Source organism: Micromonospora pattaloongensis (genome assembly GCF_900107255.1).
GTDB lineage: Bacteria > Actinomycetota > Actinomycetes > Mycobacteriales > Micromonosporaceae > Micromonospora_I > Micromonospora_I pattaloongensis.
On sequence record NZ_FNPH01000007.1, the window covers coordinates 114,782 to 172,452 of the forward strand.

The window sequence follows — 57,671 nt, forward strand, 5'->3', positions numbered from 1 at the left end:
AGGCCATCGCGGCGCAGGCGCCGAAGAACCTCGACGAGGCCGACAAGTTCGGCGACTCCGGCAAGGCCGACGCGGTCAAGGGGCAGGTGCAGGGCCAGGTCACCGACGGCAAGAAGGCGTCGGCGAACGCCATCGAGACCACCACCAAGGCACCCCCGGACACCTCAAAGGCGGTCGACAAGCCGGTCACCCCATTGGTGGCGGACAAGCCGCCAGCCACCCCAGGCACGCCGGACCCGGCGAAGGCCGTACCGGACAAGGCCCCGCCGGCGGCGACTGATTTCTCCGGTGGGCCGAAGCAGGTGGACCAGCAGATGGCCGAGGCGCAGGTCACCGAGGAGCAGCTGGCCAAATCGAACGAGCCGGAGTTCACCGGCGCGCTGAAGGAGAAGAACGTCGCCGAGCAGCATTCGGCCACCGCGCCCGGCCAGGTACGCGCGGCCGAGGCGCAGACCCTGGCCGGGGCGAAGGCGGCGGCCGGTCAAGCGGGGGCCGCGGCGATGAACGCCCTCGCCGGCCACCGCAAGCAGGCCGGGCAGGCCGTCGGGGCCGGCAAGGAGCAGGCGAAGTCCGCCGACGAGGCCAAGCGGGCGAAGGTCACCGGCATCCTGCAGAAGGTCTTCGACGCCACCAAGAAGGACGTCGAGGACATCCTGTCCGGCCTGGACAAGAAGGTCGACGAGAAGTTCACCGCCGGCGAGAAGGCGGCCCGCGACGCGTTCACCGCGGAGCACAAGCGGCGGATGGACGAGTACAAGGACAAGCGGTACTCGGGCCTGCTCGGTAAGGGCCGATGGCTGAAGGACAAGTTCGCCGGACTGCCCGAGGAGGCCAACCAGATCTTCGTCACCGCCCGCAAGGGCTACGTCGACCGGATGCAGCAGGTCATCTCCGGCGTCGCAGACGTGATCGGCGCGGAGCTGACCCGGGCCAAGCAGCGCATCGCCACGGGCCGGGAGCAGTTGCAGGCCGAGGTCAGGAAGCTCCCGGCCGACCTGAAGGCGATCGGCCGGGAGGCGGCGGGCGAGTTCGCCGGGAAGTTCGACGAGCTGACCGAGTCGGTGAACAACAAGGGCACCGAACTGGTGCAGACCCTCGCGTCGAAGTACAACGAGGCGCTCAAATCGGTGGACGAGGAGATCGCCGCCGAGAAGGAGAAGAACAAGGGCCTCGTCGCCAAGGCCGTCGACGCGGTCGCCGGCGTGATCAAGACGATCATGCAGCTCAAGGACATGCTGATGGGCGTCCTGGCCAAGGCCGCCCAGGCGGTCATGGCCATCATCAAGGACCCGATCGGCTTCCTCGGCAACCTGGTCAGCGCGGTCGGGGCGGGCCTGCGCGCGTTCCTGGCCAACATCGGGGAGCACCTGAAGAAGGGCCTGGTCGGCTGGCTCACCGGCGCGATGGCCGGGGCCGGGCTGGAGCTGCCGGCAAAGTTCGACCTGCGCGGCATCGTCCTGATGATCGGCTCCCTGCTCGGCCTGACCTGGGCCTCGATCCGCGGCCGGATCGTACAGAAGGGCGTGCCCGAGCCGGCGATGAGCGCCGTCGAGCAGTCCGTGCCGTTGGTGCAGAAGGTCCAGGCCCAGGGCCTCGGGGGCATGTGGGAGGAGATCCAGGACAAGGTCGGCGACCTCAAGGCCAACCTGTTCGCCAAGATCAGCGAATACCTGATTCCGACCGTGCTGATGGCCGGCATCACCTGGATCATCAGCCTGCTCAACCCAGCCTCGGCGTTCGTCCGCGCGGTCAAGATGATCATCGACTTCGTCACGTTCATCGTGACCCAGGGCGCCCAGATCATCGAGTTCGTCAACTCCGTGCTCGACGCCATCATCGCGATCGCGGGCGGCGGGACGGGCGGAGTGCCGGCGCTGATCGAGAAGGCCCTGGCACGGTCGGTGCCGGTGCTGATCGGGGTGCTCGCGGCGGTGCTGAGCATCGGCGGGATCGCGCAGAAGGTCCAGAAGTTCTTCAAGGCGCTCAGCAAGCCGGTGATGAAGGCCGCGGACTGGGTGGTCGGAAAGATCGTCGGCCTCGGCAAGAAGCTCTGGGCGAAACTGAGGGCCGGCGCAGGCCGTATAAGGAACAAGTTCACCAAGAACAAGAAGGATCGAGCCGCTGGCGGCCCCGAGGCGGCCCGCGAGACGCTGTCTTCGGCCCCGACGATGCACACGGAAAGCCACACGCTACGCCTCACCGCTGCCGGCGAGCTGACGATAGCCAGCGTCGAAGGGCGAGTGATCGACAAATGCCGCGCCCTCATCATCATTCTCAAAGGCAAGCCGAAAAAGGCTGCTGAAGTCTCCGCACTTCGGGGGATCGTACAACGGGCTGGAATGGCGCGCGGAAAGTTGAGACGGGCCAACGGCAACACGGCCGACGCAGGCGTGAAGGCTGCCTTCAGCGCCCTCGACCGAGCCATAGTCGAGTACGGGGCCACATACAAGCGGAACGACCTGACCGCACCAGCGAAGTGGAGTCCTGAAGCCGAAGCCGCACTTCGGCGACACGCAGATGCAGCGGTGGCCACCTTCCGCAGCGTAGGACTTACTGTCGACGAAATACGCGACGTGGAGCGACGGAAGCTGGCCGACGAAGCCGCGAAGAAGAACGGAACGACGTTGGAGGGACGCCCCTGGTTCGTTCGATACGCGATGCACCAGGGGACCGAGATCGACAAGCATTTCAAAGAAACCGCAGGCGGCGATCCTCTACTTGACGAGGAAAACGTCGTATTCTCTGCTCGCGGCGTCAAGCAGCCCGACTTCTACGAATCTTCCAGGAAGTGGTGGGGCGATCTGACAACGCACAAGGACTGGGCGGCGCACCTCAGCCGGTACGCCGCGCAGTACGGTGCCGAAGCGCTTGAGATCGCCTATACTCCGATGTCCTACAAAGACTACTGCGCAGCATTTTCGACCAATGTTTCGTCTACGCGCGCTGAGGTGAGGAGTGCCGGTGGATAAGAAGTTCTGGAAGACAGCAGAGGGTGTCGAACTCGCGCGCTCAGTCTTCGCCCGGCTTCTTTCAGGACAGTCGTTGGACCGCCTTTCGTTCGACGAGCACGAGGGCAGACTGGATCTACGGAACATATCGGTTCCATCTCCGACCACTCTTCAGGAGATGGCCCGACGCGGCGAAATACCGGAAGCTCGTGCCAAGAAACCGAGGTTGCAGAACGTCTCGCTGGAGGGTATTGATTTCAGCGGCGCCGACCTCCGTGGCATCAGGCTCTTCGAGGTCACGATCCGTGAGTGTCGCTTCGATGAGGTCCAGTTCGATGATCTGAGAGTCTGGAAGTCGACCGTTCGAAACTCCTCCTTCCGCGGCGCCAAACTGGCTGGCACCTATCTGGGAGCCTGGCACGAGAACAAAGGAAACGAGTACACGGGCGCCGACTTCCAGGGGGCGGACCTGACCCAGATATCATGCCCTGCAGCCTCATTCCAGGACGTCAACTTCTCGGGGGCAAAAATCATCGACGTGGACTTTGGTGCTTCCAGCTTCGTCCGCTGCACCTTTGCCGGGGAACTGCGGCGGGTCATCTTCTGGGACCGGCCGCCTACCAGCGAAAAAGCAAGTCCGAACCCGATGACGGACATCGACTTCTCTCGTGCCGAGCTTCACGACGTCGAGTTCAGGGGGCTGCGTCTCGATCGAGTGACGCTCCCGAGGGGCGACGGCCACGTCATCGTGCGGAACTATCGGTGCGTCCTGGAGCGTGGCATCGAACGACTCAAGGGCAACAACGCTCTCGGCGCGGTACTCGTGCACGAGCTCCACTGGTCCCATCCACTTCGCACCGATGGGGTCTGGCACCGCGATGAGCTCGGTGAGAACGATGAGGAGCGCGACGCGATGTCCAACCTGCTGAACGAGATTGACGCGGAATGCGGCCAAGCGGGCTCGTCGTGAGGCGTACCCCTTGCCCCAGGCCCAGCACGCGAGCCGCCAGCCGACCTCGAAGTGCGGCAGGTCATCCTCCCGCCACTGCCGTGCTCGGGGTACGCACCGAAGCCTCCACCCGGTCCAGCCCGGGCCGGTCAATCGTTGTTGGCGGCACGGAGCGCCTGCGCCAGCACTTCGCTGCCGTTGGCCTGTTCTTCGGACTCGGTGGACCAGCGGATCTCCACCTTCTCGCCGTTGTGCAGGGTCAGCTCGTACTTGACCGGGAACTTGCTGACCACCTGCGCGACGGCGATGTCCTCGTACGCGATGAACCGGTTGCCCTCGGTCGTGGCGAGCGGCCGCGGGTCGCCGGACTCGATCCACTGGGCCATCCGGCGGCGTGCGGTCATCGCCTTGAGTTTCGCGACGCTCGGCACGAGCAGCAGACCGTGACTGAGGATGAGTACGTCACTGCGCTTCTTGTTGACCTTCATGTTGAGGATTCCGGCGTAGATTTCGGCGCGCCGGGCGGTCGCCCGCTGCTCGACGTGCGTCGCCGCAGCGACATCGATGCCGCGCTGAGCCAGTTGGCGGCGGGCTTCCTCGATCGTCGCCGGGTCGACCGCCAGCTCGGCGATGTCGCTGAGGTCCAGTTCGGTGCCGTCGGGACCGACGAGCCGGGTCGCTCCGGTCCAGGAGTGCTGCCAGCGCGCGGCACCGGAGCGGACTGCGGCGAGGCTGAGCAGCGCCGTGAGCGGCTTGGCGAACAGTTTCCGCGACTCACGTCGGGTCGCCTCCGGGAAGATCGGCGCGGCGATGTCGTCCAGCCGGCCGGCGGCGATGTGGTCGAGGACCGCCCCGACGTGCGGTACCGGCTGGTTGACCGCGCGCGAGACGGTACGCAGCAGCCCGTCCATGTTCTCCTGCAGCCTGGCGCTCGCGGCGGCGGCCGTGAACTGGTCCCACGGCAGGACGGTGAGCTTTTCGGCGTTGAGGATCCGCTGCTGCAGGGCGATGCCGGCCCGATCCGGGGCCGGGATGAGCACCCAGGCGGGACGGTTGTCGACCGGTACCGCCGACTCGGGCGCGGCCGTGATCGCTGCGAGCCGGATGCCCAGCGGTGGGTGGGTGTCCCAGACGGACTGCTCGCCATCGGGCTGGTCGGTGCGTAGTTCGGCGATTTCGTCGGCGCGGGCGCGCAACAGCTCGCCGAAACCGGCGAACAGGTCGGCAGGTGCGTAACCCGCCTCCAGACCCGGCCCGACGTACCGGTTCAGGTAGAACGCGAAGGCGGCGGAGAGGGCCTTGCTCTCACGCAGCGCGCTGGCGGCGGCGTCACGCCCGGCCACCTGCACCGATGCCAGGTCTGCCTCCAGCTCCTGCCGTCGGCTGACCGCGTTGTGCACCATTACGTACAGCCGGCCGTAGCCGCGGAAGATCCAGCCGGCGACATTGCCCGAACCGATGTGGCTGATCGTGCGTTCCAGCGCCATCCGGCCGCGGTACGTGACGCCGGCCAGGCGGGTGTGCCGGCCTGAGTAGTGACCCAGCTCGTGCGCGAGGACCGAGCGCAGTTGCGCCACGGTGAAGGCCTGCAACAGTGGCATGCCGATGTACATGTACCGCCGGCCGGCGATGAGACCCATCAGCTTGGAGCGCTCTTCGACTGCGGCGTTGACGTCGGGTACCAGGTAGATCTCGTCCGGCGGCCGGGTGCCGACCACTGCGGCGAGGTGGTCGACCATCGCCCACAGGTACGGCGCGGTGGTCCGGGGCAGTGGCAGACCGTTCGGCTCGGGGCGCTTGGTGCGCAGTGCCTTCCAGGTCCCGTAGCCCACCGCCCACACCGTCGCCAGGAAGACGGCGATGCCGAACTTGGCTGCGATCACACCGGACGTGACGGACCCGATCCAGATGGCAAAGGCGAGGCCGGCGATCAGCTGCACCAGCGCCAGGACGTAGAACCCGGCCAGCATGACGACCGAGATGAGGGCGCGGATCATTACAGGCATGCTGTTTCCTCCCCGTGTGCCCATGGTTCCGCATGGGCGTACGGGAAGGTACCGCCTCGCCCCGACTCGGACAACCGCCTATAGTTCAGCGATCAACGACACGGGAGGAACGCGTTAGATGTGGCCCTTTCGACGTCGACGGGCGTCAACCGAGGGACTGCCGATCGATCCAGCGATGGGCGACCCGATCGCCGCGCGGCTCATCGCGGCCGCGAAGCAGGGAGACTGGCGCACGATCGGCGACACCTTGTCCGATGTGGAGCATCCGGACGATCACACGTTCTATGTTCGGACGGCGGCGTACAACAGTGGCGTGGAGCGCTGGATCGACGACTGGGTCGCGGCCGAGCCGCACTCGGCGCTCCCACTGCTGGTCAAGGGTGCGCACGCGATCCACTGGGCCTGGGAGGCCCGCGGTGGCGGGCGGGCGAGCACCGTCGGCGACGAGGCTTTCCGGCTGTTCTTCAAGCGACTGAAGCTCGCCGAGGACTGCCTGGACGAGGTCACCGACCGCGACCGGGACAGCGCCACGCCGTGGGTGTTCCTCGTCATTCTCGGGCGCGGACGGCAGCTCGGGATCGATGAGACCCGGCGCCGCTTCGAGGAGGTTTGCCGGCGCTACCCGTGGCACCTCGAGGCACACGACCAGATGCTGCAGCAGCTGTGCCGGAAATGGAGCGGCTCGCACGACCTGATGCACGAGTTCGCGCAGCGGACACTGGCCGAGATGCCGGCCGGTTCGCCGTTGGGCCGGCTTACGGCGACCGCCCACCTGGAGCACTGGCTGGACCTGGACAGCGACGAGGATGCCGCGTACATCGGATCGGCCGAGGTGAGAGCACAACTACTCGCCGCCGCCGACCGCTCGGTGCGGCACCCCGACTACGTGCGACGGCCGGGGTGGCCATCGGTGCACAATTCGTTCGCCACGGCCTTTTCCTTCAGCGGGGACTGGACCGCTGCGGCTGAGCAGTTCGACATCATCGGGGACCTCGTGACCGAGTGGCCCTGGCAGTACATGAGGCGCCCCGACCTGGCGTTCCTCGAGTACCGGAAGCGCGCCTACACCGAACTCGGCCGCTGAGCGAAGGCCGCCGAGGCACCCGCAGGCCGGATGCCTCGGCGGACCAGGTGCCCGTAAGGGCGTCGAACGTTTCCCGATCATGCGTCCGCCTGGACGTACGACCAGCGCAGCACACGCGAGACGCTCAACTCGACCCTGACTGAGGGACGAGGAGGCGTGATGCCCAACTACCTGGCGCCGGGCGTGTACGTCGAGGAGGTGGAGTCCGGCTCCCGCCCGATCGAGGGCGTCGGCACGGCGGTCGCCGCGTTCGTCGGCTTCGCCGCGCAGGGGCCGTTCAACACCCCGACACTGGTGACCAACTGGAGCCAGTACGCGCAGATCTTCGGCGAGTTCGCCCCGGACTGCTACCTGGGCCACGCCGTCTACGGGTACTTCATGCAGGGCGGCGGGGCCGCGTACATCGTGCGGGTCGGCGGCGACCGGGCCAGCGAGGAGGCACTGCCCCCGGCGCCCGAGCCGACCGCGATCCTCGGCACCTACCGGGTGGTGGCCCGCGCCCTGCCCGAGGGCACCCCGGACGACCTGACGGTCGAGGTGGCCGACCCGCCGGAGGGCGCCGGCGAGGACCGGTTCAACCTGGTCGTCAAGCGCGGCGGTCAGGTGGTCGAGACGTTCGAGTCGGTGACCACCAAGCGCGGCAAGGACAACGTGGTGACCGTGGTCCGCGAGAAGTCCAAGCTGATCACCATCGAGGAGGCGGCCCCGACCGGCCAGCTGGCCCGGCCCCGCGGCGGCGAGGTGGCGCTCACCGCTCCCCCGCCGGCGGTCAGCGCCCCCGAGAACGTGTCCGCCGACGAGTACGTCGGCGACGCGGCCGAACGGACCGGTTTCGGCGGTCTGGAGGCCGTCGACGAGGTGACAATGGTCGCGGTACCCGACCTGATGGGGGCCTACCAGCGCGGCGCGATCGACCTGGAGTCGGTGAAGGCCGTGCAGTCGGCGATGATCGCCCACTGCGAGCTGATGGGCGACCGGATGGCCATCCTGGACCCGCCGCCCGGCCTCTCCCCGCAGCAGGTCAAGGAGTGGCGCACCGACCAGGCCGGGTACGACTCGAAGTACGCGACGCTCTATTACCCCTGGATCAAGGTGTTCGACCCGGTGACCGGCACCAACCGGTTCATGCCGCCGTCGGGACACCTGGCGGGGGTGTGGGCACGCAGTGACGGCGCACGGGGCGTGCACAAGGCCCCCGCGAACGAGGTGATCCGGGGCGCGGTCGCCCTGGAGACCCAGCTGACCCGCGCGGAGCAGGAGCTGCTCAACCCCCTCGGCGTCAACTGCATCCGGTCCTTCCCCGGCCGGGGCATCCTGGTCTGGGGCGCGCGGACGCTGTCGTCCGACCCGGCGTGGCGCTACCTCAACGTGCGGCGGCTCTTCAACTACCTCGAGGAGTCCATCCTCAACGGCACGCAGTGGGTCGTCTTCGAGCCCAACGACGACATGCTCTGGGCCCGCATCCGCCGTACCGTCAGCGCCTTCCTGGTCAACGAGTGGCGGCGCGGGGCGCTGTTCGGCCTCACCCCGGACGAGGCGTTCTTCGTCAAGTGCGACCGGGAGACCAATCCGGCCGAGGGCATCGACGCCGGGCAGGTGGTCTGCCAGATCGGCGTGGCCCCGGTGAAGCCCGCCGAGTTCGTCATCTTCCAGCTGGCGCAGATGTCCGGCGGCACCAGCCTGGTCAACGAGTAGTCCCCGTAGCGTCAGGAGGCAGTCGTGCCGCTCCCCGATTTCGACTCCGCCGTCGGCCACTCGTTCGGCCTGGAGGTGGACAGCGTGGTGATCAAGCAGATCACCGAGGTCTCCGGCCTCAAGATGGAGCAGGACGTCATCGAGTACAAGTCCAACACCGCCGACGGCAAGTTCGTCGTCCGCAAGGCGCCGGGTGCGCCGAAGGCCGGGGAGGTCACGCTGACCCGCGGCCTGACCGCGGACAACAGCTTCGAGCGGTGGATCAAGGACTGCCGCTTCGGCAAGATGGGCGACGCCCGCAAGGGCGGGGCGATCATCGTCTTCGACTACGAGGGCATGCCGATCAAGCGGTACAAGCTCACCAACGCCTGGGCCAAGAGCCTGGAGATCAGCTCGCTGAAGGCCGGCGACACCAGCGTGCTCACCGAGAAGCTCGTGGTGACGTACGAGTCGATGGAGGTCGAGTAGCCCCATGCGCCGTACCTCGTCCCTCGTCCCGCCGCCCGGCCCCGAGCAGGTCGAGCCGGCGGCCGTCGCCCCACGGCGCGAGACGCTGCGCACGGAGTTCCCGTTCGAGCTGCCGCGCGGGTACGTCGACGGCTCCGGCACGGTGCACCGGGACGGGGTGATGCGGCTGGCGACCGCGCGGGACGAGCTGGTGCCGCTGCGCGACGACCGGGTCCGCGAGAACCCGCCGTACCTCACCGTGGTGCTGCTCAGCCGGGTGATCACCCGGATCGGCACCGTGGTCGACGTGCACCCCGGCATCGTGGAGGACCTGTTCGCCTCCGACCTGGCGTTCCTGCAGGACATGTACCGGCGGATCAACAGCGAGGGGCACACCCGGGCCAGTGTGGTCTGCCCGGAGTGCCAGCACCGCTTCGCGGTCGACCTCGCCGGCGGCCGCCTGGGGGAATCGTGACGTACGCGGCCGACCGCATCTACTCCGAGGTCGCGTACGTCGCCTACCACTTCCACTGGTCGCTGGACGAGCTCCTCGACCTCGAACACGGCGAGCGGCTGCGCTACGTGGCCGAGATCGCCAGCATCAACACCCGGATCAGTCAGGGACGGTGACCCGATGTGGCGGTGGCCGTGGCGATCGCACCGGACCATGCAGCGGTCCACCACGGACGGCGCCGCGTCCACGTCGGCGCCGACCGGGGACGCCGGGCCGCCGGCCGGCGCACCGACGCACCGCCGCGACGAGCCGCCCGCATGGCTGGGGTTGCCGGCGATCCAGCGGGTCACCCCGGACGAGCCACGGCTAAATCTGCCCGAGTCCTTCACCGGCTCGCTGGCCGCCTGGCGTGACCCGTCGTACCTGTCGCCGCTCGGGCACCTCGTCGGCGACGGCGAGCCGGCCGGGGTGCTGCACGGGGCGGTGCTGCCGGTGCCCGAGCCGGCACCGGCAGACCCGGGGACCGCGGGCGGCACCCCGGCGGACACCCTCACGTCGCTGCCGCTCGTGACGCCGCCGCCGGAGGCCCGCCGCACCGCACCGTCCCTGCAACGGCAGATCGGGGGTGCGTCAGCGGGGCCGCCGCCGGCCGTGTCGCCCGGGGAACGACCGGTTCCGGTGGAGCGCGGGACGGTCAGCCGCCTGCTGACCGCGCCTCCGGCTCCGCTGGAACTGCACCTGCCGGCCGTCGACCGGCCGGCCGACCGGGTCCAGCGGACCGTCGACAGCGCCGCGCCCGACCCGACCGGCGCGCCCGGGGTGCCCGAGACGCCCGAGAAGCCGGGCGCGCCGACGCTCGGGCTGGACGCTCAGGTGGCGGGCCCCGCCACGTTCCCCGTCGAACCGGGCGCGTCCCGGGGCGCGGACGCGCCGACGGGGCCTGAGCCGGCGGCGGGGACGGCCGGGCCGATCGCCTCGCCGGAAGCGCGACGCTCCGCGCCCGACCTGCCCGTGCAGCGGTCGGCGGGGAACGGCCCGGGGCGGCCCCGCCGGCTCGGCCTGGGCGAACCGATCGTGCCCCCGCCGCGTCCGCCGAGCCCGGCCGCCAGCGACGCGGGAGCGGCCGGTGGCCTCCCGGTCCAACGCCGGTCGATCGGGGACGGCGGCCCATCCCCGGCGCACCGGCCGCCACGTGGTGTCGGCGAGGCGGTCGCCGGTCCACGGCCCTTCGGTCCACCGGACGGTGGCGATGGATCGCCGGACACCGCCCCCACCGCGGCGGAAACCTCGGCCGGGCTGATCGGGGAGGCGGTCGTCTCGCGCCTCGGCGCGTCCGCCGACCCGTCCGCCACCGCCCTCGACCCCTCCCCGGCGGACACACCGGCCGACGCCGGGGCCGTGCGCGGCCCCGCGCCGCCGGTCGGCGAGCTGCCGGTCACCGGCGCGGCAGCCGGTCGGACATCCCACGCCGACGCCACGCCGTCGGACGGCGGCGCGGCCGGCTCGGGTACGGACGGGCCGCCGCCCGTGCAGACCTTCGTGCCGCCGGAGGACGGCGCGCTCACCGACCTGCGGATGGCGCCGTTGCTCGCCGAGCCGCCCACGACCGTCGGCGGCTCCCCGCCCCCCAGCGCCGACGTCCCGACGGCCACGACCGCCGAGGTCCCGACGGCCACGACCGCCGGTGGCCGGGCAGCGGGCAGGGCCGACGGCCGGGGACCCGGTACGTCCGACCTGCCGGTGGTGTCCCGGCTGGCGGCGCCCGGCACGTCCACCGAGCCTGACCGCACCGGCGGGTCGACGGCCGGCACCACGTCCGACCCGACCGGCGGCACCGGCGGACCCCTCGTCGCACCCGACCACGCTCCGCTCCCACCGGCGGAGGCCGGGCCCGCCACGGCCGACCTGGTGGGCGGCTACCCGAATGCGCCGGACGCCACCGGCGACGCGGCCGACGGCGGGCCGCCCGACGCGACCTCCGCGCCCGCTCCCCCGCCCCTGGTCGTGTCCCGGTTGGTCGGCGAGCGGCCCGTGCGGCTGTTGACCGGCGCGGTGCCCGACGTGCCCGCGCCACCCCGCCCGAGCGTCCAGCGGGTCACCTGGCAGCACGACGAGACGGCGGCGACCCCCGTGTCCGGTCCGCCCCGCCCGGAACCGGGCCACCTCGTCGAGCCCGAGGTGCCGCTGCCCAGCGCCGCTGCACCCGAGGGCACCGGGACGTTCACGGTGGCCGGTTCGCCCGGCGCCGCCGGGCCGGTCCCGGTCCAGCGGTGGGTGGGGGCGCTGCCGGACTCGTCTCCCCCCGCCGTGCCCGGCCGGTCGCGTTCCGGCGGCGACAGCCCGCCCTCGGCGTACCCCGGCTGGCCGGACCCGGTGGCGCAGCGGGCGGAACCGGCCGACGCGCCGCCGGCGGAGGTGCGCACCCCGTCCCCGGCGGCGGAGCCGCCGCCGGGCGGCGGGCCGACGGCGACCGGTCAGCCGGCGGCTGGCACCGCTCCGGCCGCCGGGGTGGAGCCCGAGGAGTTGCTGAAGAAGCTCTACGACCCGCTGCTGCGCCGGCTGAAGACCGAGCTGCGCCTCGACCGGGAGCGGCACGGGGTGCTCGGCGGGCCGGGCTGACCGTGCGCCCCGGACGTTCCCACGATCCAGCGCCGACCGACCAGGAGGGATGAATGGCCAAGGACGAGGTCGCCGTCGCGATCGCCTTCGTCGTCAAGATCGACGACCAGGATCTCGGCGCGTTCAACACCTGCGACGGGCTCGGCTGCGAGGTGGTGGTCGAGCAGCGGGAGGAGGGCGGCAACAACGGGCACGTCTGGCAGCTGCCCACCCGGATGAAGTTCTCCAACGTCAAGCTCTCCCGGCCGGTCACGGCGGAGAGCACCAAGCTGATGCGCTGGTTCTCCGGCATGGCCAACGGGATCACCCGCAAGACCGCCACCATCGAGGCCCGCACCCTGGAGGGCACCGTGATCGCCAGATGGGGACTGCTCGACGTGATCCCGGTGAAGTGGACCGGGCCGCAGCTCAGCCCGGACAGCCCGAAGGTCGCCGTGGAGACGCTGGAGCTGGCCCACCACGGCTTCTTCGGCCCCGGGACCGGGGGGTGACCGGATGACCGCCTCCCCGGTCACCTTCACCGCCGCCGGCAGCCCCGCCGGCCGGGGCGGCGGCCCGCCGCCGCAGCTCACCCACGCGTACCTGCAGTTGCACGAGCCGCCGCGCAACGGCGGCACCGCCTCCCCCGGGCCGCAGCTCGGTCGGATCCCGTTCCAGTTCAACCCGAAGGAGCTAGCGCTGACCAAGACCGCCAAGTGGAAGCGGGACGCGCAGCGCAACGCCAAGAAGAGCGGCGTGCCCGAGTTCACCGGCTCGGACCCGTGCAAGCTGAGCCTGGAGATGTTCTTCGACGCCACCGACACGATGGACAGCTCGGTGGTGAAGCGGGTGGAGGAGCTCTTCGCCTGCTGCGTGCCGACCGACGCCAGCCGGCAGCAGAAGAAGGGCTCGCCGCCGTGGGTGGTGTTCCACTGGGGCGGCATGGTCGGCTTCCCGTCCTTCGTGTCCAGCGTCAGCGCCAAGTACACCCTGTTCACCCCCGGCGGCACCCCGGTGCGGGCCCTGTGCACCGTGACGCTGGAGGAGATCTCCGGTGAGCTGGCCGGGCAGAACCCCACCTCCGGCGCCCTCGCCGCCCGCGACATCCACGTCGTCGTCGCCGGGGACACCCTGCACTCGGTGGCCTACCAGGCGTACGGGCGGGCCGGGCTGTGGCGCCAGATCGCCGAGGCCAACGACATCGACGACCCGATGCGGCTGCGCCCGGGCACCGCCCTGCTGGTGCCCGCCCCGGAAGAGTTGAGCGCCCGTGGCCAATGAGCAGTTCGCCAACGCCCTCCTCGTCGAGGTGGGCGGCAGCGCGCTGCCCGCCGAGATCGCGTCGCTGCTGACGTACGCGGCGGTGGACGACAGCCGCAACCTGCCCGACCGGTTCCTGCTGCGCTACCGGGACCCGGACCGGACGGTGCTGGCCAAGGGCGGCTTCACCATCGGCGCCCCGGTCCGGCTGACCGTGCAGACCTCCGACCCGGGCGGTCCCGCGCCCCTGCTCACCGGCGAGGTCACCGCCCTCGAGTGCGAGCTGGACGCCACCGGCACGTTCACCGAGGTGCGCGGCCTCGACCTGGCCCACCGGCTGCTGCGCGGCCGGCGGGTCGCGGCGTACCCGGGGATGAGCGTGCCGGACATCGTGCGCAAGGTGGCCCAGCGGGCCGGGCTGAAGGCGGGCCGGATCGACCCGGTGGCCGGGATCGGCGGCGAGCCGGAGGCCCAGCTCAGCCAGGACAACGTCAGCGACTGGGTGTTCCTGCACCGGCTCGCGGAACTGGTCGGCGCGCAGGTGCTGGTGCTCGACGGCGCGCTGCACCTGCGGATGCCCGAACCGCCCGCCGGCGCCCCCGACCCGTCGGCGCGGGCCACCCAGGACCCGCTGGTGCTGGAGGTCAACCGGAACCTGATCGCGCTGCGCGCCGGGGTCACCGCCACCGCCCAGGTGCCGGAGGTGGGCGCGCGGGGCTGGGATCCGGCCACCAAGCGGGCGGTCAGCGCCACCGCCACGCCGAGGGTGCCGGGCGCCGAGGGGATCGGCGTCGACCCGGCCGAGCTGGGCCGGAAGATGGGCAGCCCGCCGTACCTGGTGGCCGATCCCACCCTCGGCACGGACGCCGCGGTCCGGGCGGTCTCCGGCGCGCTCGCCGGCGACCTGGGCGGCGGTTGCACCGAGATCGAAGGGGTGGCGAAGGGCAACGCCAAGCTGCGCGCCGGCGCCGCGGTGGCGTTGGCGAACATCGGCGAACCGTTCCAGGGCAGGTACGTGCTGACCAGCACCCGGCACGTCTTCAGCGAGCAGGCCGGCTACACCACCGCGTTCACCGTCTCCGGCCGCTCCGACCGCTCCCTGTACGGGCTGACGGCGGGCGCCGCCGAGCCGGCCCGGACCGCCGACGGGCTGGTCCCGGCGGTGGTCAGCGACGTGAAGGACCCGAAGAAGCTCGGCCGGGTCCGGCTCACCCTGCCCTGGCTCGACGGCGCGTACACCACCGGCTGGGCGCGCGTGGTGCAGCCCGGCGCGGGGGCGGACCGGGGCGCGGTGCTGCTGCCGGAGGTGGGCGACGAGGTGCTGGTGGGCTTCACCGGCGGCAACCTGGACGCCGCGTACGTGCTCGGCGGGTTGCACAACGGCACCGACGCGCCCCCGAAGCTGGACACCGACCCGGTGGACGGCGGCAGCGGCCGGATCGCCGCCCGCGCCCTGGTCTCCCGCACCGGTCACCGACTGGAGCTGCTGGAGGCCGGCAGCGGCCCCGACGGCGTCCTGCTGGCCACCGGGGACCGCAAGTTCACCCTGCGGCTGGACCGCAGCGGGAAGCAGATCGAGATCGTCAGCGACGGGAAGGTGAGCGTGCGGGCCCGCAACGGGATCAGCCTGGACGCCGGCTCCGGGCCGCTGGAACTGACCGGGCAGAAGGTGACCGTCACGTCGAAGAGCGACGTCGGCATCGAGGGCCAGGGCCGGGTCGGCGTCCGCGGCACGGGCGGCGTATCCGTGGAGGGCGCCACCGTCAAGGTCGCCGGCCAGGGCGGCGCGGAGCTGACCGCCGGCGGGCCGGTCACCGTCCGCGGCGCGGTCGTGCGGATCAACTGAAGCATCGGTGACGAAGGGAGCAAGCCGTGCCACCTGCCGCTCGCGTCGGCGACCCCACCGCCCACCCGGGGACGGTCGGCGGCCCCGGGGTGCCCACGGTCCTCATCGGCGGGCAGCCCGCCGCGACGGTGGGCACCCTGCACGCCTGCTCCTTCCCGGGCACGCCCCCGCATCCGCCGTCGCCGCTGCTGCCGCCCGGCTGTCCCACCGTCCTCGTCGGCGGCCGGCCGGCCGCCCGGCTCGGCGACCTCGCCGGCTGCGGCGCCCCGATCGTCGCCGGCTGTCCCACCGTGCTGATCGGCGGGTGACGGACATGGCCACCGACTTCGTCGGCGCGGGCTGGGCGTTCCCGTTGCGGACCGACCCGACCGGCGGGATCGCCCTGGTGCGCGGGGACCGCGAGGTGGTGGAGAGCATCCGGCTGATCCTCGGCACCGCCCCCGGCGAACGGCCCGGCCGGCCCGAGTTCGGCTGCGCCATCCACGAGCTGGCGTTCGCACCGGCGGACCCGTCCACCGCCGGTCAGGTCGCCTACCAGGTCCGGCTGGCGCTGGAACGGTGGGAGCCCCGCATCGAACTGGACGACGTGCTGGTCGACTTCGCCGACGCCGCCCGGGGGACGCTGCACATCGACATCCGTTACCGGCTGCGCCAGGACAACGACCCCCGCAACCTGGTCTTCCCGTTCTACGTCATCCCCGCCCACGAACCCGGAGCCGAGTGATGGCCCTGCCCGCACCCCACCTCGACGACCGCCGCTTCCAGGACCTGGTCGACGACGCGAAGCGCCTGGTGCAGCGGCGCTGCCCGGAGTGGACGGACCACAACGTCTCCGACCCGGGGGTGACCCTCATCGAGACGTTCGCGTACCTGGTCGACCAGCTGCTCTACCGGCTGAACCGGGTGCCGGACCGGCACTACGTGAAGTTCCTCGACCTGCTCGGCATCACCCCGTTCCCGCCGGCGGTGGCCTCGACCGACGTCACGTTCTGGCTCTCCGCGCCGCGGGACGCGCCGGTTGTCGTATCCGCCGGCACGCACGTGGCGACCGTCCGGGCCGAGCACGTCGAGCCGGTGACCTTCGAGACGCTGCGCGAGTTGACCGTGCCCCCGTGCCGGCTGGTCCGGGTGGTCACCGTGCCGGACGGGGGTCAGCCGACCGACCGCACCGGCGAGCTGGGCGGGGTCGATCGGCTGCCCGCGTTCGCCGATCCGCCGGCGGCCGGCGACGCCGTGCTGTTCGGCCTCGACGTGCCGGTGCCCGGCTGCGCGGTGCTGCTCACCATGGACTGGGTGGTGGCCGGGCGGGGCGTCGACCCGACGAACCCGCCGCTGGCCTGGGAGGCGTGGACCGACGAGGGCTGGGTGGCGTGCCCGGTGGAACGGGACACCACCGGCGCGCTGAACCGGGCCGGGGAGGTGGTCCTGCACGTACCCGCCGGGCACGCCGCGTCGGTGGTGGCCCGGCAGCGCGCCGGCTGGTTGCGCTGCCGGCTGCGGGAGCCCGTCGCCGGGCAGCCGTTCTTCCACGCCCCGCCGCGGCTGGGCCGGGCGCAGGCGGCCACGGTGGGCGGGACGGTCGAGGCCTGCCACGCGGAGCTGATCGCCGGGGAGAGCCTGGGCGCGTCCGAGGGGGTGCCGGGCCAGCGCTTCACGGTGCAGCGCGCGCCGATCGTGGCCGCCGACGGGGCCGTCGAGATCGAGGTGGGTACGGCCGACGGCTGGCAGACCTGGCGGGAGGTGGCGAGCTTCGCCGATTCCGGGCCGGAGGACCGGCACGTGTGCGTGGACCGGGCCGGCGGGGAGATCCGCTTCGGGCCGGCCGTGCGGCAGCCGGACGGCGCGGTACGCCGGTACGGGGCGGTGCCGCCGAAGGGCGCGGTGGTCCGGATCCCGGCGTATCGGACGGGTGGCGGCCGGCAGGGCAACGTGGCCGCCCGCGCGCTGACCGTGCTGCGCGACCCGGTGCCGTTCGTGTCGACGGTGAGCAACCGGGCGGCGGCCACCGGCGGGGTGGACGGTGAGTCGCTGGCCGAGACGTCGGTCCGGGGACCGCTGACGCTGCGGACCCGGGAGCGGGCGGTCACCACGGAGGACTACGAGCAGCTGGCCCGGCAGGCCGCCCCGGAGGTGCTGCGGGTGCGGTGCGTGCCGGCCGGCGACGGCTCGACGGCGGTGCGGGTGCTGGTCGTGCCGGCGCTGGGCGAGCACCGCGACGCCGACGACGACGTGGCCCGGTTCGCCGCGCTGCGGCCTCGGGAGGAGACGTTGGAGCGGATCCGGTCCTTCCTCGACGCGCGGCGCTGCGTCGGTGCCCGGGTGCTGGTGGAGCCGCCCTTCTACCAGGGGGTGACGGTGGTCGCCCAGGTGCGCGCCCGGCCCCGGGCCACCGGCTCGGCCGCCGACCTGCGCCGCCGGGCCTTGCGGGCCCTCTACGACTACCTGGACCCGGTGCGGGGCGGCCCCGACGGCACCGGGTGGCCGTTCGGCCGGCCGGTCCAGTCGGGCGAGCTGCACGCCGTGCTGCAGCGCGTCGACGGGGTGGACCTGGTGGAGGACGTGCGGCTGTTCGGGGCCGACCCGACCACCGGGGACCGCGGTGAGGCCGTGCAGCGCATCGAGCTGAACGTCAACGCGCTCGCCTTCTCGTACGGCCATCAGGTGCGGGTCAGCACGTGAACGACAGGAGTGGATCATGCGGGGTTCCGTACCGGGGCTGGTGAGCCCGCACCCGATCGGGCAGCAGCTGCCCGCGATGTACCTGGAGGACGACTTCGCGCAGCGGTTCACCGCCGGCCTGGACGAGGTGCTGGCCCCGATCCTGCTGACGCTCGATTGCCTCGACGCCTACTTCGATCTGGCGCTCGCCCCGCCGGACTTCCTGGACTGGCTGGCCGGCTGGGTGGCCGCGCCGCTGGACGGGGACGGGCCGCCGGAGGTACGCCGGGAGCTGGTCCGGCGCGCGGTGGAGGTGCACCGCTGGCGCGGCACGGCCCGGGGCGTGGCGCTGGCGGTGCGGGTCGCCACCGGGGCCACGGTGGAGATCACCGACAGCGGCGGGGTGACCTGGTCGGCGACGCCGACGGACGCGCCGCCGCCGGACGAGGTGCCGGAGGTCCGGATACGGGTGCCGGGTTACGTCGACGAGGCGCTGGTGCGCCAGGTTGTGGCGTCCGCCGTGCCCGCCCACGTCCGGGTGACGCTGGAGACGCAGCCATGATCATTTGCACCGCGTGCGGCGCCACCAACGGCGACGACGACCAGTTCTGCGGCGCGTGCGGCGAGTTCCTGCGCTGGGACGCGGGCGCCGGGACGTCGACCGGCGGGGCCGGGGACCGTGCCCCCGCCGGCCGGCCGGCCGACGACGGGCCACCCGCCGGGCGCCCCGCCGAGGGACGGCCGGCGGTCGACACGCGGGTGGGGACCGGCCCGGACGCGGGCGCGCGGGCCAGCGCGGCCGGGCCCGGGACCGACGCCGGCCCGCTCCCACCGACCGTCGACGTCCCGACGTCGGTCGCTGCCTCCACCCGCGGCGACACCCACCGGAGCGACGCGGACGTGCCGCCCCGACAGCCCACGGACGGCTCGGGGACGGGTGACCGGGCCGGCGGAGGCGCCCAGCCCGCGCCCCGGCAGCCCGGACCGCCGGAACGACGGGGGCAGGGGTCGGGTCCGGAACCCGTCCCGGTGGAGTCGGTCGACCCGGCGGCCCGCCCGCCCGTTGCCCGGCTGGTCTGTCCTGCCTGCGCCGTGAACAACGACCCGGGCCGGCGGTTCTGCCGGGCGTGCGGCACTCAACTCTCCGCCCCGGCGGCCGTCGCGCCGCGGCGTACGTGGTGGCAGCGATGGTGGGACCGGCTGCGCCGCCGCGCCCCCCGCCGTTCCCGGCGGGAGGAACGCCGTGCCTCCCGGGCCGCCCGCCGGAGCCTGCTGATCGTGCTGGTGCTCTGCCTGGTCGGGGTGCTGGCCGTGACCGGGCCACCGCTGGCCCGCCGCGCCCTGGAGGCGGTACGCGACCGCACCGAGGACCCGACGCCGCTCGTGCCCGCGTCGGTGGCCGCGTCCTCGGAGGCGCCCGGCGCGGCAGCGGCCAAGCTGACCGACGGGGCGAACAACCGGTACTGGGCGCCAAACGGGAAGGCCGTCGACGCGTGGGTGGAGGGCCGGTTCAACGAGCCGGTCCGACTGCTCACCGTGGTGATCACCCCCGGGGTCGGCCCACGGCGGCAGGCGTTCCTCGCCGGCGGGCGGCCGCGCGGGCTGACCGTGGTCACTGTGGCCGCCGACGGCAAGCAGCAGAAGACCGACATCGAACTGCGCGACGAACCCGGGGAACAGCACTTCGAGGTGGAGGCGTCGAAGGTGGTGCGGATCAGACTGGTGGTGCGTTCGACGTACGGGCCTGGGCTGATTCCGTCCGTGGCGATCGGGGAAGCGGAATTCTTCGGTCGACGGTGACCGGGGCGCCCGGCGGGGTGCCCGTGGCGAGGGACAGGTCCAGCCCGAGGGAGACGAGCACGTCGGCGTACCGGCGGCGGGCCTGTTCGGCGGCGGCGACGTTGCCCGCCCGGTCATGGGCGGCGATCAGCAGCCGCCACCCGGCGTCGTGGCAGGGGTCGATCTCGACACAGCGGGCGGCCATCGCCACCGCCGGCTCGGGTGCCGCACCGCCGGCTCCGGAGAGGGCCGCCTCGGCGAGCCGGGCCGCCGCGTCGGCCGCCTGCCGGCGCAGGGTCTCCCGCTCGGCCACCACCCACTCCGCCGGGCCGTCCTCCGGCAGCAGCTCACCGGCGTACGCGGTCACCGCCACCCGCAGGTCGTCCAGCACCCGCGGGTCACTCGTCGGCCCGTGCCGGGACGCCCGTTCCACGGCCTGCCGGAACTCCCGGACGTCGCACCACGCGTCCGCGGGAAGGGCCAGCAGGTACGCGTCCCCGTCGCGGTGCAGCAACGTCTCGCCCGCGCCGGCGGGCAGGTGGGTGTCGAGGAACCGGCGCAGGCTGGACAGGGCGACGTGCAGGGTCCGGGTGGCCGTACCCGGGTCGGTGTCCGGCCAGAGCGCGTCGAGCAACCGGTCGCGGTGCACCGGCCCGGCGTGCATGGCGAGGATCCGGGCCACCGCCCGGGCCCGGGGCCGCAGCGAGGACCAGTTCAGCGGCTCGCCGTGCAGGCAGATCCGGAAGCCGCCGAAGCAGCGTACGGTCAGCGGGGCGCTGTTCGGCGCGGGCGCCGCCCGAAGGTCCGGGGCGAGCCAGGCGGCCACCGCGGCCCGGGGCAGCCCGGCCTGCTCGGCTGCGGCGTGCACGGCCGACAGCGCGCCCGCCCGCCCCGGCCCGGCGGGCACGCCGGCGGCGAGGGCGAGCACCCGCGCCCCGGCCACTCCGGCGGCCCGCGCGGTGCTCTCGGCCCGGCGGACCTCGACGTCGGCGTCGGGGAGGCGGGCCCGCGCGGCGGCCAGCGCGAGCAGGGACTGCGCCCAAGCGGCGAGAACGCCGGTGTCCACCTCGCGGGCCCGGTCGAGCAGCCGGGCCGCCTCCTCCGGCTCCGGCCCGCCGCGCAGCGACCGGGCCAGCGCGGCGCACCCGCCGGCGAGCAGGGCGCCCCACCGGTCCCCCAGCCGGTCGCACTCCTCCACCACGGCGACCGCCTCCTTGAGGTCGGCGTCCGCCCCGCTCAGGGCCGGTACGGCCCGGGCGAGCCGGGCCAGCCACGGCAGACTCGCCCGATCGGCGTCCAGGCCGACGGCGGCGACGGCGGCGGGGGCCTCCGGGTCACCGCCGGCCACCGCGGCGGCGGCCCGCAGCAGCCGGCAGCCGAGGCCGACCAGGCCGGTGTCGGCGGGAGTGACGGCGCGGTCCAGCACGCGCACCGCCTCGGCGGCATGCCCGGAGAGCAGCAGCGCCCCCGCCCGGACCAGGGTCTCCTCCGCGCCGGTCAGCCGCTCGGCCTCGCCGACGACGACCATCGGGTGACGGCGACTGGCGGTGCGCAGCCAGCCGGACCAGTGGCCACGCCAGTGCGGCCCGTCCGGCAGCCAGGCCGTCACGTCGGCGCGCAGCGCCCGGCAGCGGGCCGCGCCCGCCCCGCCGCCGAACATCTCCTCGGCCCGGCGCAGCAACGGCACCGCCCTCGCCAGCTGACCCTCGTGGAGCCGGTGCTGGGCGTCGGCCAGCACCAGCCACGGGTCCTCGGCGATGAACCAGGCAGGCAGCAGGTCGGACCACTCGTCGAGGCTCGGCACGGCCGCGGCTGCGCCGGCGACGTCGAGCAGGCGGTGCACCTCGGGCCAGAGCTGGGCCCGGGCGAAGCACCGGGCGGCCTCCAGCGCCGCGCCCTCCTCGGCGAGGAGCCGGCCCGCGCGCGCGTGCCAGGCCCGCGCCGCGGCCTCCCCCACGTCCTCCACCAGCGCGGCGGTCAGGTGGGCGCGCAGCACCTCGTGGTACGCGAAGGAACGGCCGCCGTCGTGGGTGACGGTGAACGCCTGCCGGCGTTCCAGCTCCTCCAGCGCGGCCTGCCCATCGTCGCCGCCCAGCAGCCGGTCGCACCGCTCGGCGGTGAGCACCTCGAACACGCAGGTGCGGACGAGGAACCGGCGCAGCGACGGGGTCAGCTCGGCCAGGACCGTCCGGGTCAGGTAGTCCCGGGACAGCGCCGAGCGCATGGCCAGCGAGGCCACCGCGCGCCGCCGCTCGGGCATCGGTTGGCCGCGGGTGGAGAGGTGGTAGAGCTTCAGGCCGGCCGCCCATCCCCCGAGCCGCCGGGTCAGGGCCGCCACGTCGTCGGCGGGCAGCGGCTCCCGGTAGACGTCACGCAGCAGCCGTTCGACCTCCCAGGTGCGGAACCTGAGCTGCTCGGCGTCGATGACGACGCTATCGGAGAACTCGTGCCGGGCCAGGACGAGCGCCGGGGCGCGGCGGGTGCCGATCAGCACCCGGACGCCCGCCCTGGTCAGCGCGAGGGCGCGGTCCAGCAGCACGGACTCCCCCGGTGAGCCCTCGATCAGGTGCAGATCGTCGACGACCAGCAGCCCGCCGCCGCCGCCGGGCAGGGTCGTGTCCAGCCGGTCCGCCAGCCCTGACGGGTCCGCGTCCGACGGCACGATGCGCAGCCACGCCATCGGGCCGGCGCAACCGCCGGCGTACTGGGCGAGCAGTGTGGTCTTGCCCGCGCCGGCGGGCGCGACGACCAGGCCGAGGGAGAGCGGTCGGACCTCCAACGCGGTGATCAGCCTCGGTCGGATCAAGCTCAGGGACGGATGACGAACGGCCTCCGTCGGCATCACGGGCACCTCCCCGGGAGCGACGACCATGGGTCATGCTGCCGTGACCGGAACACCGCTCATGTTAGTCAGTCACGCGCTCCCATTGCCCAGCGTGATCATATCCGCACGATCGGATGTCGGACACGACGGCCCGGCCTCTCGCGGTTCAGTGACGGTCGGGCCCGCCACCGTCACCTGTGCCCGGCGACTCGTGCGGCACGCTGTTCCTCCCCCGCTTGATAGCGACTTCTTCTCGCATACGCGGCAATGCGCGTCGGTGATCATCTCGTGGAGAAGAATTTTCACCATGCGCGCACAAAGGATCACCGGACGAGACGGTGGTTGGCGATCTCCTTCCCCGTCGGGAGAGACTGCGTCGCATGCCAAACGGGGGCATCCGACTGTCGATCGATCTGAGCTCGTCAGCCATCGCCGCCACCGCCGACCGCGACGGCGCCCGAATCCCCGTCATGCTCAACGGTCGTTTCGTGATGCCGTACGGCATAACTGTCGACCCCGCCGGTCAGCTGTACGTGGGCGTGACCGCGCCACCAGAGCCCTCGGCGAACCAACAGTTCATCCCCGACCCGCTGCAGCTGCTCGGCCCAACCGAGGCCGACCCGCCGGTCGACGCCGTGCAGCTGCTAGCCGGGCAGCTGTGGCACATCGCCGACCAGGCCACCCGCCAGGCTGGCGGACCCGTCGCCGCCCTCGCCGTAACCATCCCCTCGGCCTGGGGGCCGCGCCGACGTGGGCACCTCACCGACGCGGCCGCCCGCGCCGGTCTGCCCGCCCCGCCATGGTCACCGCACCAGCGGCACTCGCTGCCTACGCGACGGCTGCAGGTAGCGTCCCGGACGGCTCCTGTCTGCTCATCTGCCAGGCCGACCGGCACCCGGTCACCCTGACCGTCCTCCAGGTCAGCGCGGACGGCTACCGCGAACTCGCGACTCGAACGATCAGCCCGACCCGCGAGCTGGACCAAGAGCTCGCCCAGAAGATCGTCGATCGCAGCACCGCGGACGAGGCACTACAAGCCGGAGCACCCCAGACCACACCCGGACACGACGACGAAGCGCTGCTGGAGTCCGTCCGTCAGGCCAGGCAAGTCCTCACGGCTCATGACCGCGCGCCCGTTCTCCTGCCCGCACCCCGCAAGCCCGCCGTCATCACCCGCGATGACGTCACCACCGCAGCACAGCCCCTCCTCGACGAGATCGACCCGGCTGTTCAGGACCTCCTCGACGCCGCCGACGTGGACCGCCAACACCTCAGCGGCGTGATCCACCGCGAAGCCGAAGCGATCCCGGCCTGCGAGAACGGCTCACCGCAGCCACCGGCCACACTCCCACCACCCTCAACGACCACTCCCACGCGCTTGCCAACGGAGCCCTGACCCTCACCGCACCCCACCACCAGGCAACAACCACCGCCGCCGACACTCAACTGCCACGAGTTCGGCTCCGCATCCGGGACCTGACCGGCGCCATCCTTCTGGGCGCCTGCTCGCTCACCCTGCTCCTGCAAGCCATCCTCACCGCCGACATCGTCACCACCTTCACCGTCCACGTCGTCGGCGTCCGCATCTCCCTACCCCAGTTGGGCATCGCTGGCGCGCTCGCCATGCTCACCGCGTTCGCCGTGGCGCACCTCGCCCCCACCACCTGGCTCGCCGGAACACCCACCACCTCCGCACCCGAACCGGCGACCGGCAGCCTGATCCGACGCGGATACCTCGCCGCCGCCGTCGGTGGCGCCATCACCGCCGTCCTCTACGGCCTCGCCACCGGCACCGCCGTCGAATTCGACTACCGCCCGTACCTGAAATGGACCCTGGGCTCCGCGCTACCCCTCGCCGTCTGCGCCACCGTCATCGCCGCCACCGCACCCCGAATCCCCGCTGCGCAGCTGCCCGACTGGCTCGCACGCACCCGGCCGGCGATCCTGCCCGCCGCAATCGCCACCGGCGGCATCTACCTCATGCGGGCAGCGCTCACCCTCACCCCGCCGGTCGACCTGACCGGCATGCCCAGCCTCGTCGGCAGCGCCGGAGCCGCACTGCTGGGCATCGCCACCGCCCTGACCGCCAGCCGAAGCCGCACCATCCGCACCATCACCGCACCCGGCCTCGCCATCGGCTACGCCATCGTCTTCACCAGCAACACCAGCAGCGCCCTCATCGTCGGCTACCTCGTCGCCCTCACCTGATGGGCAATCCAACTCACCGCCCACACTGCGACTCGCCTACCCCACCGCCGGGAAAGCACTACGCCGTCTCATAGACGGCCCAACCAACTGAACGCGCATGGGCGGGGCCCCCGCCTGGGATACGGTTCGCGCGTGCTGCCCGGCCCCGCCCACCATCCCTTGATCTTCCTTGACGTCGACGGCCCGCTGCTCCCGTTCGCCGCCCGGCCCGCCAATCACGGGCGTGCCCTCGGAAGGACCGCCGCACGGCAATCGGCCGCCAGTGGAAACCCTCTGCTCGAGCGGCTCAACCCACACGACGGGCGCAGGCTGCTGGCGCTCGGATGCCAGTTGGTCTGGGCAACGACCTGGATGTCCGAGGCGAACGAGGTCATCTCACCGCGACTCGGGCTCCCGAACCTGCCCGTCATCGAATGGCCCGACACCGACGAAGATCCAACGCCGGGCCTGCACTGGAAAACGGCACCCCTCACCCGTTGGGCAACCGGACGCCCGTTCGTCTGGCTCGACGACGAGACAACCGATGTTGACCGGCACTGGGTCGCCACCCACCACCCCGAGCGGGCACTGCTGCACCGAGTCGACCCACACCTGGGGCTGACCGAGGCCGATTTCTCTACGGTCCGCCGATGGCTCGAGCAGGACCACGGCACTGCCTGACTCCCGTGCTCGTGCCGCCACCCTGGGCGACGCTACGCTCAGGAGGCGGGTGATGAGGTATCGGTAAAACTCACGCCCCGGCCCTGCCGAGCCGCGGATTTCGCGGCCGTGATCGGTCTGCTCGCGATGATCGAAGGCGAGCTCATGACGGGTGACGTCTCCGAGCACCTCGCCGGTCGCATCCGACACCGCTTCGAGAGGAGGACGCTGCTCGAACCAGGCAGCACCGAACGTGACCTGCGGCGGTCGCTCAACGACCTGAACCATCGACTCCGGTACGCGCTTGGCGAGTACGACCAGCCACCGCAAATCCTTGCCGTTCCCGACTGAACGAGGCAGCGAACCACAGCGGCAGGACGGCTGTAGGCGGTCGGTCGGGCCAACAGTTCAGTAGATCCGGGGCCGGCACCGCGCCTCGGTCGTCACACGACGTCCACAGTGTTGCGAGTGGGGGACGTAGCGCGAATGCTCGCAGCAGAACCACCCAGTCCGGCCATCCCGTCGGCGGTGCGACGCCTCCCGCCCCAGGCTCAACAGCGGGCAGTCAGGCGGATCGGGACGCCTGCGCGACGACCGCCAACTCGACCAATGGGGACGTCCCCGGGTAAGCGAGGATGTGTCGCATGGGCCACAAGCATGGCGTCTTCCACAACCCACCCCCGGCAACACCGGCTGACGTGCTCGCGGCGTTCGACCGCGGCGACCTCTCCGGCGCTCTTGATGCGATGGTCGGCACCGCGCTGTACGGCGACGGGGACTGGCAGGAGCTGCAGGAACTCTATCTTCGGCTCCTGCATCACGAGGATCACCAGGTCAGCGCCCTCGCCGCCACGTGCCTGGGCCACCTGGCGAGGGTGTACCGCCAGCTGGACGAAGCCCGCGTCGTCGCCGCTCTCCGCCGCGCCCAATCGATCCCCCACATCCGTGGCACCGCCGACACCGCCCTGGACGACATCCAGGTCTTTCTCCACCCTCGACGTACCCGATGGCGCGCCCGCCTGAACAGAGCCGTCCGCCCCTGGACCTGGATCTGACCCAAGCCGGGCGTCCCCACCACCGCGAAGCCCTCCCCTGCCCCCACCGCCTGCTCAGCGATAGCGCGTCAACGTGCTCATCGGACTGCTGGAGCCCGGTGCCGCCGACCGGTCGCATTCGCAGCGGTTGACCGCCGGACGAACAGCCGCGTCTCAGCCGCCGCCCGACCCGGCAGGCCGGCTGGTCTGGGCCTCAGCTGCCCTGCCCGGCTCGGTCCATGACCTGACCGCGGCCCGCGCTTCCGGCATCATCGACGCCCTGAACAGCGCCAACGTGATGACCTTTGCCGATAAGGCTTACCAAGGCGCCCGCGGCAGCATCCGCACACCGTTCAAACGCCACCGCTACCGGCCGAAACTGCCGCGCTGGCAGAAGAAGGTCAACAGCGCTCACGCCCGGATCCGGGCCATCGGTGAACGCGCCAACGCCACCCTCAAGACCTGGAAAGTTCTGACGAAAGTGCGCTGTTGCCCACACCGCGCCTCCGCGATCCTGCAGGCGATTCTGGTTCTGCATCACGTCGAGAACCGGGCCTACGCAGGATAAAAGGGATCGTTGTTACACGGACGGGTCCCAGGCGATGAGCTGGTCGAAGATGCGACGGTCGCCGTCCAGCTTTAGCTTCAAAGAATCCGGCGGTATGCGGCTGTAAAAGAACAGGACCAGGTCACTGGCCGTGCCCCGGGCGGAGGCGTCGGCCGTGTCCGGGTCCTCGCTGGCAGCCGGCGCGCCGACGCGGGCGGCCCATGCGCCGTCGCGGGACAGCCGAAGGCGCCAAGAGCGGCCCTCGGTGGCGTAGTAATCGACGACGGCGGGTTCGTGCGGCCAGGCGACATCCGTCGAGCAGAGGGTGAACTGGCAGTCGTCGAAACCGTCGAGGGCGACCTCCTCCGGCAGGGGCTGCGGGGCACCCACGGTGAGCTGGACATCGTAGGTGTGCACCGCGATCTCGGGAACCTGGCGCCGTGCCCATGCGCCGGAGGTCTGCGGTGACTGCGAGTCACCCCACCACGTCCAACAACCGCGGTCCGGGCCGGCCTCGCGCAGCGCGCTCGTCAATCGCTCGACGGACTCGGTCCACCAGGCCAGGAGAGCCTCGCGTTCCCGAGGCGCACCCGTGCCGTCCTCCCAAGCGGACTTCTCCGGGGGAGCGTCTGCAGGCCCTGCGGCGACGATGGCGGCCGACTTGCGGCGGCCCATGCCGACGTGTTGCACGAGATCGAACAGCGTCCGCTCGGGATGGGTCGGCACCGGCATGTCGAGGCTGGGCGCCGCAGCGACCGCGGCGCGGAAGGCGGTCGACCGTTCGTCAATCAGCCGCAGATGATCAGAGAACGTGAGAGTTTTGTGCATCCCGGCTTTCTATCACTGTGCTTCGACAACCGGACAGCGATTTTCACAGCCGACGCGGCGGGCGCCGCGGCACTGGCGCGCCAGGGTTCCACCTGCCGCGACCTGCACCGTCACGATGAAAAGGGCTCAACGATCGAGTCCAGGAAGACGTCGGCATAAGTTTATCGATTCGGTCACATGCTTGATGAATCGATTCCTTCGACCACTTTCCGCAATTGAACCAAGCAGAAGGCACGTCGGCTCGCGCTGTCCCGGTACGGCCTGGCGCGGAAGGAGTTGGCCCGGCGCTTCGACGCCCGACCGGTCAACGTGGCGGCCCGCTTCCTCGACCACCTGCACGCCCTGGTCGACGCGCACCCGAAGCCGACCAGGGAGACGGTGGTCGGGGCGGACATCGCGCCGCCCGGATCCCGGGGCGCGATCAAGCTCGGGGAGTACGTCGAGCGGGCGTGGCAGCTGGCCGCGCCGGAGCTGCGCGCCGAGCTGTCGGCCGAGGCCGGGCCGGTGCTGCTGCACGACGCGGCGGTGCTGGCGCGGCACCGGGCGATGGACCGGCTCTACGAGCGGGCGGATGCGGCGCGGAGCGGGGCGGGGGGTATGTGGGTGCTCTGCCCGATGGAGGACCCGGCGCTGCTGCCGAAGCTGGACGGTGCGGTGGTGCGGGTGGGCGACAACGAGTGGATCGGCCTACCGGACGCCTGGGTCGTCAACGCCCACCGCAGCGCCGCGGGCAGTCCGTCATAGGTCATGCGCCCCAATCGACAGCCGACGGCCGTTCGCGGGCTCCGGGCGGGGAAAGTCCAGGACGGACGGTGAGCGCGCGGTGACAGGTAGCTGATAGGCCGGCCCGCTCCGGGTGCGGAAGGTGGGCAGCACACATCCCTGGCCTGGGAGGAGTCAGCCGTGCGCCGCCTGATCACGGTTCTGTCCATGTTGTTACTTGTCTTACAGCGCATCCCGCAAGGGGGCGCAGGGCGCTCCACCGGCACCGCGCGCCACAGCGGCCGGCCAACGCCGTCTCGTCCCGGCGGCAGCCGTCCGGCGATCCAGGGCACCGGTCGTTCGAGCCTGATCGAAGTCCCCTGTCCCGGGGCGCGCCCCGTACGGAGGCTGTCTCTTGACGGGCGCGTCCGGCGCCCCGGACAGCGGAGGTGGGTGTCATGCCGGTTGTATTCCGCCAGTCACGGTCATGGTGGTACGCCGCCGCAGTCCCGGCCGTCCTCGCGGCGGCGCTCGCCGCAGCGCTGGGTGCGGGGAGGGGCACGACACTCCCGCCCGGCGCCGGCGGCCCGGCCGGGCCGCAGCCGGCGGCGACCGCGCAGGCCGTATCCGCCCCGCCTGCGGAGGTGCTGTATGCCGCCACGCAGCTGCTGATCCGCGACTGCATGCAGCGCCGCGGGTTCCGCTACTGGCCGGTGCCCGAGCGCCCGGTGCCGGAGCTGCGCGAGTTCCCGTACGTCCTCGACGACGTGTCCTACGCCCGCCGCTACGGGTACGGCGGGGTGCTTGAACGCCGGTTCCAGGCGGCGATGGCGGCCGACCCCAACGCGCGGTACGCGCGGGAGCTGCCGCCTGAGCGCGGTGCGGCCGCCGTACGCGCCGTCAACGGCGACCCCAGCGAACCGGACGCCCTGCGTGCGACGCTGCCGGGCGGCGGCGTGCTGCGCCGCAGCGGCCACAGCTGCGCCTCCGAGGCGGAGCGCCACCTCTACGGCGACCTGCCCACCTGGTACCGCGCCGCCAAGACCACCGACAACCTGGCCGGGCTGCGCGTCGGCCGGGTACTCGCCGACCCCCGTTACACCGCCGGCGTGACGGCGTGGCGGCGATGTATGCGCACCGCCGGGCAGGACTTCGCCGACCCGGCCGCCGCCCGCGCGTCGGTGCCCGAACCGGCGTCCGACACCGTACCGGCCAGCGAGGTCGGGCTGGCCTTGGCCGAGGCGACCTGCGCCACGAACACCGGGCTCGGCCGGCTCGCCCGGCGGCTCGACGCGGAGCACCAGCGAGCCATTGAACGGCAGTTCCGCACGGAGGTGGCCGACCGGCTGCGCCTCGAAGCCGCCGCGCTGCCGCGGGCCCGTGCCGTGCTGGCCGCCGGCTGACACCACCACGACTTCCGTGGCAAACCGCCACGGTAGAGCCCAACCGGAGGGAAACACCATGAGAGCAGTACGGTCCGTGCTGGCCACCCTGGTCGCGGCGGGAGCCGCGCTGGCCTTCACCGCCACCGCCGCGCAGGCCGCGCCCAAGCCGACGCCGCACGTCGACGTGCAACGCACGACGGCCGGCAGCGGATACCTGTACGTCAGTCAGGACGCCTACTGGGCCGGCCGGTGGTGCTGGTGGTACAACGCCGACACCAACTGGGACACCATCAACGTCGCCGAGAACGCCAACTGCGACAACAACAACCGGGCAAGCATGCGCAACCTGGCGTCCTCGGCGTGGAACGACGGGAACACCGGCCGGCCGGTCGCCCTCTACGTCCACCCCAGCTACTCCGGCGCGTACGCCTGCCTGGGTGCCGGCGACGCCTGGGACAACCTCACCGGCGCCTGGTTCACCTGGGGCTCCAACCGCGACGGCTACATGCAGAACGCCAACGACAACATCGCCTCCCACCGGTGGCTGTCGACCTGCAGCGTCGGCTGAACTGTCGTATCCAGCGGGACGGCAGCCGTTCGGCTGCCGTCCCGTCCGGCCGTCGGTCGGCTGCGTCACTGGTTAGCGTCGGTGTGGGTGGTCGGGTCGTCCGCCAGCGTTCCGAATAGGCGTGGAATATGAATTCTAGTGACATGTGTCAATGTCGTGGACGCGATTGAACGCGGTGGTCACTCTCTAAACAATGAGCACCATGGGGACCCTACGGATCCACTTCACGGCCGAAGACCTCAGCCGCACCCGGCTGGCCGTCCAGCCGGATCCACTGTGGGAAATCGTCTGCAGTTTGCACCGCCTGCAGACCCGCGCCGGCTACGCCGGATACGCCGGCTGGTACCGCCAGGTGCGCCAAGACCTGCAACAGGCCGGCCTTGTCCCGATGATCCGCGAGCGGCTCCTGCCCATCCTGCCGCGCGACCGGTACTTCCCGGACTTCCTGACACCCGGCCCAGTCACCGACCTCGGCGAGGGAATCGACCGCGTGCTCGGCACCCCAACCCGACGGATGCGCACGGAACTGGGGCGGATGGCGGCCCCGCTCAACGGCACCTGGCTGGACGAGCTGGCCGCCGGCCGGCTCGCCGCCCTGCACGGCCTCGGCGACGCGCTACGCGCCTACTTCCGCGTCGCGGTCGCCCCCTACCAGGCCCAGATCGGCGCAGCCGTCTCCCGCGACCGGGCACTGCGCGGAGTTCGGATACTCGACACCGGGGCCGGCCAGATCCTCGCCGACCTGGGCCCGGAGGTGCGCTGGGACCCACCGCTGCTGTCCGTGCACCCTTACCCGGAGTACCGGGACCTGCACCTCGACGGCCGCGGGATCGCACTCATCCCGTCATACTTCTGCTGGCACGCGCCGATCGCACTGGCCGACCCTGAGCTGCCCCCGGCCCTGGTCTATCCGGCCCGGCGACAGCGACCAGAGCCGACGGCCGGGCCGGCGACACCGGCCGACCCGGAGCGCCGACTCGGCCCATTGCTCGGCCACACCCGCCTGGCCGTCCTACGAGGCGCCGCCAGGGGCGCAACCACCGGGGAACTGGCCCGGCGCGCCGGCATTTCGCCGGCTACCACCAGCCACCACACCACGATCCTGCGCGAGGCCGGGCTCATCACCAGCCAGCGGCACGGCAACCTCGTGCTGCACCACCTCACCACCGTGGGCGAGACGCTGCTGGGCGATGTACGACCGCGATCGGGTACGCCACCGAGCCACCCCGGTCGAATCGGTCCAGTCGGTGCGGACCAGGCGTGAGGCGCCTCACCGCGATTTCCGAGTTCTCGGCGGCGACCCCTACCGGGTGGGAATCGGCAGCTAGACCCACCCCGTCGCTCGGGGCTGGCGTCGCGGGATGCTGGACGCAGCATCCTGCGGCGCCGGTCGCGCGTTGGTGAAAACAGCAGGAGGGTGGACAGGATGACCGTCGAGCTGCGTATCTATGTCCAGGACCACGGTTTCCTGATCACGGACCACGACGTCAGCACCCCGTTCGAGGCGATGGACTACTCGACTGGTCTTGCCGGGGTCATGGAGTCGGCGGCGCTGGTTAGCGCCGGCGTCGACCGGGGCTATGTCACGGTGATCGCCCAGCCGGTCGCTGACCGTCCTGCGCTGGACACCCCCGACCAGTGGTCGGACCTGGCCGCATGGGATGACGTCGCGGAGTTCAGCGTCTTTGTTCCCCACGGGTCGCTGACGGTGGCGCAACTGGAATATCCGCCGACAGAGACGCCGCAACTGCCCGACCTCAGCCCCGATGGGCCGGGGCACTACCGGGTGCGGATCCACGCCAGTGGCCGTGACCGCCACTTCGACCAAGTGGTTGGCGAGTCGGGCGAGCGGTTCCTCGTCGTCGCCTGGCCCGCGCCGCCGGCTGCGGCACTGGTCATCAAGGCCTCGTCCCGCTGCGGCTATGGTTTGCGGCTTGCCGCGCTCGAATCGCCGCCCGACATCGGACCCATTCAGCCGACGGTCGACGAACAGGCCGAGGCGGCTCACGAGGCGGCGCTGCGCCGAAACCTGCTCGGGATGTGAGTCGCTGGCGGTGGCCGAGTTCACGGGCTACGGGGCGGCGAGGCTGGCGCGCAGTCCAGCCTCGCCGCCCCAGAAGTGATCACCGTGCCATGCGTCCGCGCCGGCGATCGAGGTGGGCCCACACCACCTGCTGCTCGGCGGCCCGGCGTGTGGCCGGCGGGCCGCTGCCCGCAAACCCGGTGCGCGTGGCACTGATCGTAATGACACATGGCGAGACCACGGATTCCCGGCACATGTCGCGCTTGTTCCCTTACTTCCGACAGCGACGTGGCCCGTGTCATCGACCGCTGCTGGTGATTGCATGCTGCTCTTGCGTTGGCGGTCCAGGACCCGACGCGAGTGGCATTGACGCGCATGCCTCAATTCGATGCAGTGACAGCGATCTGGTGGATTGCCGCGTCCCGTACGCGTTCTGCCACTAGTCAGCAGCGGGGACACCGCCCACAGGCGGAGGAATTCCGGCAGCGGCGACGCAGACGTGGCCACAGCTGTGCACGACCGCACCCTGTGCACGTGGACGATCACCGTTCGCGCTCCTGCTTCAGCCACCCGGATATCCGGGCCTTGATTTGCTTGTCCGGGCGGGTGTACCCGCTCGGCCCGCCAAGAACAGGGGGCGGCGGCGTTCGGGTGGCTGGGCGTCCGTCAGCATCGCTTCAAGACGTGCCTTGAACGAGCGCTGACCGCCCTCGTTCGTTAGGTACAGCATGTCGCCGGCCTCGACCGGAAGGCTGCCCCAGGCGGGTGCGCCCAGGGCGATACACAGGGCCAGGTGCTGCATGAGCAGGGACTTGCCTGCCTTCGGGTCACCGGCCAGGAGCAGCAGGCCGGCAGGGATGATGTCGCCGACGACCATTCGCACGGGCGGCAGGTCACGGGCCAGTAGCTCGTTCGCGCCTTCGGTTTCGAGGGCGGGGATGGCGGTCTGAACCTTGCTCAAAGTCGCCTCACTCAGGGTGTCCGACCCGTGCCGCGATGGCATCGGGGCACCGCGCGCAGGGCGGTGCGCCGATGACCGTCCGGAGAGCCGAAGAAGCGGCAACAAGCTGGCTCACGACCCTCACACCCCTCACGCCGAGCGACGTCCACCTCCCCGCCTGGCTGAACCTGGGCGCGCTCCGTTTTGGCAGCTCACGGCCGTCCTGCACACTGGTTGCTCGGTACACACAGCCGGAGCAGAGGAGGTGTGGGATGAACGTTTTAGGGACCGTGGCAACCCATACGACGTGGGCCGAGCACACCGGCTGGGTGGGAAACAGGAAAGTCGTCCACGAGGTTCCGTTCGAGGACTGGATCGTGGACGGCGTTCCGCTGCGCGAGCTCGTGACCGCGGACCGGCAGCCCCCGAACCCCGCCCAGGAAATGACACCTCTGTGCGAGCTGGGGACGTGGCCGGAGACTGCTGTCGAGAGTTTGCGCCGGCTGCTCGGGGATGAACCGGGCGACTTCGATGATGGCCGTGTGCCACTGCTGTTCTGTCCCATCGACGCGGACCTCGGATGCCAAACACTGAGCACGACCCTCGTACTTGACGACGAGACCGTCGAGTGGCGCGACCTGGGGTGGCAGGTAAGTTACGAGCCTTTCGTGGCCGCCAACGACGGCTTCGACCCACCGATGCACTTCCACTTCGACCGGAAGGCGTACACCGAGCTACTGCGCGCTCTGCTTGGCCGTTTCGAGGAGGTTGTCGCAGCGCACGCTGCTGCGCAGCAGGCTCCGCGACGCCGTTTCTGGCGGCGCTGAACTCACGCCCTTCTCAGTTCTCGTAGCGCGACCCGGTCCCACTCCCGTAGCTCGTGGAGCGGTAACGGCACGCCGTGCACGGCGAGGGATGGCACCGCCGTGCGGGGAAGGTCGAACACTCGAGTGAGGACCGGCGGACCACCCGCCGTGACGTAGGCCGCGCCACGGTCGGTGCCGGACAGGCCGGCGGCGTGATGGCGACCTTGCCCGAGTACGGCTTCCGAGCCGTGGTGGTCGTCGGGATGGGCCAGCGCTACGCGCCAGGTGAGCAGTGAGCGGGTGGTCACGTCGATGCTCGTCGCGGTTGTGCGCTGCGTGGCGAGTAGGACGGCCACGTTGGCCTTGCGGCCCAGGGCGGTGATGCGCCGGAGCAGGGTGCGGGCCTCGTCCTGCTGCTTCGCGTTGCCAGCCGCCGCCAACTCGGCCAACTCATCGCAGACCAGCAACACAGGCAGCAGGAGTGACAACGGCGCTCCCGCCGCGACCAGCGGTCCCCGAGCCAGAATCAGGTCGAGGACCTGGCGGAGCAGGTCGATGGTGCGTACGTTCGTCACGGCCTGGGCGCCGAGCGCCTCGCACAACCGACGCCAGTGCAGGTCATACGTCCGCAACATTCCTGCCGTCTCGTTGGCCCGGATGACCTTGCAGAAGGCGGCCACGGTCGGCACATCGACGGAAGGTGCGGTCGACGCGGCGAGCAGGTCCTCGGGTCGGACCCCGAGCTGTGCCAACAGAGCTTGGGCGAGGTTGATGGAGTCAGGCTGCTGCGGCACTGGGAACTCCGAGGACACGGTCAAGGGCGGACTGGCTGTAAACGGTGGCGGTGCCGCCGTCTATGTCGGCACGGAGAAGTACGGGCGAGCCTGCGGTGGCGAAGAGAGCCTCGCGCAGGGCCAGGGGGATGCTCAGGCGTCCCTTGCTGTCGAGCGCGACGACGACGGCGGAGCCAGCGGGCGCCTCCGCGGCCTGGGCCAGTAGGAGATGCCCCTCGGTGGTGAGCGTCAGGGCTATCGCCGTACCCGGCGTCCAGCCCATCTCGGCGAAGACCTTCGCGTCGCGGAGACGACCGTGATCGTCCACGCGGGAGAGGCCGTAGGCCGCTTCGGAGCTGGCGGCGGGGAGGAGTGTGGGCAGCGCCGGGAGGTCTACCCGGCGCACCACAGCGCTCCCGCCAGCGAGGGCCGGCGCGGCACACAAATCGTGCCCGTTATGTCCCGTTTCGTATCGGCCGTTTGGGCGGTTCTTGTCGCCGACCGGGGCCTGAAGGAAGTCCGGGGATTCTTCCCCGTTCAAAGTGTCCGAGGGGGGACTTGAACCCCCACGCCCTATACGGGCACTAGCACCTCAAGCTAGCGCGTCTGCCATTCCGCCACCCGGACTTGCCTGTGCAGCCTACCTCGCGCCGTCCGGACGTCTTCATCGTGATGATGTCGTCGTCCATCGGCCGCCCGGCGGGCCGCACGGTGGATTACTGTACACCGCCGCGCCGCGATCATGCACATCCCCCGCCGCCACGCCGACAAGCCCGGCAAACCGGCCTGAAAATCGACCGCGGGACGGTCAGCCCAGCCGCGACAATCCGGCCATGACGATCAGCCGGCTCAACCCCGACGGCCTGCACCCCACCCCCGGCTATCACCACGTCACGGTGGCGCCGGCCGGGCGCACCGCGTACCTGGCCGGGCAGTGCCCGATCGACCACTCCGGCACGGTCGTCGGCCCGGGCGACCCCGGGGAGCAGGTCGATCAGATCGCGACGAACGCGCTCGCCGCGCTGTCCGCGGTCGGCGCCAGCCCGGAGCACGTGGTGCGTACGGTGATCTGCGTCGCGACCGACGACACCGCCGTGCTCGGCGGCGTGTGGCGCCGGTTCCAGCAGTTCCCGATCGGCCCCGCCTTCAGCACCGCGAGCACCCTGCTGGGGGTCGCGGCGCTGGGCTTCCCCGGGCAACTCGTCGAGCTGGACGTCACCGCGGCGCTGCCGGATTGACCCGGTGCCGGACTGGCGCGATTCGCCCACGGCCAGGCAGCATGACGGCGTGTCCCAGCCCTCCCCGCTCGCCGCCGTCGCACGCAACGCCCAGGCACTGCGCGACTCGGGTGATCTCACCGCCGCCCGTGGCTACCTCGAACGCGCGCTGGAGTCGGCACGGCCGGCGTTCGGCGAGGATCACCCGGAGGTGCTGCAGACCGCGCACCTGCTGGCGGCGCTGCACCGCGAGGCCGACGATCCGATGGCGGCGCGGCGGGTGTTGGAGGAGGCGATCGCGGCCGGCGAGCGGCCGTTGGGCTACTCGCACCCGCTGATGCTGGGACTCTGTTTCGAGTTGGGCGGGGTCGCGGAAGAGCTGGGCAACCGGCACGAGGCCCGCAAGAACTTCGGCCGCATCGCCGCTACCGGGCCCGCCGTGCTCGGTGACGATCATTGGCAGGTACGCGCCGCGCGCGAGTACCTCGGCGAGGCGCAACCCGGCGCCGCGGCGGCCACCGAGCCGCCCGCGCCGACGCCGCTCACCGCGCCCATCGCGCCCGGCCCCGGCCCCGAGCCGATCACGCCGGACACGCCGCACGAGCCGGTCGCGATGGCGGCCCCGGCCCCCGCGCCGACGACGCCGGTCAGCGGCCCGCCCGTCAGCGTTGTGCCGCTCGACCCCGCGCCGAGCCGCGACGCGCCGCCGAGCGTCCCGCCGCCGGCCGAGTCGGCGCCGCCGTGGCCACAGACCCAGCCCGTCGCGCAGCCGACCCCGGGCCACCCGGTCGATCAGACACCGCCGACGCGGCCCGTCGCGCAGCCGCCGGCGGGCCATCCGGTCGATCAGCCGCCGCCGACGCAGCCCGTCGCGCAGCCGGCGCCGAGCTATCCGCTCGATGGGCACCCGTCGCCGTACCCCGTCGAGCCGACGCCGGGTCATCCGGTCGACCCGCACCCCGGGGCCCCGTACCCGTTCTCGGCGATGCCACAGCCCGAGCCGTACCCCGGAATGACACCGCAGCTCGAGCCGTACCCGGCAATTCAGTCGTATCCGACGATTCAGCCGGCACCGGCTGCGGTGCCGCAACCGGCGCCGCCGGCCGAGACCCCCGCGCGGGGGCGCCTGGTGACGGTGGCCGCCGCCGTGGCCGCCACCGCCGCGGCGATCGCGGCGACGGTGGTCGGGTTGGCGGTGTTGGCCGACCGGTCGTCGGCGCCGACGCAGTCCCAGGCCTCCCCCACCGCCGGGCCGGCGCTCGGCGGTGAGCCCCCGACGGAGCTGCGCCTGCGCGACGACGGCTCCGCGATCACCGTCAGCTGGCGGGACCCCACCCCGGGCACGGTGCCGTTCATCGTCGCCGGCGGGCGAACCGGACAACAGCTCGCCATGATGGGCCGGGTCGACCCCGGCGAGACCAGTTACAGCATCAACGGCCTGAGCCCGCGCCTGGACTACTGCTTCACGGTCCTGGCGGTCTACTCCACCGACCGGTACGCCACCTCCGGACAGGTCTGCACGAGTCGCGCCACGCCCACGCCGCGCTAGCGCACGCCGCCATTACGCTGCGCAGACACCACAATCGACAGCGCGTCATCCACAGGCGCTACCACGCACTGTCCACAGGCGGAGGCGACGGGTTCCCGCCGCTATTGACCAGCCCATATGATGGCTCCGGCTTTGGGGAGGAGCGCCGGCGACAGCGGGCGCCACAGACACTGTCCGCACACGCGTGGGGAGGCGGCCGGCTGTGGTCACCACAGGCAACGGCACCACGAGCAGCGACACCACCAGCACACCGAAGCGGCGGTTGCGCACGCGCGGCGGCCTGGTCACGGCGGGCACCGTCGTCGCGCTCGTGGCCGCCATGGGGCTGACCGTGCTCGGGCTGGGCGCGGCCGACAACGCGGTCGCCAGCTACGACGCCAGCTCGTGGCTGTGGAGCGCGGCCAGGAGCGAGATGGCGCGCGTCAACGGCGTCACCGGTCGCGTGGACACTCGGATGGAGGTCCCGCAGGCGCGCAGTCACCCCATGCAGGTGACCCAGACCGACCGCTTCCTGATCCTGCGCGACCTGTCCACCGGCCGGGTCAGCTCGCTGGACCTGGCCACGTTGCAGATCACCGCGACGACGATGACCACGGCCGGGCTCGGGGTCAGCGTCGCGATGCACGAGGACGCGGCGTTCGTGGTCGACGCAGTGCAGGGCATCGTGCGGCAGCTCGATCCGCGCACCCTGGTGCCCGTCGGCGAGCCGGTGCGCTATCCCCCGGGTATCACCGGCGGCTTCTTTGACGGCGCCGGCCGGCTCTGGATCGCGGTGCCGAGCGAGGGCACGGTCTCGGCGATCACCGCGGCGCCGCTGTCCTCGTCCGCCGCGCCGTCGCCGGCGGGTGGCGGCGGCCTGAGCCCGAAGCTGATCCGCACCGTGGCCGTCGCCCCGCCCAGCAACGACCTGGCCATCTCCGCGCTGGACAACGGCGTGGCGGTGCTGAACCGGACCAGCAACGCCCTGGTCATCGTGCGCGGTGAGCAGCAGCGCGAGGTCCCGCTGAGCCTGCGCGCGCCGGGCGCGCTGCCGCCGCACACCAGCGGCGCCCAGGTCCCGGTGACCGTTCCCGACGCGCGGGAGATTGTCGTGGTCGGCGACAGCGGCGTGCAGAAGTTCGGCGTGCCGGGCGCGGGCAACCGGCTACGCGCAGCGGTGGCGTGGGCCGGACGGTTCTACGTGGCCGACGACGCCACCGGCAAGGTGTATGCGTTCGACGCGACCGGCAAGCTCATCGACACCGTCGAGGTGAAGGGCGCGGGCGGGCTGCTGGAGCTGGAGGTCCGGGAGAACCACCTGTTCATCAACGCGCCCAACTCCTCCACCGCCCGAGTGGTCGACGCGAAGCACACGGTGCGGGTGGTGGACAAGTACGCCAACGACATCCTCGGCGGCGACCCGCCGCCGGCGCCCCCGCCGCCGCCCCCGCCGAAGAAGCCCGTGGTGGGCAAGCCGAGCGCGCCGCGCAGCGTGAGCGCCTCGGCCGGCAACGCCCAGGTACGGGTGAGCTGGGACGCCGCCGCCTCCAACGGCGCACCGATCATCAAGTACGTCGTGGAGGGCGCCGGCAAGACCCGCGAGGTCGGCGCCAACCAGCGATCGCTGGAGATCACCGGGCTGACGAACGGCAAGCCGTACCGCTTCTCGGTGCACGCGGTCAACGCCAAGGGAGCCGGCCCGGCCCGGATGAGCAACCCCGTCGTGCCCACCGCCGAGGTGCCGGATCCGCCGGCGAGCGTCACGGCGCAGGCGCGGCCGGACGGCACGGTGGTCGTGAAGTGGCCGGCGGCCAACGGCCAGGGCCGCAAGATCAGAAAGTACGCGGTAACCGCCACCTCGGCCGGGGCCAGCGCGCCCGTCGGGGAGTCACCGAAGACCCAGCTGGTCATCCCGACCGGCGAACTGGAGTACGGCACGCAGTACGCGTTCTCGGTGATCGCGGTGAACGAGAAGGGCGCCGGCTCCAAGGCGTCCCCGATCAGCAACAGCGTCGTCCCGTTCACCCTGCCCGACGCGCCGCAGGGGCTGGAGGCCACCACCGTCGCCGGCGAGCGCGGCACGATCCTGGTCAGCTGGGCCCCGGCGCAGGACAACGGCCGGCCGATCACGAAGTACGTCGTCGAGGCCAACGGCCGCCGCAGCGAGGTCAGCGACGGCACCCGGACGAAGCTGACCGGCTTCGGCGACGGCGAGTCCGTCACGGTGAAGGTACAGGCGGTCAACGAGGCCGGCGCCGGTCAGGCGGCGACCGATACCGCCCAGACGGTGGCCCGGCCGCAGGTCACGATCACCGGCAGCAGCTCGGACGAGACGTCGGTGACGGTGAACTTCACGGTCAACGACGGCGGCGGCCAGGCCCAGTGCCGGGCCACGGTGCCGGGCGCGACGGCCGCGAGCGGCAGCTGTAGCCGACTCACCGTCGGCGGCCTCAAGCCGAGCAGCAGCTACACCGTCACGGTCACCGCCAGCAACGCCGCCGGGGAGGCGACCGCGAAGACGACGCGCAGCACGGTCGCCGTCTACGGGCGAGCCGTCTGCAACAACAACACCTCGAGCTCCGACCCCGCGCAGCACACGTGGTGCGACAACCCCAACAACGGCCGCGAGATCCGGTCGGGCACCTCCGAGCAGGCCGGGCGGCTCGGCCGCGCGGGCCAGAACGACCGTCTCGAGGCGATCTGCAAGGTCACCGGCAGCAACATCAGCCACTACGTGTACAACAAGGGCAAGGCCGACCCGACCAACATCTGGATCCGGGTGCCGTGGGGCGGCGGCACCGGCTACATCTCGTTCGCCTGGTTCAACCTGGAGGGCTACGGCATCAACTCCACCGGACCGCTGCCCACCTGCTGATCGGCACCACCGCGCAAGGAGCACCTCCACTGTGAACACCCGAGAGCCCCTCACCCCGCAACAGGTGCAGGGCTTCGCCACCCTGGCCAACCAGCTCGCCGACACCATCTCCACGGTGGTGCTCGGCAAGCCCGAAGTGGTCCGACTGGCGCTGACCGCCCTCTTCGCCCAGGGGCACGTGCTGCTGGAGGACGTGCCCGGGGTTGGCAAGACGACGCTGGCGCGGGCGATCGCGGCGACGGTACGCGGGCAGTGGCGGCGCATCCAGTTCACGCCCGACCTGCTGCCCGCGGACGTCTCCGGAGTGACGATCTTCAACCAGGCCACCCGCGGCTTCGAGTTCCACCCCGGCCCCGTCTTCGCCAACATCGTGATCGCCGACGAGATCAACCGGGCGTCACCGAAGACGCAGTCGGCGCTGCTGGAGGTGATGGAGGAGCGCACCGTCACCGTCGACGGCGTCCGGCACGCGGTGCCGCAGCCGTTCCTGGTCGTGGCCACGCAGAATCCGGTCGAGATGGACGGCACCTACCGGCTGCCCGAGGCGCAACTGGACCGGTTCCTGGTGAAGCTGTCGGTGGGCTACCCCGACGAGCAGGTCGAGGTCGAGGTGCTGCGCGGCGCGACGCGGCGCTCCCCTGAGGCGCTCGAGCCCGTCACCGACACCGCCGCCGTCGAACAGATGGTGCGGATGGCCCAGCAGGTGCACATCGCCGACCCGCTCTACGCGTACGCGGTCCGGCTCGCCGCGGCCACCCGTAACCACCCGCAGGTGAGGGTCGGCGTCAGTCCCCGCGGCGTGATCGCGCTGACCCGCGCGGCGTCGGCGTACGCGCTGATCCAGGGGCGCGGTTTCGTCCTGCCCGAGGACCTCAAGGCGTTGCTGGAGCCCGTCTTCGCGCACCGCGTGCTGCTCTCCCCCGACGCCCAGCTGCGCGGGGTCACCGCCGCCGAGGTGCTGCACGACGCGGTCCAGGGGGTGCCGGTCCCGCTCCCCGCGGGACAGCCCGCCCCCGCCGGCGCCTGAGGCCCGGCCCGGCGACATGACCCTCACTCCGCGTGGCATCGGCCTGCTCGTCGGCGGTGCCGTGCTGCTCGTCGCCGGCTTCCGGTTCGGCTACCCCGAGCTGAGCCTGCTCGGCACGGTCGCGGCGATCGCGCTGGCCTGCGCGCTGGCGCACGCCGCCTGGCGTCCCCGGCTCGACGTGTCGCGCACCGCCGACCCCGACCGGGTGGCGCGCGGCGACGCCGCCACGATGACCCTGACCGTGCGCAACGACAGCCGCCTGCGCGCGGCCAACCTGCTCGCCCACGACCGCTGCGGCGCCCGCGACGTGCCGGTACCGCTGCTGCGGCTGCGCCCCGGCCGCGACACCACCGTCAGCTATCCGGTGCCGACCCACCGCCGCGGAGTGGTGCCGGTCGGTCCGCTGCGGGTCACCCGGCGCGACGTGCTCGGGCTGATCTCGTCGGCCCGCTCCCACGGCCAGCCGACCCGGGTCCGGGTGCATCCGCGGATCCATCCGCTGGCCGCGGTGCCCGCCGGCGTCGCCCGCAGCCTCGACGGCCGGTTCGACCGGGTGCCGCACGGCACGATCACCTTCGACTCGCTGCGCGAGTACGTCGTCGGCGACGAGCTGCGCCGGGTGCACTGGCGCACCAGCGCGCGGATCGGCGAGCTTATGGTGCGGGAGGATCTCGACACGAGCCTGCCGCGCATCGTGGTGCTGCTGGACAACCGGACGAGCGCGCACCCGGACGTGGTCGACGGCGTGGCCGAGACGTTCGAGTCGGCGTGCGAGGCGGCCGCGTCGGTCATCGCCGCCGCGGTGCGGGAGGACCTGCCGGTGACGCTGCTGATGGTCGACGACGACCGCGTCGACGGCGATCACCTCGACCGGCTCACCGAGGCGGCGCTGCGTCCCGGCCCGCGCGAGCGCGACGACCGGCTGCGTACGGCGACGACGCGGCTGCGACAGCAGCGGCTCGGCGACACGCTGGTGTTCCTGACCGGTCCCGGCGCCCGCGCCGAGCTGGGCCTGCTGGGCGCGCTGCGCGGACCGTACCCGGCGGTGCTGGTGGGGGTGCTGCACGGCGGCGGCGACGCCGGGTCGGGCGCCGGCGCGGTGGAGGGGATGCTGGTCATCGACGCCGCGGACGGCGCCGAGTTCGCCGCGGAGTGGGACGGGTCGCGCGCATGGTGAGGGTGCTGCGGGCGGCGCCCGTTCCGCTGGCGCTGATCGCGATGATCGGGCTGGCCGGGGTGGTGCTCGGCGGCATCTACGCCGACCCGTTGCTGACGCAGCTGATGCTCGGCGCGGGCGCCGGCTCGGTGGCGGTGAGCCTGGCGGCCCGCCGGCTGCCGACGTGGCTGGTCGCGCCGGTCTCGGTGGTCGCGCTCGCCGGCTACACGCTGTTCGCGCTCCGGCTGGCGGCCAGCCGCGCGGCGCTGCCCGACCCGCTGCCCGAGGTGATCGCCGACGCCGCCCGCAGCGGCATTCCCCGGCTGCTGACCGCGATGATCCCGGTCGAGCCGCTGCCCGACACGGTGCTGGTGCCGGTGGTGGCCGCCTGGCTGGCCGGGCTCGCCGGCGCCGAGCTGGCGCTGCGCGCCCGACGGGTGCTGCTCGGCTACGCGCCGCCGGCGCTGCTCTACGTCGGCGCCGTCTACGTCGTGGGGCCCAATGCGCAGACCGCGGTCGGGCCGACGCTGGCGTTCGCCGCCCTGGCGGTCGCCGGGCTGGCCGCGACCGGACGCCCGGCCGGGGCGGCGGCGGTCGACGGCGACGTGCCGGCGCCGGTGCGCGCCGCCCTGCGGGCCCGCGTCGCGGCCGGCGCCGCCGCCGGGGTGGCCGCGATCCTGGCGCTCGGGGCCGCGATCGCGCCGACGGTGGCCGACCGGGTCACCACCGAGCCGGTCGACCCGCGCCGCTACGTGCAGCCGCCGCAGGTCGACAGCCTCGACGAGAGCCCGCTGATCCGGATCTCCGGCTGGGCGCTCAGTCCCGACCAGAAGCTGCTCGACGTCGCCACCACCGGCGCCGCCCCATCCCCGGCCCCGTCGGCGGGTGGCGGCGCGGACGCGGAGCCGGACGGCGTCGGGCGCGGCGGGGTGTGGATCCGGCTCGCGGTGCTCAACGACTATGACGGGGTGACCTGGCGGGTCGGGGCGACCTACCGCAACGCCGGGCGGGTGCTGCCGGCGGCGCCGCGCAGCCCGGGCGCCACGGTGGAGCCGGTCCGTCAGGAGATCACCGTCGCCGAGCTGACCGGTCGGCTGCTGCCGGCGGTGGCTACGCCGGAGCAGGTGGTTGGCGCGCGGGTGGCGTACGACCCGGGCAGCGGGACGCTGATCCGACCGGAGGGGCTGAACGCCGGACAGCGCTACACGGTGAAGTCGGCGCAGGAGCGCCCGGACTACAACCAGCTCAGCGCGGCGAACGTGCCGGCCGGCGACGCGGTGGCGCGGGTGTTGCGGGTGGCCGACGGCGCGCCGGAGCAGCTGCAGCGCCTGGCCGAGCAGCTCGCCACCGACAACGGCTCGCCGTACCAGCGGGCATCGGCGATCGAACAGTTCCTCGCCGAGCACTACCGGCTGGTCTCCGACGCCCCCAGCGGGCACGCGTACCCGAATCTGAACTTCTTCCTCTTCGGGCCCCGCAACGCCGGCGGCCAGCGCGGCACCTCCGAGCAGTTCGCGGCCGCGTTCGCGGTGCTCGGCCGGCTGATGGGGCTGCCGACCCGGGTGGTGGTCGGCTTCCACTCGCCCACGGGGAACGGCCCGGTCCGGGGTGCGGACGCGTACGCCTGGCCCGAGGTGCTCTTCTCCGACATCGGGTGGGTGGCATTCGATCCGCTGCCGCAGCCGAACACCGAACCGCGGCCGGTCGAGGAGGACTTCAAGCCCAAGCCGGAGAAGTCGACGCCGCCGCCGACCGAGGCGCCGACCCCGACCGCCCCGGCCACGGCGCCGCCGTCGACGAGCGCCGCCGCGGCCCCGCCACCCCGCGACCGCGGCCCCGCCGGACCGCTGCTGGCCGGGATCGGCGCCGGCACGCTGGTGCTGCTGCTGGCCGGCGGCGCCACCGGGATCGTGCTGCAGCGCCGGGCGCAGCGCCGCCGCCGGCTCGACGCCGGGTCACCGGCGGCGCGGATCGCCGGCGCCTGGCTGGAGGTGCGCGACGCGCTGCGGCTGGCCGGGCATCCGGCGCCGGCGCACCTGGCGGCGACGGAGGTCGCCGCGCACGCCCGCGGGGTCGACGCGCGGTCCGGCGCGGCCGGTGCCGACGCGCGGTCCGGGCCGGTGCGGGTGGCGGTGCCGCCGATCGACGACCTGGCGACGCTGGTGAACCTGGCGGCGTTCGCGCCGGGCGAGGCCGACGACGAGCAGGCGCGCCGCGCCGCCGCGCAGGCCGTCGCGTACGCGGACCAGGTGCGCGAGCGCCGGCCGTGGTGGCGGCGGCTGCTCTGGTCGGTGCACCCCGGCCCGCTGCGCTGGCACCGCTGAACGGCGCGGCGGCCGCAGCCCGGGCCGTCCGGCGGCGAGCGCGGCTCGGCCTGCGGGCGGTCAGCGCCGCGCGCCCCACCGGCGCGCGGGCGCCTGCCACGCCGACAGCGGGGCACGCAGGGCGCGGTTCCCGTCCGAGCGCGCCGACCACGGCATGACACGCTGCGGCTGCTGGCGGCGCTGCCGGCGCAGCGCGGCCGCCACAATCGCCCCGGCGGCCGCGATGGCCGCCACCGCCGCGCGGTTGCGGCGGATCGCCGCACCGACGCGGAACGCCGACACGCCCGCCGCGCTCACGCTCTCCTGGCCCACCCGGCGGGCCGTGCCGGTGGTCCGCGACGCCCGCCGGCCGATCGGCTCCCTGCCGGACGTGCCGCGCCGCGCCACCCCGGCGGCACGCTGGCGCGCCGCGTCGCCCGCCCGCATCGCCAGCTCACGCGCCCGACCCGCGGCCCGCATCGCCGTCTGGCGCCCGCGCGCCTTCACGTCGACCTGAGCCGCCAACGCCTGGACGGTCTCGGCGAGCTCCGCCCGCGTCCTCCGGACCTGCGCGCGAGCGGCCTCGGCGTCTCCGTTCGTCACGTCGGCCCCCGACCCCGGGCGCTCCCGGACGCGGCGACCGGCCGCCGTGTTCCCCGGGCCGCCGCGCTGTCGCCGACGCGCGCCGGTCGACCTCCGTTCCGAACATTCCCCATGGTCTGTCCTTCCCGTCCGGCTGCGCGCCCCGCCCGGCGCCGGCGGAGCCGGCCGGCGAGTGCCACGCGCGGCGCCGACGCTACGCGGGACGGCGCCTGGCCCATCGCGATTCTGCACCGCGCCGCGCCCCCACCGCGCCGCGAACGGCGTATTCGCGACGGGCCGGTGGCCGCGGGACGACGCGACGGGTCAGTGGTCGCGGGACGCGACGGCGGGCCGGTGGCCGCCGGCACCGGCGAGGTGCGGACTCACCCGTCCACGGTGGTGTGGCCGAGTCGCGCCGCCATGGTCGCCAGCGCCGCCGCCCCGCCCGCCTCCAGCTCGGGGGTGGGCAGCAGGGCGATGACCGGCGTCTCGACGCCGGCGTCGACGTAACGCCGCACCTGCGCCCGACACTGCTCCGGCGAGCCGTGCACGATCAGCTCGTCGACGAGCTCGTCGGGGATCGCCGCCAGCGCCCCGCGCCGGTCGCCCGCGGCCCACGCCGCCCACACCGGGCCCAGCACCGGCTCCCGGCCGAGCCAGCGGTGAAACTCGGCGTACGCCGGTACGGTCAGGTAGGCGGCGATGAGCCGCCGCCCGACGGCGCGCGCGTACCCGGCATCCTCGGTCGGACAGACGAAGATCCGGGCGGTCACTTCGAATCCGGCGCGCGGCTCCCCCGCCTCGGCGAGTACCCGCGGCACGTCGGTCGCGGCCAGCCAGTTGAGGATGACCCCGTCGGCCTCGGCGGCGGCCAGCCGCAGCATCCGCGGCCGCAGCGCGGCGAGCAGGATCGGCGGCGGCACCATCGGCGGACGCTCCAACCGGAACCGTCGCACGGTGAACGTGTCGTACCGCTCGTCGACCGCTTCGCCGCGCAGGGCCGCGCGCAGGAAGCGCAGCACGTCGCGGGTGCGGCGGTACGGCTCGGTGAACGGCACGGCGTTCCAGTCCCCCACCACCACCGGCGACGAGGAGCCGATGCCGAGCGCGAAACGACCGGGTGCGGCGTCGGCCAGCGCCGCGGCGGTCATCGCCAGCAGCCCGGGCCCCCGGGTGAACACCGGCACGATCGCGGTGCCCAGTCGCAGCTCCGGTTGCCACGCCGCGGCGAGGGCGAGCGGGGTGAACGCGTCGGCGCCGGCCACCTCGGAGGACCACAGGTCGGTGAAGCCGGCCTCGGCGAGCGCGGCGTAGATGCCGGCGTGGTCGGCGAGCGGGACTCCGCTCAACGGCACGGTGATGCCCCAGCGAGTCGTCACCGCCTGATCGTGCCCGTCGACGCCCCGGTGGGCAAGATTCCTGGCGTTCATTCGGAATCGGTAATCTCGCCGGCGTGACCTTCTCGATCGTGGCGCGCTCCGCCGACGGCCGGTTCCACGGAGTCGCCGTCGCCAGCAAGTTCCTCGCCGTCGGCGCGGCCGTGCCGGCCGCCGAGGCCGAGGTCGGCGCGCTCGCCACCCAGGCCTACGCCAATCTCGCCTACCGCCCGCAGGGGCTGGCGCTGCTGCGCACCGGCCTGCCGGCGGACCAGGTGGTCGCCGCGCTGGTCGCCGCCGACCGCGGGCGCGCGCAGCGGCAGATCGGCGTGGTCGGCCCGGACGGCGACGGCGCCACGTACACCGGTGACGGGTGCCACGACTGGGCCGGCGGGCTGGCCGGTCCGGGTTGGGCGGTGCAGGGCAACATCCTGGCCGGCCCGCAGGTGCTCGACGCGATGCGCGACGCCTGGCTGGCCGGCACCGAGCAGCAGCGTTTCGCCGAACGTCTGGTCGCGGCGCTGCACGCCGGCGACCGGGCCGGCGGTGATCGCCGCGGCCGGCAGAGCGCGGCGGTGCTGGTGGTCGCGAAGGACAGCGGCTACGGCGGCACCAGCGACATCGCGGTCGACCTGCGGGTGGACGACCATCCCGATCCGGTCGCGGAGCTGACGCGGCTGCTGGGCGTACACGTGATGCTCTTCGAGCGGCCCGACCCGGCGACGCTGCTGGAGCTCACCGGCCCGCTCGCCGACGAGGTACGCGATCTGCTCGCCGCGGCCGGGCACGGCCGGGCGGAGCTCGACGACGCGCTCGCCTCCTGGGCCGGGGTGGAGAACCTGGAGGAACGGCTGGCGCCGGGCCGGATCGACCCGGTAGTGCTCGCGCATTTGCGGACAACCACCAGCGCCAAGTTAGGTTAACCTAACGGCGGGGATCGGGGGTGGTCGTGGCGGCGCGGGATGAGCGACCTGAGTCGCTGAGCACCCTGCTCGGCGGGCGCCGGGGAGCGATCGACGCGACGCTGCCGCCGGTGGCCTTCGGCGTCGGCTGGCTGCTGACCGAGCAGTCCGTCTGGGGCGGCGGAGTGGCGGCGCTCGCCGTGGGCGCGGTGGTCGCGCTCTGGCGGCTGCACCGCGGTGACCGACCCCGCTCGGTCCTCGTCGGTCTGCTCGCGGTCTGCGTCGCCGCCCTCATCGCGTTACGCACCGGTCGGGCCACCGACTTCTTCCTGCTCCAGATCGCCTCCAACGCGGCCAGCGCCCTGGCCTGGATGGTCAGCATCGCGGTGCGCTGGCCGCTGCTGGGCGTGGTGGTCGGCACGGCCCTCGGCCAACGCGGGGCGTGGCGGCGCGATCCCGCGCTGTTGCGCGCGTACCGCCGGGGCAGCTGGGTGTGGGTCGCGCAGTACGCGACCCGGCTCGCGGTCTTCGTTCCGCTCTACTACGCCGACCAGGTGCTGGCGCTGACCGCGGCGCGCGCGCTGCTCACCTGGCCGCTGGTGGGCGCCTGTCTGGCGGTCAGCTGGTGGGTGATGCGGCGCTCGCTGCCGCAGGGGCATCCCGGCCTGCGCCACCCGGTGCAGCCGCCGCCGACGCCCGGCGCCGTCGCGCCCGACCCGCAAAAACTTGGCCCCCCACGACGGGCCGATGGGGAGTAACCTACAGCCGTGGAGGGGCCGCTTCCCCCGTGGCGGCCTCTCCCCTTTATCCCGGATCCCTCTATCCCGGACCCCCTTTGGCCCAGGCCCAGGCCCAGGCCCAGGCCCAGGCCCAGGCCCAGGCCCCTGTCCCGGGTCCCTTCTGGTCGGCGCCTCCTCGGCCCGAGCCGCCCTCTTGGCCGCCGACCGGCGCGATCGCGACGACGCGGAGCAGCCACCGCACGCAGCGCCTGCCGGGCGATGAGCACGGGTCGACAACCAACCACACCTCCCGGTCTCCGTCGCCGTGCCCCGCAGGGTTCACCGCAGATGAGCCGGTGATTAAAGTTCGAGGCTGCCCCGCATCTGCGCACCGAGGAGGCCGGCGTTCGTGGCCGAACACCAGATTGACCCCGCCGCCGAGACCGACTCGCCCGGCTACCCGAAGAATGCGGGTGGACGCCGGTCCACCGTCGCGTCCGGACAGACCCCGACGGCCCCGGCGACCCGCGAGCAGCCGATGATCCGGCCCCGCCAGCCGATGGCGGAGTCCACACTGCCGCAACCGGTCCTCCCACAACGCCGGACCGCCGGCGACGCCGGCCCGACCGGCCCGGTCATCCCGACGCCGCGGCACGCCGCCGGCGGACCCGCGTCGGCGTCGTCCGGATCATCCGCGTCATCCGGATCGTCTGGGTCATCCGGATCGTCCGGGTCCACGCCCGCGTCGCCGTCCCGTCGCGGCCGGCATTACCGCCCCACCGACGACGAGGACGAGCAGGCCCCGCCGCGGTCGGCGCCGGCGCCGACCGGGCCCACTCCGACGATGCCCGCGGTGCCGGACCCGTCGTCCACCATGGAACTGCCGCACATGGTCGCGGCGCTCGCCGCCGCCGCACGTCGCGGCGACACAGGGAACGGGCCCACGAACACCGGGGAGCCCGCGCGCCCCCGCGACACCACGACCGGACCGGCGAACGCCACCAAGTCGCCGCGCCCCCGCGGCGCCGCGGCGACGCCTGCGCCCGCCGTCACGCCCGCGCACGGCGTCGCGCCCCCGAACACCACTGGACCCGCGCGTCGCGACAGCACGCCGGACAGGACGGCCGTGCCGCCGGCCGCACCGGCCGCGGCGCGGGCCACGACGGCGTCCGCCCCGGATGTCGACCGGGCGACGCCGTCGGAGAAGCCCGCCGTGACACAGAAGAAGCCACGCCGCCGACTCCCGCGCCGGGTCCGCAAGGCGCTCGCCGAGCCGGCGCCCCCGGTCAAGGGCAGCGCCGTGGTCGCCGCCACCTCGCTGGTCGATCCCAGCCACGCGCCGACCACCGCGCTCCCGGCGCTGACCGCGACAGCGGCCACGCCGGTCGGCGCGGCCACCGCCGAGCCGAGCACGACCGCCGTCAGCGGGACGCCGGTGACCACCGACGCCCCGACCGAGCGGGACGACCGGCGCACGTGGGCCAGGAGGTACGGGTGGGCGGCTGCCGCCGGCGGCATCGCCGTCGTGCTGCTCTGCTCGCTGCCGTTCGTCTCCAATCGCGGCCCCGCCTGGAACTCCGCCGACCCGACCGGCACGGCCACCACCCCGGGCACCGCGACGGTCTCGGCACCCGTCGTCGCCCCGGTCACGGCGACGCCGTCGGCCTCGCCGTCACCGAAGAAGCCCTCGCCGACCGTCCGCGCGAGCACCGTCAGACCGACGCCGCGGCGCACCCCCAGCAGCACGCCACCACGCCGGCCCGCCCTGCTCGGACCGGCCAGCGGCCAGGAACTCTTCGGGATGCTCAACGACTACTGCCGCAGCCGCTCGCCGCGGTCGCGGGCATGGCTGCGCGACTGGCAGGGGGCGGCCGAGAACAACTGGCACTGCCGCGAGCGGGACAGGCCGGAGCAGATGATCGACATGACCGCTGCCTGCGTGCAGCGGTACGGCAAGGGCGCGGTCGCGCGCTATACCAACCGCAACGACGCCACCTCCTGGCGCTGCTACCGCTGACGCCGCGCGGCCGGCTACCGACCCCGGACTGTGCGTCCGGTCCGCGTGTGCGGCAGTCGGGCGTACCGTCGTGGCCGGCCCCCTCGGCGGGAGCCGGCCACCTGCGGGGTGATGGCGGGCCGGCCGGATCGCTGCGTTGGCCGATCCGGCCGGGCCCGCCACCGGGCGGCCTGACCGTGGGATGTCAGGCCCGTTCATGGGCCGCGCTCACCCGCCACCGGCGGACTACCGCGCGGGCCGCGAGGCGGTGCGGGTGGGTGTGCGGGCACCCACCCGACCCACTCTCAGCCGTTGGGGAAGAGAGCGCCGAAGTCGGCGAACGCCATGGCGATGTCCGACTGGGCCCAGAAGCGGTGGTACCGGAACTGCGGCGCCGCGCCGCCGTTGAGGTACGCCTGCACCTTCGGCCAATCCGGGTCGTTCTTGTAGAACGAGCGGATGTCGACGAAGCTCTTACCCGCAGCGATGGTGTCACCGTTGGGCATCTTGCCCGTCCAGCCGGGCGGCACGTAGAGGCCCTGTCCCGTCGAGGCATTGTAGACGTCGTCGAAGCGGTTGTAGTCGGCGCGGCTTTCCACCGTGGAAACGCCCTTCGCTTCGGCGTGCACGTACATCGCGTCGAGCAGGCCCTTGGCGGTGTCCTTCGCCGCCGCGTTGCCCGACTTCGCCGCGTACCACATCAGGGTGCGGGCGTACGCCGCGCCGACACCGACGTCCTGGCCCTTCGCGGTGACCTCGACGTGCAGGTTCGTGTTGGCCGCGGGCCAGGTAGCCGGCGCGCCGGTCCAGCGCAGGTCCGACGGAATTTGGAAGTCCCCGCCGGTGCCGATCGTCGTGTTGGCGATCGCCCACGGGACCCACTTGTCGAGGATCGCCTTGGCCTTCGCGTTGCCGGTCACGTAGTACAGCTCGGCGACCCGGTGCAGCGACCAGACCTGCATGCCGAACCACTGGTTGCTGCCCGGGTCCTCGTACACCGGGTGGTCGTCGTAGAACATGCCGTAGAACGTCGGCTTGCCGGCCGGCGGCTGGGCGTACGCGCCGTCCCAGCTGTTGGTGGCGCCACCGGCGATGCCGCCCTCGGCGGACTGCAGCCACTGGTAGAACTCCAGCTGCCGGTTGAGGCTGTTCGTCCAGTCGGTGACCGCCGTCGGCGATTGCGGCTTCAGCTCCGGCACGTTGGTCAGCGCCCACGCCGTGAACGGGTTCTGGTAGCCGAAGTGGTTGTGGCTGGAGCCGATCCGCCACGACCAGCCGGCCGCGGGGTCGGTCGCGCCGCCCCAGGCGTAGTACCAGGACATCAGGTAGTGCGCGGAGTCCTTGCCGGTGCCGGCCGGGCAGGTGGTCGGGCCGACGCAGTTACCGATCTTCTTGAAGTACTTGTCGAACATCGCGTAGCGCAGGTAGTCGCCCATCTTGGCGGCCTTGGCCACGGTGGCCGCCACCTCGGCCTGCTTGCCCTGCGCCTTGGCCCAGGTCAGCGCCCAGTAGGCGGCCTGGATCGCGCGGGCGTCGGCGTCCGGGGCGTTGGTGTACTTCCACTGCTTGGCCGGGGTGCCGGAGTCCTTGATGGAGATGTCGAGGTAGCCGTTGGGGCCGCCGTGCTTGAAGGTGTCGCAGGACGGCTGCGGCACGGTCTCCCACACCGACTCCTGCGGGCCGCGCTGGAACGTGTTGATGTACGCCGGCCGCGTGGTGCCGTCGCCGCAGCGTCCGAAGCCGTACGTGTTGTCGACGTCGAGCAGCCAGTGCATGCCGTAGATGTCGCCGGTGCCGTACGTGGACTGCAGCTCGCTGCGCAGCGGGTCGGTGCCGACCGGGACGTTGGGCTGCAGCTGCGACGGGTACTGGCTGGGCAGGTTGTACTCGGCGGCGTACTGCGGGGTGCCGTTGACGCCGGCGGTGGGCTGGTCGGCGTGCGACGGGATGATGTACTTCTCCATCACCGTCCAGGCGTTGTTGAACGGCGCCCAGTTCTGGGTGGCCCGCCCGTACTGCGCCTCGAGCCAGATCCAGAAGCTGAACGCCTCCGAGGTGGTCTCGTGGCCGTGGTCGGGCGCCTCGACGATCAGTGTCTCGATCGAGTGGTACGGCACGCCCTCCGGGCTGAAGTAACCCGAGTTCTTGATCTTGTTGTACTGCTCCAGGAAGCGGGTCGTGTACGGACTGCTGCCGCCCGGGGTGTCGTTGTCGATCTCCGTGGCGGTGATGGCCAGCGGCGACAGGCCGCTCGCCGACGCGGTGACCGTCGCCGTGCCGCCCGCGGTGTCGGAGTCCTCCGCCGCCGAGACGGTGACGTTCACGCCGGTGTTCCAGTTCGCGGTGGTGAGCGTGACCGAGGTGGGCGCGACGGTGATGTCGGCGTCGCCGGTGCGGGTCAGCGTCACCGGCACACTGCCGCTGGGAGCCGCGCTCAGCTTCAGGTTGACGCTCGCGGTGCCGCCCTCGGCGACGCTCACCGCGGTGGGCGTGGCGACGAGTTGCGGGCCGGAGGCGGGGTTGACGGTGAACGACTTCTCCGACACCGCGCTCAGCCCGCTGTTGTCGTACGCCCGGGCCTGCACGGTGTAGCTGCCCGCCGGCTGGTTCTCCAGGGTGTACGCGTACGGGGCGGTGCTGTCGGTGTTGACGAGCAGGCCGTTGCGGTAGAACTCGACGCGGGCGATGCTGCCGTCCGGGTCGCTCGCCGTCGCGGTCAACGGCACCGTCGCCGGCGCGGTGAACGGTCCGGCCGGGACGCTGAGCGCAACGGTCGGCGGCTGCTGCGCAGCGGCACCGCAGGTCACCCCGTTGATGGAGAACGAGGTCGGCTTGGCGTTGGCGCCGCTGTACGACCCGTTGAAGCCGAGCGTGGTGGACTGGTTGGTGCCGAGGCTGCCGTTGTACGACAGGCTCGTGGCGGTGACCTCGCTGCCGGACTGGGTCCAGTTCGCCGACCAGCCCTGCGTGACGCGTTGATTGCCGGGGAAGGCGAATTTCAGCGTCCAGCCGTTGATCGGGTCACCGAGGTTCTTCACGGTGAGGCTGGCGGTGAAGCCGGTGCTCCAGTCGTTGGTCGTATAGACCACGTCGCAGGCGGTGGCCGCGTGCGCCACGCCGGGTGCGACGTTGACGCCGGCCACGACCAGCGCGCCGGCCGCGACCATCGCGAGCCGTCGTCGTGCTGCGGTGGGTTTCATGTGCTGACTTCTCCTCGCGGACCAGGCCGGGCCGTACGGCTCCGGCTGGGCGCCCGCCAACGGGGCCTGTCGATGTGAGCTCCGCCGGCGGAGACGCCGGAAAGTGGTCAACCCGTCCCGGACCGGGGTCGGCGTGCGACGGAGGGGCGCCGAACGTGGCGGCTCCGGTCAGTGCGGGGGGCGCCGTACCGAAACTCGGATGCCCTCGGCGGCCCGCGATCGCGCGCTCTGGCTCCCGCAGCGCGTACTTCGACAGTCTTCCATGGGAGCGCTCCCGCGGCAAGCGCAGTTTCGATCTTATTTCGGGGCTTTCACAAACTCGTAACGCGGACTACAGTCCAGACCAACGTCGATGGGAGCGCTTCCATCGATAGGCGTACAAGTCCATATCGTGCGCCACCTTTGACGTCGGCCCTGCCCGGGGAGGACGTCGAACACCTCGCCGTCAGGCTGGGGCGGACCAGCCCGGACTCCGTCACCAGCCGACTGAGCACTCGTTCGGAAGGAGGTGGAACCAGAGCCACTCGCGTGGCCCGGCTCCCGCGCGGCACGCACGACCCGGACCGCAATTCCGCCCGTGCGTGGAAGTAAGTGATCGTGGGGACGGGGGTTGCCCTCCCCGTCCCCACGCTACCCCCTCCCGGAACAGCGGGGAATCGGCCGACGGGACAGGCGCGTGTGCGCCCAACCGGTCGGCCGTACTGCGTTTTCGGCCCCTTCCAGCCTGTCGTGACGCGGATGGGCACCACTCCTGAGGAGACAGCCACGATGTCGACACCGACCCGGCGCCACCACGCCGACGGCGAGGCGACCACCTCGGCCAGCGACGGCAGCCGTCCCGGGCCCGATCCGAGGCCCGAACGCTCGCTCGGCCTCCGGTTCCCGGCCGGCTTCGGCTGGGGCGCGGCGACCTCGGCGTACCAGATCGAGGGCGCGGTCAAGGAGGACGGCCGCGGCACGTCCGTGTGGGACACGTTCAGCCACACGCCCGGACGCACGCGCGGCGGGGACACCGGGGACGTGGCGGTCGACCACTACCACCGCTACCTGGAGGACCTGGACCTGATGAAGGATCTCGGCCTGCGCACGTACCGGTTCTCCATCTCGTGGCCGCGCATCCAGCCCGACGGCACCGGCCAGCCGAACCAGCGCGGCCTCGACTTCTACCGCCGCGTCATCGCGGGCCTGCACGAACGCGGGATCGAGCCGATGGCGACGCTGTTCCACTGGGATCTGCCGCAGGCGCTGCAGGACCGCGGCGGGTGGGAGTCGCGGGACGTGGCCCACCGCTTCGCCGACTACGCCGCGGCCGTCTTCGCCGAGCTCGGCGCGGACGTGCCCGGATGGCTGACCATCAACGAGCCGAAGACCGTGGTGCAGAACGGCTACATCTACGGCCACCACGCGCCGGGCCACCGTGGTGATCCCGACGCCGCGTACCTGGTGGCCCATCATCTGCAGCTCGCGCACGGGCTCGCCGTCCAGGCGCTGCGCGCCACCGCCCCGCACGGGCGGATCGGCCCCGCGCTCAACCTGCACCCGTGCTACCCCGCCGACGACAGCGCCGCGGCGCGCGCGGCGACCCGGCTCTACGACGGCTACGAGAACCGCCTCTACCTCGACTCCATCTTCCGCGGCGCGTATCCCGCGGACGTCCTCGCCGATCTCGGGGCGAACAGCCGCATGGTGACCGCGATCCGCGACGGCGACCTGGAAACCATCTCGACCCCGGTCGATCTGCTCGCCGTGCAGTACTACACGCCCATCTACGTCACGGCTGACGGCGCCGCCGTGCAGAAGCGGCCGACGTCGAACGCGAGCTGGCAACAGATCTTCCCGGAGGGGATGTACGACATCCTCACCCGCGTCACCCGCGACTACGGGCGGGTACCGCTCACCGTCACCGAGAACGGCCTGCCGACGCCGGACGCGCCGGCCGCCGACGGCACGATCGACGACGCCGAACGTGTCACGTTCCTGCGCGACCACTTCGCCGCCGCGCACCGGGCGATCGCCGACGGCGTGCCGCTGCAGAGCTACCACGTCTGGTCGCTGCTCGACAACTTCGAATGGGACGAGGGCTACGAGCAGCGCTGGGGCCTCATCTACGTCGATTACCCGACCCAGCGTCGCACCCTCAAGCGCAGCGCCCACTGGTACCGCCGCGTCATCGCGAGCAACACCATCTGATGCCGACGGGGCGCCGGGAGTCGCACATGAGTCCGCCATGGACGGAGGCGACCACGCGGTAACGCTCCGTCGGGAGATCGAGAATCCCCCACCGCGCCTTTGCTCTGCTTACCTCGCGGCTACGGGCCACGTCCGGTTATCGGACACCGCCCGTTCCCCCCGCGTAAGCAGAGCAAAGCGCGGCGAGTGGTAACGGTGCCGCTCGGCCGCGTCGCGATCATGGTGATCGACCGTGCACCGCGCGGGCCACGCGGCACGGTTCGACGCAGGGCCATGCGGCCTGCCGGCGGGGGTGTCCGACCGCCCCGGCAGGCGCCGTCAGACCGACGGTTGGCTCCGCCAAGGGCCGGGACGCAACCGGCATTTCCGCCGTACCCTGGTCACGGTGTTTACTTCAGGGCTGCGGCTGCACGAGCGGTACACCCTGGCCGAACAGATAGGCCAGGGTGGCATGTCGGACGTCTGGCGGGCCGTCGACGAACTCCTCGGCCGCCCGGTGGCGGTCAAGGCGCTCGCCCCGACGGTCGACCCCGCGCTGCGGGCGGCGACCCGGCGCGAGGCCCGGGCCGCGGCCCGGCTCACCCACCCGCACGTCACACAGGTATACGACTACGGCGAGGCGACACTGCCCGGCGGCGAGGTCGTGCCCTACCTGGTGATGGAGCTGGTCGAAGGGCGCAACCTGGCCGAGCGGCTGGAGCAGGGGCCGCTGCCCTGGCCGGCCGCCACGCGGGTCGCCGCGCAGGTCGCCACCGGGCTGGCCGCGGCGCACCGGCTCGGCGTCGTGCACCGCGACATCAAGCCCGGCAACGTGATGCTCACGGCCACCGGCGTCAAGATCCTGGACTTCGGCATCGCGGCGCTCACCGACGGCGCGCCCGATCCCGACCGCGGCTGGCTGGTCGGCACGCCCGCGTACGCGGCGCCGGAACGGTTGCGGCACGGCGCGGCACACCCCGCGACCGACGTCTACGCCCTCGGCGCGCTGCTCTACGAGTGCCTCGCCGGACAGCTGCCGATCCCGGTCAACAGCTGGGCCGAGGCGGCGGACGCGCACCAGGATGAGCAGACCGTGCCGCCGCCGGCGGTGGCCGGCCTGCCGCCCGCGGTCGCCGAGCTCTGCCTCGCCTGCCTGGCCCGCGACCCGGAGGACCGCCCGCGGGCCGAGGAGCTCGCCGCCGCGCTCAACGCCGCGCTCGGCGTCGTCACGGAGTACCCCGACCCGGCGGCCGGGGGGCGGCACATCCCGCACCAGCAGCCCCGCACCGTGCCCGACCGTCCGGTCGCCGCGTCGGCCGGCGGGTCACTGCCGCGCCCGCGCTTCATGGCCTCGGCACCGGTCACGGTCGCCTCGCCGCCGACGGACCCGGAGCCGGCGTACGAGCCGTACCTGATGGAGGACGACGCGCCCCGGTCCCGGCTGGCGACGGTCGTGGTGGCCGGCGGGGTGATCGCCGCGGGGCTCAGCGTCATCATCGCCTCGGCGGCGTTCCTGAGCACGCCGCAGACCCGGCACGGCGCGCCGACGACGCCCGCCGGCACACCGCCGGCCGCCTCCGCCCCTGCCGCGATCGACCCGTCGGCTCCCGGGCGCGGGCC

The 57,671-nt window shown here is 72.7% G+C and carries 47 protein-coding genes, 1 tRNA gene and 1 pseudogene (2 of these 49 running past the window's edge); 39 read left to right on the forward strand and 10 right to left on the reverse strand.

The window, feature by feature from the left end:
* Window positions 1-2,969 carry the 3' portion of a phage tail protein gene (locus tag BLW47_RS18440; protein WP_139307356.1) on the forward strand. 514 nt of this gene lie to the left of the window's left edge, so 2,969 of the gene's 3,483 nt are visible here — the last part of the coding sequence; its start codon lies beyond the left edge, outside the window; the stop codon is at window positions 2,967-2,969.
* A complete protein-coding gene (locus BLW47_RS18445) occupies window positions 2,962-3,918 on the forward strand; it encodes a pentapeptide repeat-containing protein (RefSeq protein WP_139307357.1) in 957 nt (318 codons plus the stop codon). The genes BLW47_RS18440 and BLW47_RS18445 overlap by 8 nt, the downstream gene beginning before the upstream one ends.
* A 128-nt stretch (window positions 3,919-4,046) precedes the next feature.
* On the opposite strand, the gene BLW47_RS18450 is transcribed toward BLW47_RS18445, so the two are convergent.
* Window positions 4,047-5,903 (reverse strand): M48 family metallopeptidase, encoded by a 1,857-nt coding sequence (locus BLW47_RS18450; protein WP_175543700.1) that lies wholly within the window; start codon window positions 5,901-5,903, stop codon window positions 4,047-4,049.
* Window positions 5,904-6,078: 175 nt separating this feature from the next.
* Here BLW47_RS18450 and BLW47_RS18455 point away from each other — a divergent pair, with 175 nt between their 5' ends.
* The 14 genes from BLW47_RS18455 to BLW47_RS25215 all read left to right on the forward strand — a co-directional run bounded on the left by BLW47_RS18455 (window position 6,079) and on the right by BLW47_RS25215 (window position 19,745).
* The gene (locus BLW47_RS18455; protein WP_091559153.1) at window positions 6,079-6,987 is read left to right on the forward strand and encodes a DUF4034 domain-containing protein; all 909 of its coding nucleotides are present in this window, start codon (window positions 6,079-6,081) and stop codon (window positions 6,985-6,987) included.
* 159 nt (window positions 6,988-7,146) lie between these two features.
* Window positions 7,147-8,682, forward strand: coding sequence for a phage tail sheath family protein (locus tag BLW47_RS18460; protein ID WP_091559372.1), 1,536 nt, complete (start codon window positions 7,147-7,149; stop codon window positions 8,680-8,682).
* Window positions 8,683-8,706: 24 nt separating this feature from the next.
* Window positions 8,707-9,150, forward strand: coding sequence for a phage tail protein (locus BLW47_RS18465; RefSeq protein WP_091559156.1), 444 nt, complete (start codon window positions 8,707-8,709; stop codon window positions 9,148-9,150).
* Window positions 9,151-9,154: 4 nt separating this feature from the next.
* A complete protein-coding gene (locus BLW47_RS18470; protein WP_091559159.1) occupies window positions 9,155-9,604 on the forward strand; it encodes a hypothetical protein in 450 nt (149 codons plus the stop codon).
* Window positions 9,601-9,759, forward strand: coding sequence for a DUF6760 family protein (locus BLW47_RS18475; RefSeq protein ID WP_091559162.1), 159 nt, complete (start codon window positions 9,601-9,603; stop codon window positions 9,757-9,759). The genes BLW47_RS18470 and BLW47_RS18475 overlap by 4 nt, the downstream gene beginning before the upstream one ends.
* A gap of 37 nt (window positions 9,760-9,796) precedes the next feature.
* Window positions 9,797-12,202 (forward strand): hypothetical protein, encoded by a 2,406-nt coding sequence (locus tag BLW47_RS18480; protein WP_139307359.1) that lies wholly within the window; start codon window positions 9,797-9,799, stop codon window positions 12,200-12,202.
* 53 nt (window positions 12,203-12,255) lie between these two features.
* On the forward strand, window positions 12,256-12,693 hold the full coding sequence (locus tag BLW47_RS18485; protein ID WP_091559167.1) for a phage tail protein: 438 nt from the start codon (window positions 12,256-12,258) through the stop codon (window positions 12,691-12,693).
* Window positions 12,694-12,697: 4 nt separating this feature from the next.
* Window positions 12,698-13,462, forward strand: a complete 765-nt coding sequence (locus tag BLW47_RS18490; RefSeq protein ID WP_091559170.1) for a CIS tube protein — start codon at window positions 12,698-12,700, stop codon at window positions 13,460-13,462.
* Window positions 13,452-15,287 carry a VgrG-related protein gene (locus tag BLW47_RS18495; RefSeq protein ID WP_091559174.1) on the forward strand — a complete coding sequence of 612 codons (1,836 nt, stop codon included), beginning with the start codon at window positions 13,452-13,454 and terminating at the stop codon, window positions 15,285-15,287. The genes BLW47_RS18490 and BLW47_RS18495 overlap by 11 nt, the downstream gene beginning before the upstream one ends.
* 26 nt (window positions 15,288-15,313) lie before the next feature.
* Window positions 15,314-15,595 carry a PAAR domain-containing protein gene (locus BLW47_RS18500; protein WP_091559176.1) on the forward strand — a complete coding sequence of 94 codons (282 nt, stop codon included), beginning with the start codon at window positions 15,314-15,316 and terminating at the stop codon, window positions 15,593-15,595.
* A 5-nt stretch (window positions 15,596-15,600) separates the two neighbouring features.
* Window positions 15,601-16,011 (forward strand): GPW/gp25 family protein, encoded by a 411-nt coding sequence (locus BLW47_RS18505; protein ID WP_091559376.1) that lies wholly within the window; start codon window positions 15,601-15,603, stop codon window positions 16,009-16,011.
* The gene (locus BLW47_RS18510; protein WP_091559180.1) at window positions 16,011-17,966 is read left to right on the forward strand and encodes a putative baseplate assembly protein; all 1,956 of its coding nucleotides are present in this window, start codon (window positions 16,011-16,013) and stop codon (window positions 17,964-17,966) included. The genes BLW47_RS18505 and BLW47_RS18510 overlap by 1 nt, the downstream gene beginning before the upstream one ends.
* A gap of 16 nt (window positions 17,967-17,982) precedes the next feature.
* Entirely contained in the window at window positions 17,983-18,507 is a 525-nt protein-coding gene (locus BLW47_RS18515; RefSeq protein ID WP_175543701.1) for a phage tail protein, read from the forward strand.
* Window positions 18,504-19,745: an NADase-type glycan-binding domain-containing protein gene (locus BLW47_RS25215; protein WP_091559188.1), complete on the forward strand. Its 1,242-nt coding sequence runs from the start codon at window positions 18,504-18,506 to the stop codon at window positions 19,743-19,745. The genes BLW47_RS18515 and BLW47_RS25215 overlap by 4 nt, the downstream gene beginning before the upstream one ends.
* On the opposite strand, the gene BLW47_RS18525 is transcribed toward BLW47_RS25215, so the two are convergent.
* A complete protein-coding gene (locus tag BLW47_RS18525; RefSeq protein ID WP_139307362.1) occupies window positions 19,660-22,566 on the reverse strand; it encodes an AfsR/SARP family transcriptional regulator in 2,907 nt (968 codons plus the stop codon). The two genes, BLW47_RS25215 and BLW47_RS18525, sit on opposite strands and share 86 nt — an antisense overlap.
* 781 nt (window positions 22,567-23,347) lie before the next feature.
* On the opposite strand from BLW47_RS18525, the gene BLW47_RS24820 reads away from it, so the two are divergent.
* From BLW47_RS24820 to BLW47_RS18555, 6 genes and pseudogenes are all read left to right on the forward strand, one after another.
* The gene (locus BLW47_RS24820; RefSeq protein WP_139307363.1) at window positions 23,348-23,944 is read left to right on the forward strand and encodes an Hsp70 family protein; all 597 of its coding nucleotides are present in this window, start codon (window positions 23,348-23,350) and stop codon (window positions 23,942-23,944) included.
* A 203-nt stretch (window positions 23,945-24,147) separates the two neighbouring features.
* A complete protein-coding gene (locus tag BLW47_RS18540) occupies window positions 24,148-24,756 on the forward strand; it encodes a hypothetical protein (protein ID WP_091559203.1) in 609 nt (202 codons plus the stop codon).
* A 132-nt stretch (window positions 24,757-24,888) separates the two neighbouring features.
* The gene (locus BLW47_RS18545) at window positions 24,889-25,416 is read left to right on the forward strand and encodes an HAD domain-containing protein (RefSeq protein WP_425435417.1); all 528 of its coding nucleotides are present in this window, start codon (window positions 24,889-24,891) and stop codon (window positions 25,414-25,416) included.
* Between the two features lie 108 nt (window positions 25,417-25,524).
* On the forward strand, window positions 25,525-25,746 hold the full coding sequence (locus BLW47_RS18550; protein ID WP_091559206.1) for a hypothetical protein: 222 nt from the start codon (window positions 25,525-25,527) through the stop codon (window positions 25,744-25,746).
* A gap of 293 nt (window positions 25,747-26,039) precedes the next feature.
* Complete coding sequence (locus BLW47_RS25220) at window positions 26,040-26,450, forward strand: hypothetical protein (protein WP_245736742.1); 411 nt, start codon at window positions 26,040-26,042, stop codon at window positions 26,448-26,450.
* Window positions 26,451-26,616: 166 nt separating this feature from the next.
* A pseudogene (locus tag BLW47_RS18555) lies at window positions 26,617-26,997 on the forward strand (transposase family protein); the annotation flags it as partial.
* Between the two features lie 12 nt (window positions 26,998-27,009).
* On the opposite strand, the gene BLW47_RS18560 reads toward BLW47_RS18555, so the two are convergent.
* On the reverse strand, window positions 27,010-27,804 hold the full coding sequence (locus tag BLW47_RS18560; protein ID WP_091559208.1) for a maleylpyruvate isomerase N-terminal domain-containing protein: 795 nt from the start codon (window positions 27,802-27,804) through the stop codon (window positions 27,010-27,012).
* Between the two features lie 276 nt (window positions 27,805-28,080).
* On the opposite strand from BLW47_RS18560, the gene BLW47_RS18565 reads away from it, so the two are divergent.
* The 5 genes from BLW47_RS18565 to BLW47_RS18585 all read left to right on the forward strand — a co-directional run bounded on the left by BLW47_RS18565 (window position 28,081) and on the right by BLW47_RS18585 (window position 32,503).
* On the forward strand, window positions 28,081-28,548 hold the full coding sequence (locus tag BLW47_RS18565; protein ID WP_091559212.1) for a hypothetical protein: 468 nt from the start codon (window positions 28,081-28,083) through the stop codon (window positions 28,546-28,548).
* A 416-nt stretch (window positions 28,549-28,964) separates the two neighbouring features.
* The gene (locus BLW47_RS18570; RefSeq protein WP_091559382.1) at window positions 28,965-29,909 is read left to right on the forward strand and encodes a hypothetical protein; all 945 of its coding nucleotides are present in this window, start codon (window positions 28,965-28,967) and stop codon (window positions 29,907-29,909) included.
* Between the two features lie 58 nt (window positions 29,910-29,967).
* Window positions 29,968-30,459, forward strand: coding sequence for a hypothetical protein (locus tag BLW47_RS18575; protein ID WP_091559215.1), 492 nt, complete (start codon window positions 29,968-29,970; stop codon window positions 30,457-30,459).
* A gap of 202 nt (window positions 30,460-30,661) precedes the next feature.
* On the forward strand, window positions 30,662-31,723 hold the full coding sequence (locus BLW47_RS18580; protein ID WP_091559385.1) for an ArsR/SmtB family transcription factor: 1,062 nt from the start codon (window positions 30,662-30,664) through the stop codon (window positions 31,721-31,723).
* 162 nt (window positions 31,724-31,885) lie between these two features.
* Entirely contained in the window at window positions 31,886-32,503 is a 618-nt protein-coding gene (locus BLW47_RS18585) for a hypothetical protein (protein WP_139307364.1), read from the forward strand.
* A gap of 541 nt (window positions 32,504-33,044) precedes the next feature.
* Here BLW47_RS18585 and BLW47_RS18590 read toward each other — a convergent pair.
* Window positions 33,045-33,443 carry an AAA family ATPase gene (locus tag BLW47_RS18590; RefSeq protein WP_217634895.1) on the reverse strand — a complete coding sequence of 133 codons (399 nt, stop codon included), beginning with the start codon at window positions 33,441-33,443 and terminating at the stop codon, window positions 33,045-33,047.
* Window positions 33,444-33,694: 251 nt separating this feature from the next.
* On the opposite strand from BLW47_RS18590, the gene BLW47_RS18595 reads away from it, so the two are divergent.
* Window positions 33,695-34,249 carry a hypothetical protein gene (locus BLW47_RS18595; RefSeq protein ID WP_175543702.1) on the forward strand — a complete coding sequence of 185 codons (555 nt, stop codon included), beginning with the start codon at window positions 33,695-33,697 and terminating at the stop codon, window positions 34,247-34,249.
* A gap of 2 nt (window positions 34,250-34,251) precedes the next feature.
* Here the strand turns inward: BLW47_RS18595 and BLW47_RS18600 are convergent, their stop codons facing one another.
* The 3 genes from BLW47_RS18600 to BLW47_RS18610 form a co-directional block, all read right to left on the reverse strand.
* The gene (locus BLW47_RS18600; RefSeq protein WP_091559226.1) at window positions 34,252-35,022 is read right to left on the reverse strand and encodes a hypothetical protein; all 771 of its coding nucleotides are present in this window, start codon (window positions 35,020-35,022) and stop codon (window positions 34,252-34,254) included.
* A complete protein-coding gene (locus BLW47_RS18605; RefSeq protein WP_139307365.1) occupies window positions 35,006-35,407 on the reverse strand; it encodes a division/cell wall cluster transcriptional repressor MraZ in 402 nt (133 codons plus the stop codon). The genes BLW47_RS18600 and BLW47_RS18605 overlap by 17 nt, the downstream gene beginning before the upstream one ends.
* Window positions 35,408-35,544: 137 nt before the next feature.
* Window positions 35,545-35,628: transfer RNA gene (locus BLW47_RS18610), tRNA-Leu, on the reverse strand.
* Between the two features lie 206 nt (window positions 35,629-35,834).
* Between BLW47_RS18610 and BLW47_RS18615 the strand changes: the two genes are divergently transcribed.
* The 6 genes from BLW47_RS18615 (at window position 35,835) to BLW47_RS18640 (ending at window position 45,128) form a co-directional block, all read left to right on the forward strand.
* Window positions 35,835-36,239, forward strand: coding sequence for a RidA family protein (locus BLW47_RS18615; protein WP_091559231.1), 405 nt, complete (start codon window positions 35,835-35,837; stop codon window positions 36,237-36,239).
* Between the two features lie 49 nt (window positions 36,240-36,288).
* Complete coding sequence (locus BLW47_RS18620) at window positions 36,289-37,767, forward strand: tetratricopeptide repeat protein (RefSeq protein WP_091559234.1); 1,479 nt, start codon at window positions 36,289-36,291, stop codon at window positions 37,765-37,767.
* Between the two features lie 202 nt (window positions 37,768-37,969).
* The gene (locus tag BLW47_RS18625; protein WP_245736744.1) at window positions 37,970-40,621 is read left to right on the forward strand and encodes a fibronectin type III domain-containing protein; all 2,652 of its coding nucleotides are present in this window, start codon (window positions 37,970-37,972) and stop codon (window positions 40,619-40,621) included.
* A gap of 31 nt (window positions 40,622-40,652) precedes the next feature.
* Window positions 40,653-41,648 (forward strand): AAA family ATPase, encoded by a 996-nt coding sequence (locus tag BLW47_RS18630; RefSeq protein WP_091559238.1) that lies wholly within the window; start codon window positions 40,653-40,655, stop codon window positions 41,646-41,648.
* A gap of 16 nt (window positions 41,649-41,664) precedes the next feature.
* Window positions 41,665-42,825: a DUF58 domain-containing protein gene (locus BLW47_RS18635; protein ID WP_091559242.1), complete on the forward strand. Its 1,161-nt coding sequence runs from the start codon at window positions 41,665-41,667 to the stop codon at window positions 42,823-42,825.
* Window positions 42,819-45,128 (forward strand): transglutaminase TgpA family protein, encoded by a 2,310-nt coding sequence (locus BLW47_RS18640; RefSeq protein WP_091559391.1) that lies wholly within the window; start codon window positions 42,819-42,821, stop codon window positions 45,126-45,128. Before BLW47_RS18635 ends, BLW47_RS18640 begins: the two co-directional genes overlap by 7 nt.
* Window positions 45,129-45,188: 60 nt before the next feature.
* On the opposite strand, the gene BLW47_RS18645 is transcribed toward BLW47_RS18640, so the two are convergent.
* A complete protein-coding gene (locus BLW47_RS18645; protein WP_091559245.1) occupies window positions 45,189-45,710 on the reverse strand; it encodes a DUF3618 domain-containing protein in 522 nt (173 codons plus the stop codon).
* 362 nt (window positions 45,711-46,072) lie between these two features.
* Window positions 46,073-47,050 carry an LLM class F420-dependent oxidoreductase gene (locus tag BLW47_RS18650; RefSeq protein WP_091559395.1) on the reverse strand — a complete coding sequence of 326 codons (978 nt, stop codon included), beginning with the start codon at window positions 47,048-47,050 and terminating at the stop codon, window positions 46,073-46,075.
* A 92-nt stretch (window positions 47,051-47,142) separates the two neighbouring features.
* Here BLW47_RS18650 and BLW47_RS18655 point away from each other — a divergent pair, with 92 nt between their 5' ends.
* From BLW47_RS18655 to BLW47_RS24825, 3 genes are all read left to right on the forward strand, one after another.
* Complete coding sequence (locus tag BLW47_RS18655) at window positions 47,143-47,988, forward strand: DUF1028 domain-containing protein (protein WP_091559249.1); 846 nt, start codon at window positions 47,143-47,145, stop codon at window positions 47,986-47,988.
* 26 nt (window positions 47,989-48,014) lie between these two features.
* Window positions 48,015-48,725, forward strand: a complete 711-nt coding sequence (locus tag BLW47_RS18660; protein WP_245736746.1) for a DUF3159 domain-containing protein — start codon at window positions 48,015-48,017, stop codon at window positions 48,723-48,725.
* Between the two features lie 814 nt (window positions 48,726-49,539).
* Window positions 49,540-50,703, forward strand: a complete 1,164-nt coding sequence (locus BLW47_RS24825; RefSeq protein WP_139307366.1) for a hypothetical protein — start codon at window positions 49,540-49,542, stop codon at window positions 50,701-50,703.
* A gap of 284 nt (window positions 50,704-50,987) precedes the next feature.
* Here BLW47_RS24825 and BLW47_RS18680 read toward each other — a convergent pair whose 3' ends face one another.
* Entirely contained in the window at window positions 50,988-53,882 is a 2,895-nt protein-coding gene (locus BLW47_RS18680) for a glycoside hydrolase family 48 protein (RefSeq protein ID WP_091559265.1), read from the reverse strand.
* Between the two features lie 768 nt (window positions 53,883-54,650).
* Between BLW47_RS18680 and BLW47_RS18685 the strand changes: the two genes are divergently transcribed.
* Complete coding sequence (locus tag BLW47_RS18685) at window positions 54,651-56,072, forward strand: GH1 family beta-glucosidase (RefSeq protein WP_091559268.1); 1,422 nt, start codon at window positions 54,651-54,653, stop codon at window positions 56,070-56,072.
* A 385-nt stretch (window positions 56,073-56,457) separates the two neighbouring features.
* On the forward strand, window positions 56,458-57,671 hold the 5' portion of the coding sequence (locus BLW47_RS18690) for a serine/threonine-protein kinase (protein ID WP_245736748.1). 295 nt of this gene lie beyond the right edge of the window; the window shows 1,214 of its 1,509 coding nt (coding positions 1-1,214); it begins with the start codon at window positions 56,458-56,460; its stop codon lies beyond the right edge, outside the window.

What these genes read in the sequence shown, in the direction of transcription:
- BLW47_RS18450 (WP_175543700.1), bottom strand. Translation starts at nt 5,903, where the DNA reads ATGCCTGTAATGATCCGCGCCCTCATCTCGGTCGTCATGCTGGCCGGG.
- BLW47_RS18455 (WP_091559153.1), top strand. Translation starts at nt 6,079, where the DNA reads ATGGGCGACCCGATCGCCGCGCGGCTCATCGCGGCCGCGAAGCAGGGA.
- BLW47_RS18460 (WP_091559372.1), top strand. Translation starts at nt 7,147, where the DNA reads ATGCCCAACTACCTGGCGCCGGGCGTGTACGTCGAGGAGGTGGAGTCC.
- BLW47_RS18470 (WP_091559159.1), top strand. Translation starts at nt 9,155, where the DNA reads ATGCGCCGTACCTCGTCCCTCGTCCCGCCGCCCGGCCCCGAGCAGGTC.
- BLW47_RS18480 (WP_139307359.1), top strand. Translation starts at nt 9,797, where the DNA reads ATGCAGCGGTCCACCACGGACGGCGCCGCGTCCACGTCGGCGCCGACC.
- BLW47_RS18485 (WP_091559167.1), top strand. Translation starts at nt 12,256, where the DNA reads ATGGCCAAGGACGAGGTCGCCGTCGCGATCGCCTTCGTCGTCAAGATC.
- BLW47_RS18490 (WP_091559170.1), top strand. Translation starts at nt 12,698, where the DNA reads ATGACCGCCTCCCCGGTCACCTTCACCGCCGCCGGCAGCCCCGCCGGC.
- BLW47_RS18505 (WP_091559376.1), top strand. Translation starts at nt 15,601, where the DNA reads ATGGCCACCGACTTCGTCGGCGCGGGCTGGGCGTTCCCGTTGCGGACC.
- BLW47_RS18510 (WP_091559180.1), top strand. Translation starts at nt 16,011, where the DNA reads ATGGCCCTGCCCGCACCCCACCTCGACGACCGCCGCTTCCAGGACCTG.
- BLW47_RS18515 (WP_175543701.1), top strand. Translation starts at nt 17,983, where the DNA reads ATGCGGGGTTCCGTACCGGGGCTGGTGAGCCCGCACCCGATCGGGCAG.
- BLW47_RS25215 (WP_091559188.1), top strand. Translation starts at nt 18,504, where the DNA reads ATGATCATTTGCACCGCGTGCGGCGCCACCAACGGCGACGACGACCAG.
- BLW47_RS18525 (WP_139307362.1), bottom strand. Translation starts at nt 22,566, where the DNA reads ATGCCGACGGAGGCCGTTCGTCATCCGTCCCTGAGCTTGATCCGACCG.
- BLW47_RS24820 (WP_139307363.1), top strand. Translation starts at nt 23,348, where the DNA reads ATGGTCACCGCACCAGCGGCACTCGCTGCCTACGCGACGGCTGCAGGT.
- BLW47_RS25220 (WP_245736742.1), top strand. Translation starts at nt 26,040, where the DNA reads ATGGGCCACAAGCATGGCGTCTTCCACAACCCACCCCCGGCAACACCG.
- BLW47_RS18560 (WP_091559208.1), bottom strand. Translation starts at nt 27,804, where the DNA reads ATGCACAAAACTCTCACGTTCTCTGATCATCTGCGGCTGATTGACGAA.
- BLW47_RS18570 (WP_091559382.1), top strand. Translation starts at nt 28,965, where the DNA reads ATGCCGGTTGTATTCCGCCAGTCACGGTCATGGTGGTACGCCGCCGCA.
- BLW47_RS18575 (WP_091559215.1), top strand. Translation starts at nt 29,968, where the DNA reads ATGAGAGCAGTACGGTCCGTGCTGGCCACCCTGGTCGCGGCGGGAGCC.
- BLW47_RS18580 (WP_091559385.1), top strand. Translation starts at nt 30,662, where the DNA reads ATGGGGACCCTACGGATCCACTTCACGGCCGAAGACCTCAGCCGCACC.
- BLW47_RS18585 (WP_139307364.1), top strand. Translation starts at nt 31,886, where the DNA reads ATGACCGTCGAGCTGCGTATCTATGTCCAGGACCACGGTTTCCTGATC.
- BLW47_RS18595 (WP_175543702.1), top strand. Translation starts at nt 33,695, where the DNA reads ATGAACGTTTTAGGGACCGTGGCAACCCATACGACGTGGGCCGAGCAC.
- BLW47_RS18615 (WP_091559231.1), top strand. Translation starts at nt 35,835, where the DNA reads ATGACGATCAGCCGGCTCAACCCCGACGGCCTGCACCCCACCCCCGGC.
- BLW47_RS18635 (WP_091559242.1), top strand. Translation starts at nt 41,665, where the DNA reads ATGACCCTCACTCCGCGTGGCATCGGCCTGCTCGTCGGCGGTGCCGTG.
- BLW47_RS18640 (WP_091559391.1), top strand. Translation starts at nt 42,819, where the DNA reads ATGGTGAGGGTGCTGCGGGCGGCGCCCGTTCCGCTGGCGCTGATCGCG.
- BLW47_RS18680 (WP_091559265.1), bottom strand. Translation starts at nt 53,882, where the DNA reads ATGAAACCCACCGCAGCACGACGACGGCTCGCGATGGTCGCGGCCGGC.
- BLW47_RS18685 (WP_091559268.1), top strand. Translation starts at nt 54,651, where the DNA reads ATGTCGACACCGACCCGGCGCCACCACGCCGACGGCGAGGCGACCACC.